Raw genomic sequence first — 44774 nt, forward strand, 5'->3', positions numbered from 1 at the left:
GGGCGGGACACCACGGCTCTTCGAGGCCCATGGCGGGTCACTGCCGGCCGTCGAGCCGCGACCGCACCGCGGTCCCCGTGCTCCGGCGCATCGGTGCCTCGGCTCATCCCCGCCCCGGTCTCTCCGAGGGTTCCGGACATCTGGTCGCGAGGACGCCGCTCGGCCGTGCCGCACAGCTCCGTGGCCTGCTCGCCGCACGGCGAACGGTGCTGCGGCGATCCCTCGCCCGGGAACGGGCCGTGCGGACGCTACCGTCCGGTGTAGGTGAACTCGTCGGCCGGGCTGGTGGGAGAGGTGGCCTTGCCGACCGTCACGGTGATGTTCACCGTCTGGTGGTCGTCGAGCTGACCGGGCGCGACCGCGGTGATCTGGCCGGTGGAGACGAACCTGACCGAATCGGATGCCTTGTCCTTGAAGTGCACGGTGGCGCCGGCGGCGAAGCCCGAGCCGCTGATGGTGACCGGGGTGCCGACCTTTCCGCTGGTCGGGCTGACCGCACTGACCACCACGGGTGCGGGTCCGCCATAGGCGAACTGCCCCATCGCGACGGCCGGGGAAGTGCCGAGGGTGTTGGTGACGCGGACGTGGACGACGCCGGTTCCGTCGGGGACCTGCGCGGTGATCCTGGTACCGGAGGGGTCGATGTCGCGCTCGGTGCAGGCGAAGTGGCCGAAGTCGACCACGCTGTCCGGACTGAAACCGGTGCCGTTGATGGTCACCGTGGCGCCTGGTGCGCCGAAGGTGGGGGTCACGTCGGTCACAGCCGGCCCGGAAGGGACGGCAGGAGCCCCCACCAGGTCCAGGTAGGTGGAGTTGGCGTGCTGGAAGGCGACCTGGCCGAGGAAGTCCTGGGTGGTCCTGTTGACCAGGTTCTTGGCAAGGCACGTGTATCCGGTGTTCATCGGGCGGAGCGTGCCGGGCTGGACGTAGACGTTGCCCTTGGTGCGCTTGGAGATCGACCCGATGAGCAGCTTCACTTCTTCGGTCGCCTGCGGTCCCGGGCTCGGGTACCAGCCGGCGGTGGTGTCGAGATCGGCCCACGCGTGCGGGACCAGGTCGTGGGCGTTGTTCTGGCGCTCGTCGATGACCCACGGCAGGGAGTCGAAGTAGTCGACGAAGCTCTGCACGCCGGCGGTGGGAGCGGCATAGGTGATCACCGCGAACTTCGGCTGCTTCGGCCAGGTCTGTGCCTGCAGGTACGGCGCGAGCATGGTGGCGATGCAACCGCCCAGGCTGTGACCGGTCAGATAGACGGTCGGCTGCGGCGAGGAGGGAGCCGACTTGAGCGCGGCCGCGAGCGCCTGAGCGAGCGTGACGTTCGGGGAGGGCGAGGCGATCGAGCGGGCGTTGACGACCCGTTTGAACGCATCCATCGCCCCCTTGGAAACGGCGACGGGCTTCGGCGATCCGCTTTCGGGGAACGGGACGACTGTGCCGACGTCGAGGTCCTCAAGGATGTCGGTCAGATCGGCGTCCGTTCCGCGAGCGACCACGGCGAACTCGTTCGAGTCGTTGGTGCTTCGTGCGATGTAGGCCATATTGGCGTTGGCCTCGCTCAGGGCGAGCCACACCAGCTGCCACGCGCCCTGCGTCGCAAGGCGGGGATCGCTCAGTTGCGCGTCGATGCCCGTGATGATTCGTTCGGTCTGCTGCGCCAGGGTTTCCCCGGACGGACGCGGGGTGGCCCCGGTGGCTGCAAGGGCAGCCAGGGTCATGGTCACCTGGGCGATTGTCGGATCGGGTGCCATCGTCGTTCCTGCTCCTCGGATGTCGTGCCGGTGCGGAGGCGGGACGGCCTTTCGGCAGCATCAGGGCAGATCTGTGCCGAACCGGCCGTCTGGGTGGATCGCACACAATCAGACCTCCCCTCTGCGTTGCCGGGAGCTTCTCCTGCCTTCAGGTTGACCGGGTTCACCTTGTTGGCCGTCGTCATACGTGTGTGCGGTCCGCCGAGCCAGGTGCGCAGCCCGCTCTCCGGAGCTGCGGTGTCTGCGGGCAGGCCGGGGCGGCGGCCCGAGCGATGTCCCCGCCCCCGCCCAGTACCGCCGCAACCTTCGTGTCCGGCTCACTCCCCGCCCCACGAACCGCGCGGCCCGACCGCCTAGCGAGCCGAATACGCGGCGAGGAACACCCGCACACCCTCGTCGGCCAGCCGTTGGAGTTCGGCGGGGGTCTGGATGTCGTCGTGGCCGAAGAACATGATGCGGTCCATGGGGGTGGCCAGAACGAGCCATGCGAAGTGACCGGCGGCGAGCACCGGATCGTCCAGCCGCAGCAGCCCGCGTGCCGCGAGGTGCTGGAAGCAGGCCGCCAGGGCGGCGATGGTCCGCTCGGGTGCACGCCGGTAGTAGTCGGCCGCCACTTCGGGGAAGCGGTCGGCCTCCGCGATGAGCAGCCGGCGCAGTTGCAGCCCTTCGGGCTGGATGACAGTGGTGATGTAGCGCCGGGCGAGTCCGGTCAGGTCCCGATCGAGGTCATCGGTGTCGCGTAGTGCGTCGATGACCTCGACGAACAGGCCGACCTTGCTGCTGGCGTCGAGGATGATGGCGCCGAACAGCGTCTCCTTGTCCTTGAACTGCTTGTACACGGTCTGCTTGGACACCGCGGCCGTCGCGGCGATCTCGTCCATGCTGGTGCCCGGGTACCCCTTGCGCAGGAACAGCTCGGTAGCCGCCTCCGTGATCGCCTTGCGCTTGCGGGCCGTGCGGCCGTCCTCGGGTGCTTGCATGTCAGCCTCCTTGACACCTCGCGAACAGTACTGGACTGACCAGTACTCATATGGGTACCGTACAGTCCAGTACCGGCGCGGAGGGGGTCGACCCACACGCCATTACTCGAGGGGGAAACCGGTCATGACGACCGCAGGACGCACGATCGTGGCGGGCTGTTCGTGTCGCTGGACGGCGTGGCAAAGGCGCCTGAACAGTGACACTTCCCTCACCTGAACGAGGAGACGGGCGCGGCCCTCGCCCGGATGCAGGCCGGAGCGGACACGCCGCTGACGGAACGTGTGACCCACGAGGCGTTCGCCGCGGTCCGGCCTGAGCAGACCGGCCCGATGGCGGACGCGCTCAACGGCATCCGCAAGCCGGTCGCCTCGACCACCCTGGACGAGGCCCACTGGAACAGCACCACCGTCACCGACGGCGACGTCATCACCTTCCTCAAGGACCTCAAGCAGCAGCCGGGCGGGAACATCAGCCTCTCCGGCAGCATCACCCCGACCCGAACGCTCCTGGAGGCGGGTCTCCTCGACGAACTGCGGCTCCTGGTGCACCCGCTCGTACCGGGCACCGGCAAGCGCCTGTTCCCCCACGGCACAGGCCGGGCCCCGCTGCGGCTCACCACCTCGGCCACCTTCTCCACCGGCGTGCCGGACCTGACCTCCCCGCCCGCCTGACCCGCCCACGGGCCCGGGCCCCAGCCACCGATCACCGGACAAGAGGAAGCACATGTCGTTTCAGGCGTACCTGGACACCATCGAGACCAAGACGGGCCTGACCCCCCGCGCCTTCATCGCACTGGCGAAGGAGCACGGCTTCGACGCCCCATCCACCAAGGCGGGAACGATCCTCACGTGGCTCAAGGAGGAGTACGGCCTGGGGCGCGGCCACGGCATGGCGCTGGTGCACGTCATCAAGCACGGCCCTCGCATCGACGCGAAGCACGTCGGCACGACCGGCTCGCACCGCGACGACTCCGACACCCTCTGGCTCGACGGCAAGGCGACGCGTCCCTCCTGAAGCGGCGCGCGGCGGCACCGGGCGACGACCGCGTAGGTCGTTCGGTGCCCGCGAGCGCCGCCACCTCACCAACCGCGCCCACCCACCTGGAGAACCCGACATGACCTGGACCGAGCACACCCTGGTACGCGAGGGCGTCCGCATCTCCTACCGCGACTGGGGCGGATCAGGACACCCGGTCGTCCTGCTGCACGGACTGGCCGGCCACGCGGGCGAATGGGACACCCTCGCCCGGAACCTGAGCCGCCGCCACCGGGTCGTCGCCGTCGACCAGCGCGGCCACGGCGCAAGCGAGCGCCGACCGGGTGATGTCTCCCGTGCTGCGTACGTCGCCGACGTCGCCGCTGTCGTCGAACAGCTCGACCTGCACCGGCCGGTCCTGGTGGGGCAGTCGCTGGGCGGCCACACCGCCATGCTCACCGCCGCCGCGCACCCCGATCTGCTGGGCGGGCTCGTCCTCGTCGAGGCGGGACCGGGCGGCCCCAGCCCGAACGTGCCCGCCGAGATCGGCGCAGCGCTCGACGCGTGGCCGACGCCGTTCTCCTCGCGCCGGGCCGCCGTCGAGTTCTTCGGCGGCGGTGCTGTCGGCGAGGGCTGGGCGGCCGGGCTGGAAGAACGGGGCGGCGGCTGGTGGCCGCGCTTCGACCGTGACGTGATGGTCGAAGCGCTGACGGAGAATGCCCGGCGTTCCTTCTGGGACGAGTGGACGAGCATCGCATGCCCGACGCTGGTCATCCTGGGTCAATCGGGCATCATCCCCCCGCACGAGACGGAGGCCATGCTCCAACGGCGCCCCGGGACGGTGGCCGTGAGCGTCCCCGCAGCGGGGCACGACGTCCACCTGGAACACCCCGGGATCCTCTGCCAGGTACTTCAGGAATTCCTCGAACAGGTCGCCGCGCCGACTGGCGCGAGCGCGGCATCGGACTGACTGCCGTCCGACAGGGCGTCGGGTTGCGTCCAGGGACGGGGTGTGCGGGTTCCACCCGATCCGGGGGTTTGATCCCGGCCCGGTGTGTGGCGTCCGAAAGCGAGACGGCACCGGTTGGTCCTTCGCTATGCCTGACGTCACGAAGAGGAGACCAGCACGATGACAGCACCCGACGGTCTGCCGTTGCCGCGCTGCCGCCGGAGTGCCGGCCCTTCCTCGCCATCGCGCGCGGGCCAGGCGGGTCCGCGAGGTGCTGGGGGTGGAGCCGCTGCGGGGTCATCCTCGGGCTTCCGGGCCGCACGTGACCCTGATCTGCGCCGATACCTGTGCGGAGGGCCCTTAGGGCGCCCGGCGCAGACCGCCGCTGTCCACCGTTCACCACCCGTTCTGGCACGGATCTGGCACGCAACGAACTCATCCGCCTGAAGGTCGGCATCTGGGCCGAATGAAACCGAAGCCGAGACCACGAGCCGGTTGTCGGGCTGGGTCGGCGGGGCCTGCCGGATCCGGTGCCGGACTCCCTCACCGGGGCGGGCGGCTTGCGGCCAGCAGGTTGTGCAGGAGCGGCAGCAGTTCCTCGGGTTCCGCCTCGGAGAGTTCGCCGAACGCCCCGCTGGATCGGGCCAGGATGATGCCCGCGAAGGCTGCCGCCGCCAGTTCGGCGCGCAGCTGTGGGCGGTCCACCTGTTCGGCGGTGAAACGGTCGCGCAGCGGCCCCACCAGTCGCTCGTGGAGGTAGGTGCGGGCGGCCTGCTGCACCTCGGTGTTGTCGCCGGGGAGTACTGCGGCCTGGAAGGAGGGGCCGGGGCCGCGCTGGGAGAAGCGCTCCAGCAGGCCGCGCAGACGGTCCTCCTCCAGCAGGTCGGCCGGTTGCGAGTCGCCGAGTTCGACCCGGACGGTGGCCAGGTAGAGCTGGGTCTTGCCGCCGAAGTACCGGGCGATCAGCGCCGGGTCCACGCCGGCCCGTTCGCCGATCTCCCGGATGGTGGTGCGCTCGAAACCGCGATCGGCGAAGAGGTCCATGGCCGCTCGGATCAGGAGCTCCCGGCTGCGGGCGGAGTCCCTGCGCCGGGGCGCCGAGGGCTCCGGCCTGGCGCCGTCCGTGGCAGTGGGCCCACCCGCTCCGGGGGTCGCCTCGGTCACCGCTCGACCCCGGCCCGCAGCACGGGCACCTCGCTCTCGCCGGCCACGCCGTCGGCGATGCTCTCTTCCACCATCAGCTCCTCGTCCGCACGCGCACCCCTGCGGGCGGCGGCCGCGGCACCGAGCCGCGGCAGGACGATCGTAACCAGCCCGATCACCACCCACACCGCGCAGCCGATCAGCGCCGCGTCCCGGTAGCCGCCGACAGCGGGCAGCTGCCGCCCCGGCTCGGTGTGCGCCTGGAGCACGGCACCGCACAGCGCGCTGCCGGTGGAATAGCCGACGTAACGCAGCACCTGGTTGAAGCTGACCGCACTGCCGACCTGGTCGGCGGGCACCGCGTTGACGATCAGCCCCGGCATCACGGCGAAGGTACAACCGACGCCGAGTCCGGCGATCCCCATCACCACCAGGAGCTCCCACAGGTGGTCGCGGGCGAACAGGAAGAACAGCACCGAGACCAGCGATGCCGCGCAGCCCAGCGGCAGCACCAGGGCGGACGAGGTGCGCCGGGCGAGGACCGGGACGACCTTGCTGGACAGCAGGCTGAACGCCGAGAACGGCAGCAGCACGAGGCCGGCGACCACGACCGAGGCACCCAGGCCGTAGCCGGTGCTGACCGGGGTCTGAACGTAACGGATCACCAGTGACATCAGCAGGTACATCCCGACGCCCGCGACCAGGCCGGCCACGTCCGCGGTCAGCACCACGGGGTTGGTCAGGCTCCGGAGGTCGACCAGCGGGTGGGCGGTGCGCAGCTCGTGCCACACCCAGCCGATCAGCAGCAGCAGGGAGACGGCCGCCACCGTCCACAGCCGGACGCCGGCCCAGCCCCAGCTCTCGCCCTCGCTGAGCACCAGCAGCAGACCGACCAGCGCCAGCCCGAGCAGCACCGCGCCGAGCGCGTCCAGCGGGCGCCGTTCGCGGGCCGTCGTCCTGGGCAGCACCAGGACGGCCAGCGCCAGGGCCAGGGCACTGATCACGGCGCCGAACCAGAAGCCCGCGTGGATGCCGAAGGACTCGGCGATCAGGCCGGTGATCGGGTAGCCGAGGCCGACGCCGGCGACGGTGGTGATGGACAGGAGCGCGACGGCCGAGCGGGAGGCCGCGGCGGGCAGGCTGTCCCGCGCGGTGGCGATGGCCAGCGGGGTCAGCCCGAGCCCGACACCCTGCAGCGCGCGTCCCGCGACCAGCCAGCCGAAGCCGAGCGGCAGTGCGGCCAGCACGCTGCCGAGGACCACCACGGCGGCGGCGGCGAGCGTGACCGTACGGCGGGCCGGCCCGTCGCCCAGCCGGCCGAGCACCGGGGTGGAGACCGCCCCGACCAGCATCGTGATGGTCAGCGACCACTGCGCCTCGGAGAGCGACACGTGGTCGACGGCAGCGATGGTCGGGATCATCGGCGCGCCAAGGCTGCTGATCACCGCCACCACGGCACTGAGGAACACCAGCACGGGCACCAGGGCCCGCTCACGTCGCGTCGACAGGCCGGTCGGGGTCTCCATGGACGCGTCCTCCCTTGTCGGAGATCGAGTGTTCGAACCGGGGCTCGGAGGCTGAGCCCGGCCCCCGGGCATGCGACCGAGGAGTGTCATCATTCGATGTCATCGCTTGATGTCTTCGTATGATGACATACCGAGGCCGCTCGGGAGAATCCCGCCCACCGCACGACGAAGGACCTCGATCGCAGTGCGGTCGAGGACCTTCGTTTGCCCAGGTGGACGGCATGAGCCAGTGGTCGGCCTCCGGGACAGGTCCTCACGGCTCCTCGGTGAGAGCGGTGCGAGCAACCTGGCCGCCGGGTAGCGGGACGCGGTCAGCCGCGTCATCGCACGTGATAAACCCGGCGACGTCGGCGGTCATCCCCGGGATACTGGTCGCCCATGGATGAGGTCGAAGTCGTCGTCGCCCATTCCGAGCGTGTGACTCTGCGCGTCGGCGACGTGTTCCTGAAGGTGGACGCCGATCAGGCGCGCATCGACGTCGAGGTCGAGGCGATGTCTCTCGCGCCGGTCCCGACCCCGGAGGTCCTGTGGTGCAAGCCGCCCGTGCTCGCGATGGCTGCACTTCCGGGGACGACGCTCGGACGCCTCGGCGGGCCGTCGACCGGGTCGCCGGCGGCGTGGGCCGCGGCGGGCGCCGCCATCCGGAAGCTGCACGACGCGCCGCTGCCGTCCCGGCGGGGACGGGCCGGGCGGAGCATCGTCGAGCTGGCGGCGGAACTCGACGGCGAATGCGAGTTGCTCGTGACGAACGGCGTCCTGCCCGCCGACCTGGTCACCCGCAACCGCCAGGTCGCCGAGGCCGCGCTCCGGCCGTGGACTCCGGCGTTCACGCACGGCGACCTGCAGATCGCGCACGTCTTCGTCGACGGCGACGAGGTCACGGGCATCATCGACTGGTCCGAGGCAGGCCAGGGTGATGCCCTGTACGACCTCGCCACCTTCACGCTCGGACACGAGGAGCACCTCGACGACGTCATCGCCGGCTATGGCACCGACGTCGACCTCGACGTGATCCACGCGTGGTGGTCGTTGCGAAGCCTGCTGGTGGTTCGCTGGCTGATCGAGCACGGCTTCGACCCGTACGCGCCGGGCTGTGAGGTCGACGTGCTGAGATCCCGGATGTGAGGCCGCGCGGGCCCGACTGCCACGTATGCGTTCTGACGCATCGAGCAGGCCATCCCCTGGGGCGCATCGTCTGCCCCTGCTCTCAACGGAGTGCGGTGCGCAGTCGTCGCCGGCGGATGACGGCGCAGCCGAGGGTGACGAACGTGTGGTGGATGTCGTCGCGGATCTCCCAGCGGATGCGCAGGCGGCGGAACCAGTGCAGCAGCGCGATCGCTCCTTCCACAACCCGGCGGTACACGCCTGGGCCGGAGCCGTGCCCGGTGCCGCGCCGGGCGAGGTGCGCGGTGATCTGGAACCGGCGGACCCTGTCCCGGTGGACCTCGTGGTCATAGCCGCGGTCGGCGTGCAGGTGCTTGCTTGTGGCTGGGCGCCGGGTTGGCCGCTGAGCGTTTCAGCCGGCCGCTCGTGTGCTCAGTGCTGTGAAAGGCTGGGGCATGCCCTACCACTTGCGGTTCTTCTTCGAGTACGGCGTCGACACCCCGTTGTGGCCGGGTCCTCCCGGCGACCCCGACCTCGACAGCCCCTACGGATACCCCTGCGCTCCGGAGAAACTACCCATCACCCCGGCCACCCGGAACGAACTCACGAGACTTGCCGACCTGTACCAGTCCTCCCTCGACTGGGATCACCCTGCCGGTCCCTCGCCCTGGACCCGGGACCAGCAGGAATCGTTCCGCAGCGAGGCCGGCATAGCGCTGGAGGCGCTGCGCCACGAGCTGGGCGACGACTGGACGGTCGAGGACCGCAGAGGCTGAGCCAGGAGGACGCGCCGCAAGCCGAGTCACCTCATCCCCTCGACAACCGAGTTGCCGTCTCGCGTCGCTCAAGCCATTCGAGGTACCAGGTGCGGAAGGTGTGGCGGTTTCCCCTTGCGTCGACGTACGGCTCGAAGGGCGGGTTGACCGCGCCGGCCCGGTCGCGGAGTTCCCCGCTGTGCGGGCCGACGACGATGAGCCAGCCGGTCATCCCGCATCCGTTGTCGCTGATGTGGATCGCACCCCGGCCGCGTTCCAGGTGCCAGGCCTCGTCGCCGGCGTCACCGAAGGCCTTGCGATAGTCGTCCAGGTAGTCGTCCTCTTCGTCACGGATGGTGGGTTCGTACCCGGCGGTGCGAAGGGTCGCCGTCTGCCGGCCGACCCAGTCCTCCGTCTCGACGAACGGCCCGCTGGAGTCCAGCAGCCAGGGATGGTCCTCGTCGTCGTCCCCGACCCATCCCCATGTCCCGTCGATCCGGCGCAGCGAGGTGAGCCGGAGTGCCGGCCCGGGGCCGCCGGCCCCGACCTCCGTCAGGAGCCCGCGTTGCTGGTGTGGTTCAGGTCCGCGCGGGTCTGCAGGAACTTGAGATACTTGGGGTCATCCTCTTCGAAGATTTCGGGTCCGCCGCCCATGTAGGCCCTGATCAGCTCATCCGCAGCTTGATCGTGGTCGCCCAACTCGAAGCTCGTCTGGCCCAGTCGAAGGTGGATGTACGGATTGCCGAGCCCTTCAGGGCACTGAACGCCGTTGTGGAAACACTTGTACGCCCTGTCGTAGACACCGCGCCGGAAGTGCACGTCTCCGATGGCGACGTAGATCCAGGTCGAGGCCGCCCATCCACGGGGATCGCCCGGCAGCAACCGCAGGGCTTCGACATAGCGTTGCTTGGCCTCGGCGAACTCTCCCATTCCGGCGAGGGCATCACCCTCCTGACACAGGTCCCTGATCTCGGCATGGACCTCATCCGGCAGTTGCATGGTCGTCCCTGTCATTGCTCGGCGCTTCGCACAACGGGCTCCTGCGAAGCCTAGGTGACGCCGGCCGGCCGGTTCCGTCGAGGGGCTCTGTTGAGACGGCCGGCGCGGTGAGTCAGCGATCTGCCGGAGCAGTTCGGTGCCCGGCTCCCGGTGGGTGGTGTGGTCATCGCGGATCGGGGTGGGGACCTCGTCGGCGCCGATGGGAAGAGGACGGCCGCGGGCCCGGCCGGGGTGTGTCCGCGTCGGTCAGGGCATGGACCGCCCCTGAGCGGGCGTCGGCCCGGCGCAGGTCTCGGTACGTCAGCGTGCCGCGTCCCCGGTCGTACTGGTCACGACGTACGTCTCCCCCGTTCCCGGCGGCCGCGTCCACGAGCGGGTGGTGAACGTGTGCAGCCGTCCGTTCGTGATCGCGTAGCGGGGCAGTCGGACACCGAACTCGCCGGTCACGGCCTCCAGTAGCGACCGTTCCGCCATGGTCTCCTCCTCCCGGGAGCGGAAGAACCGGTCCGGGTCCAGTGCCCGTGGTATCTCCCCGGTGCGGTGTATCTCTCCGTCCGCGTATGTGAAGGCGTACCGCTGGGCACCGTCTTGCGCCACGGAAAGGTGGAAGAACGGTTCTCCGTGCCGGGTCGTCAGACCACTCCACACGACCACCGCGCGGGTGCCCGCGCTGGCAGCCGCGGCCGGGGAGACGAACCGCCGCAGGTCGAAGTGCGCAGGGTTGCTGTCGAAGGCGAAGCTCCAACGGGTGCCGGCCCGGCCGACCGCCGTGAGGGCTCTGTCCTCGTACGGCGAAAAGTCCCCCTGCGTGCGGAGTGATCGGCGGCGCGCTTCGTCGGGCGTCATGGGATCGTCCAGCCCTGCCTCGTTCCCGTCCGCGAGGCGTCCGGGCAGGTCCTCCGGGCTCATCCCTTCGACCAGGACGAACCGGTAGGACGTGAGGTTGTCGTGAGGGTCCGGGTCCGCGAGCCACGTCAGGTCGTCCGGGTCGAGGCCGGCCGCCGGGCTCGGTGCCTCACCTGTCTGCCCGGCCCTCGGGGTGGACAGCAGTTCGCGGCCCCGTTCCGGGGTCAGCAGGGGTCCGAGCAGGGGATCGGCCACCCACCCCAGCGGCGCCAGGTGGTCGGGCCCCAGTGGCTGCCAAACCGGCAGAGTGTCTGTCAGCGCCCGCCACGCCCCGTCGGTGTCGCCCCACCGCGCCAGCTCCCGTGCCCGTTCGACCGCTTCCCCGAACGGTCCGGCCGCCGTGTACCGGTACGTGCCGTTGCGAACCTGCTCCAGCATCGCGTAGGCCAGCGACACCACGTTGTCACCGGCTCCCCGCAGGTGGAACATCAGCGTGGAGTCGCCCCGGTACGAGTGCGCCGCGTGCTCGGCGACCAGCGCCGGCAGCAGTTCGGGCGCGTACTGCGGGTCGGTCACCACGTCGTCGAAGTACACCATGTAGGTCCGTCCGAGCAGGCGCCGTATCTGGTCACCCAATCCGGCGGCCCGTGGTCTGCCGTACTTCCTCGCCTCGTCCAGCGCGTGCCCGGCCCGTTCCCAGTTTCCGCGCAGCGCATCCAGCCGGGCCTGCTCCACCAGGGCGTCCAGCTCTCGCGTCGTGTCGTTGGCGAACTCCGGCTCCCCGTCGGCCGGGCGCGCCCGCAGGCTGTGGAACTCCTGGTGCATGCTCCGCATGAACTCGGCGAAGTTCGCGTACCGCTCGGGTGGCGCGGCCCGCCAGCCGGCCCAGGTGTACACGGCCCACTCGCCGTCGTCACCTACGTCCTCGGGATCCAGGAGGACGTAGGTGGCGTCGGACTCGACGTCGAGCTGGAGCCCGCGCCGCCAGATGTCCGCATCCCGCCGTTCGGCGGGTCCGGCGTCGTCGTCCAGATACTCCTCGAACATGTCCGCCAGTCCGGACTCGTTGTCGTGCCAGCGGGCGTCCGTCGTCCCCGCCAGCAGCCGGATGAACCCGCCGGCGTGCTGCCACCCGTCGCTGGCCTTGAGGAATTCCCGGTACGACGGGGGCATCCGTCGTGAGAGGCGATCCTCCATGGCTGCGATCCGCTCCTCGGACGCGGGCGGGAACCCCAACCACCGACCCCGCCGGGCGGCTTCGTCCTCCTGGCTCGTCGTCTCATCGTCGGGCAGGGAATCCGACCACTCCCCGCTCCATCTGACCAGGAACGGCCGCCAGTCGAACGGTGTCGTGTTCGTCATGCGCCCGATGCTGCCATCCGCCACTGACAGTGCTCCTGATGCCGGGCGGCATCGGGCGGCTACTGACACGTCTCGTGGCCGACCCGATGACGTCCTCGCGCCCGACGACACATGGCAGCCGGATCCGCAGGGTTTTGTCAGTGCCTGGTCGATGAATGTCGGCTGCGTCAGGCCGGGTCCGTCCTGGACGGGCAGAGGATCGCTGGCAAGGTCGTCAACCAGGCCCTCGGCGGCGCGCCGGCCGGGCCGGTCCGCAGCGGTGCCGTGAACGGCGCGCCGAGCGGCGTCCCGGCGGGCATGTCGACGACGGTGCCGCTGCCGTGGCAATGTACGCCGCCGCTCGGCGCACGGGGGAGCTCGCTTCCGTCATCAGGGTTGGGGTGTGAGGAGCACGGCCGTGGACACTCCCGCGGCGTCCGCCGCGATGGCGGACATCTGGCCGCTGTTGTTGACGCCTGTCGCCTCAAGGATCGTGAATCCCGGCGTCGCCAGATTGCTGCTCAGGTCGGTGAGGGTGGAATCCGAGGTGTCGAAGGCGAAGCCTCTACGGCCGGGATCACCGAAGTCGCCCACGAACCCGACGATCACCCCGGCGTCGCTGAATGCGCGCGTGCTGCCGGTCGTCGGCGCGAGCCCGGTCGGATCGATGCCGAACGGGCCGAGCTTGAACATCACCGGTGTCGTCTCCGTCCCCCCGGCCGGTGGGACCGAATCTCCGGCGATTCGCCCGAATGCGTTCTCGACGGCAACGGCCCTGCTGTCCCCCAGGAATCCACCCGAACCGTTCTGGAGCGTCCCGAGTGCCGTTCTGGTGAAAGGCGATGCGGTCGACGAGAAGAATGCCCGGCTGACGACGTTGCCCTGTACATCCAGCGCGGTGCCCTCGCCGACGATCCCCCCGCCGTTGGCGATGCCGCTGGCCTGACTGAAGTCCGTCGCGCCCGGCGGCAGGATATCGAGCGGAGTCAGCGCGAGGTCGGCCATCGGCTGTCCGGGCAGCGAGAGAAAAGCGTGCGCGGTCCCCGAAGTGGCGGTGTCCGACTGGCCGACTACCTCCCGATTGTCGTTGATATCCAGTGCCTCACTGTTTCCAAGGAACCCCGGCGACGTGGGTGAACCGGTCGGGACGAGGGTGCCGAGGTCCACCGGAAAACCACCTGCCGGCCAGAGGACGGCTCGCCTGTCGACAGGGTTCCCGAAGGCGTCCAGTGCTTCGGAACGGCCGACGACGTCACCTGAGCTGTTGATCGCGAGTGCGGCTGCCGAGGTGGGGGCTCCACCTGTCGAGAGCGGACTCAGGCGCGTCACGGCCCCCGTCGTGCCGTTGGGGGTGACAGGACGCCACACGAACCCCGTCTCGTCACCCTCGCCCACCACGTCGCCGCGTTCGTTGATGTCCCATGCGGCGCTCACCCCGATGACCGGCGCCGCGCCTAAGGTCGTCACGACAAACGGAACAGTGACAGCCATTTCAGACCTCCGAATCGCGCAGGCGAATGGGCCGGGTGCGACCGGACGGCGGTTCGGTTGTGCCGCAGCGAATCCTCGTTGCCCGAATCCGTTCGGCCGTCGGCGAGTGCGGATACCGCATTGCCGGCACCAGGGCTCCATGCTGCTATTTGACCTATGGGAAAATTGTCCCAGATTGGTCAATATCTGGCGATCTGAACAGGCTGAGGCGATGGGCCGCGGGCCGCCCTGTCCGGATGACCCGCGTCCTGGGAACCTCTCCGGTCGAAGCAGGCGGGAGGCACCGGTGACCGGTGGCCGGTGCGGCACGGAGAAACCCCTGGGAAGTATCGTCCAGGGAATGTCCTGAGGAACATCACGACGGCGCCGGCGGCAATAAGGCTCGCTCTCGCCCGGCCGCCGGGTCTCCTCGTCCTGAACGAAGCGCGCCACCGGCGGCGCGGGCGGATCGGCCAGATCGAGGCCGAACTCCTCCAACAGCTCCCGGCCGCGGCAGAACCCGCAGGGCCCCAGGCACGTAGCGCCGAGGGCAGCTTTGGCCGTTGACGTCAGCCAGTTCGGGCTGCAGCGAGCGTGGCGGTAGATCCGCCAACGCTTGAGGGTGGCTGCACCGCGTTCGACGGGGTATCGGAACCGGGCGTGGGCCCGGTTCAGCGATCTCTGTCCCGGGGTGAGCTCCTTGCCGGGCTTTCGCCTGATCGGCACGACGAATGTCCCGCCCGCGCCGGTGTGGGCCAGGTCGGCCAGGGCCGGGATGCGGAGCCTTGCGCAGGTCTTCACGATGCGATGTCCACGGGCCGCAGTGAGGTCGTGGGTGCGGCCCGACAGCGCGCTCTGTCCGGCCACGACCGACTGGTGGCCCGGAATGAAGGTCTGGTCGCCCCCGGCGTCGCAGCCGATCGTGTCCTGCGGGCAGGGCATGGTGATGACGTCCGGCCCGCACCGGAGCACGACACCGTCGCCCGCCGCGACAAGTTCCCACGTCACGGCCGTGATGCTCTCAAGCGAGGTGATGTGCGGGGCGGCCGGGCCATCGAGGTCCCTCTTCGTGCTCAGTGGACGGTGACCTGGATGCTCTTGGAGATGTCGCACCTTTCCCACTCGTACTTCGGTACGCCGGCGCGGCAGCCCCCCTCGCCGAACAACCACGTCAGTGTGGTGGTTCCGGGCGCCAGGGCGCTGAAGGTCAGGTCGAACTCGGAGGTGCAGCCCGGCTGGGGTGGGCAGGAGCTGATGACGAAGTCCTTGCCGGGCCGCAGCACGCTGTCGTCGCCCGCCGAGTAGAGGTACCACCTCTTCTGCAGGGCCCCCCCGGTCGTTCTGACACCGAGCCGCTGTCCGACCGTCAGGGTCACCGTGCTGGTCGGATACGGGGAGGTGGCGTCCCACGCCTTGTCGGGGAGGGGCACCTCCACCTCCGGTCGGATGGCGGTGGCGACCGTGGTGCCGGCCGGGCCGGAGTCGGACCACCAGCCGTCGAGGTAGGAGACGAGCAGCAGGGCGCCGACCAGGAGCGCCGCCACGTTGGTGATGACGGTTCGGCGCATCAGCTGCCCTCTTCCCGGACTCGGCGCCGCATGGTGATCAGGAGCGCGACCTCGGCCAGCCAGCGGGCGAACAGGACCTCGCGCCCGAGGTCCGCCCCGCCGGCCGCGGCCGCGCGCAGCCAGCCGCGGACCAGCTCGCCCGGCTCCCGGCCGATCACCGGCTCGGGCAGGTCGAGCGCGCCGGCGAAGCCGGCGGCGCGGACGTACTGGGCCAGGACGCCCAGCGGGTCGGGGCCGATGTGCAGGGCCTCGGCCTGGTAGGAGGCGGCGATCGCCGCCTCGCCGAAGAGCACCCGGCGCGGGACTCCGTCGATCAGCAGGCCGCGGGTGAGGGCGGCCTCGACGTCGTAGCCGGTCATCAGTTCGGTGTCCGGGAGGATGTCGGTCATTTCGGCAGCTCCGCTCCGTAGGGCCGGTTGATGTTCACCGTGCCGGTGAGACCACCGTCGTTCAGGTGGTTGTGGATGAACTGGTCCTCGGTCACCCACACCGACTGGCCCCACGGGTTGTAGACCTGCAGCCGGTCGCCGTCCCGGGCCACGATCACCATCTGGTGGTAGTTGCCGTTCTTGCCGGCCGCCGCGCTGGCCTCGTCGAAGGCGCAGAACGGCACCGGCTTGCCCTCGTCCAGGGCCTTCTCGATCCGGGTGACGGCCGCGCGCCGGTCGTCGTCGGTGTCCAGGTTGACGTACTCGTAGGTCGAACCCGTGGCCTTCCCGAGGTTCTGGTCGGCGAGGAAGGTGTTGCCCTTCGGTCCGATCCCGCCGTTGTTCTCCGGGTAGACCTTCTGGCCGCCGTCGGCCAGCTGGCCCTGCTGGTACTGGCCGATGAAGAGCTGCTGGAGGCGCTGCTTGAAGTACTCGGGCGAGTCGGACCCCGGGACGTCGGTCATGTTGCCCGTGGTGAGCTGGAGCATCGTCACCGGGTCGATTTTGAGGCTCGCGACCACCGTCGAGGCGGCGACGCAGTCGTTGACGCTGCCCTGGCTGTAGACGTCGAAGCCGTCGAGGACCGCGGTGCCCTTGTACGTCAGCCCGGTCGCCTGGGTGGTGGACTCCTCCCGCAAGGGATCCGAACCGAGCGCCGGAACCAGGTGCTCGGACAGCCAGCGCGGGTCGTCGCCGTGGGGGTGGATCAGCGCGGCGAACTTCTGGACGTCGGCCACCGAGTGGCCGGCCGCCAGGGCCTTCCAGAGGTAGGCGGCCTCCTCCGGTGACTTGGCGCCGGACAGGAGCTTCTGGAAGGCGAGCTGGTCGGTGCCGTTCATCACGGACATGAACTGCTTGGCGCGGTCGAGCTGGCCGTCCGTCAGGATGTAGTCGCCGTCCGCGTTGCCCCCGGGGCCCTTCTCGTTCGCCAGCACCAGTGCCGCGAGAGGATCGATCGGCCCCTGTCCGGCGCGCTCGGTGCGGGCCCTGGCGGCGAGCTGGTTGAGCATGCTCGCGGCGCGGGTACCGCTGCTGTCCGCCCGCTGGGCGGCCGAGATCCTGGTTCCTACAGCAGTGTTGGCGGGTTCGATGGCGGCGATGGCCTTGCCGACGTCGAAGGCGTCGTGGGCGAGTGACTTCTGCACGTTCTCCAGGGCAGTAACGCCCTGAGCGTCGGTGCTCTGAGCCCCTTCCAGATTGTCCGCCCAGGCGTTCAGCTCGGTGGCGGCCTGCTCCAAGGACTTCTGGGAGACGGCCAGTTCGTTCGCCAGCGCCCGGATGGACTGGGCGGCGTTCTCGGCGACCGAGCCGGTCCAGGCGTTCGGCAGCCGGTTGTCGGCGGCCTCCCCGAGGTCGGTGGACGCCTTGGCATAGGCCTTGGCGGTTTCCGCGTACGCCTTGGCCCGCTCGCGTATCACGCCCGGGTTCCCGGCCGGCCCGGCCACGGCCAGGGCCTTGCCGATCGCGCTGAGCAGCGCGGGGCCGACGAAGAAGTCGGAACCGGGGTGCGTGATGGCCTGCTGCGCCTTCTGCAGGTCTGCGACCTTGCTCATCGGGTCTGCGCCGGGGTCAGCGATGCGGCGGCCGTTGTTTCCGCGGCGCGGTAGTTGGCGCTGGTGGCCGACATCTTCTGAACCAGTTGCGCCACGGCGCGCTGGGTGACGTGCAGTTCCTGGCTCCAGTTGGTGTCGAAGCCCGCCCACGCCTGGTCCACACCGAACTCGCCGAAGTCGGCGGACTGGTAGGGCTTCTGCGCGGTGTAGGCCTGGTTGGCCGAGGCCAGGTCGGTTGCGACGTTGTTGAGTCCCGTGGTCACGTGGTCCAGCGCGTCGGGCTGGACGGTGTATCCCACCGATTCGGACATCGGCTGCTCTCCCCCAAGAAGCTCCATGGCTCGCCGTGATCGAACGAGCACGGTCGACGAGCATAGACGCTGCGGAAGGGGTGTCGGTTGCGGGGGCAGTCCAGCCGGCCGAGCTTGGCGGCGCGGACGCCCGCCTCGAAGCGACTGGAGGCGCCGAGTTCCTGCATGACCTCGGAGAGGAACGACTGCCCGGGACAGGGGAGAAAGGAGTGAACCTCGCCAACCCTGGGTGAGGTCGCGGGCAGCGGATCCAACTGCCACAACGTCCAGCTCTCGCTGCACGAATTCCCGTGCAACCGCAGATCCTGACTGCCCGGCGGCGGCAGGACGCCACCCGGCCCGTGCGTCGCCGTGACCACCGCCCAGCCTCGTTCGGTGGAACGGGCGGCGAACCGGGCCGCGAGCCGGGTCTTGCCCTGTCCGCCCGGCCCGTACAACCAGCGCGCTGCCAGCCGCGGACGGCTGTCGCGCCACTGGTCCAGCGCGGCCGAGTCCGCCTCGCGGCCGGTGAACTCCACCACCCCGTGACGGGCGTTCAGCATGCGGCTCGGCGACTTCAGCAACCAGCCCTGGTCCGGCGTCCGGCGCGATCCGACAAGATCCGCAAGAGAGGCCGTAGGCCGGTCACGGCGACACCACCGATGACTGCGACTCTTGCGTGTCGCCGTTCGACGGTTCTGAACGTGTCTGTCCCCCGACTACAAGGCAGCCTTCACGCTCCCGTCGGATCCGCAGACGGGCCTACGGGGGCACGGCCCCGGCCCGGAGCGTGCGGCCAAGGTGTGAAACGCCACACTTGCGTTCCTCAGCGTGCCGGTGCTCGCTGCCTGGCCGGCGGCCAAGGACACTGATCGCCGTGACTGATGTGCGCGAGACCCTGGATTACCAGACCTTCGGACGGGCGGTGCGCGAACTCGCGCAGACGATCGCCGACGATGGCTACGAGCCCGACCTCGTCCTGAGCATCGCCCGCGGCGGGGTGTTCGTAGCGGGCGGTCTGGCGTATGCGCTGGACTGCAAGAACATCCACCTGGTGAATGTCGAGTTCTACACGGGCGTGGGCACCACTCTCGAAATGCCCGTCATGCTGGCGCCTGTGCCCGCCGCGATCGACTTCACCGACAAGAAGGTCCTGATCGCCGACGATGTCGCCGACACGGGCAAGACACTGAGGCTCGTGCACGACTTCTGCCTCGACCACGTCGCCGAGGTCCGGTCCGCCGTCATCTACGAGAAGTCGCACTCCCTGGTGAAGTGCGAGTACGTGTGGAAGAGGACCGACGACTGGATCGAGTTCCCGTGGTCGACGGAAGGACCGGTCGTCAGGCGCGACGGCCAGGTGCTCGACGCCTGATCGGAGGAGGACGCGACCACGACTGCACGACGGGGCGGTCGTCGCGGACCAGTTGTCCTTGACGACCGCCTGATCGGCCGTGGGAGCGCGGTCTCGTCGGGGCGTGTCCGGTCCGGTCCGGACCGGGTCTCGGGGACCGCGCGCCTTCCGCGGGGCCGGTGTCATGCGGGCCGGAGGCCGAACGGCGGCGCCGGACAAGCCGGCCCCCATGGGCCGACCACGGCGTGAAACCGGTCCAGCGCCGGGCGGGAGCCGCGGGCTATCGGCGGAGGCCCTGCACGGACGACGGTGCGTTCGCGTGGGTCATGGTGTGGTCGGGGCTGTACGGGACGCGTGGTGCCGTGAGCCGGTGACGATGAGTGAGACGTTTTGCCCACCGAAGCCGAAGGAGTTGCTGAGCACGGCCTCCTGGGGGACGTCTCGTCGCTCTGCGACGACATCGAGATCGATGTCGGGACCGATGCCGGCGGCGGTGAGGTTGCGGGTCGGCGGGATGACGCCGTGCTCCACACTGAGGACGGCGATGAGTGCTTCGATCGCGCCGGCGGCGCCGAAGAGGTGACCGAGCGCGGCCTTGGGGGCCGTCACGGTGGCGTGGCCGAAGACCTCCCTGATCGCGCGTGCCTCGGCGACGTCGCCGACCGGAGTTCCGGTGGCGTGGGCGTTGATGTGACTGATCTGCTCGGGAGCCAAACCGGCTTGCGCGAGGGCCTTCCGCATGGCGGAGATCTGACCGGAACCGTCGGGAGCGGGCGCCGTGATGTGGTGGGCGTCGGCGGCGATGCCGGCGCCCGCGAGCACCGCGTGGACGCGCGCGCCTCGGGCCCTGGCATGCTCGGCGCTTTCGAGCACCATGACAGCGGCGCCTTCGCTGAGGACGAATCCGCTGCGGTCCGCGGCGAACGGCCGTGACGCCGAGGCGGGTTCGGCGGTGTGCCTCGACAGTGCCTGTGCCTGGGCGAAGCCGGCGACGGTGATCGGGGTGGTTGCGGCCTCGGTCCCGCCCGCGATGACCACGTCCGCCTCGCCGGCACGGATCAGCCTGGCCCCCAGGGCGATCGCCTCGGCACCGGAGGAGCACGCCGAGACGGGCGTGTAGACCCCGGCCCGTGCGCCGTATTCGATGCTGATCAGCGCCGCCGCCGCATTGGGCATGAGCATCGGGACCGTGCGTGGCGAGACGCGCCGGGTCCCGGCCGCTTCCAGTACGTCGTCCTCCTTCAGCAGCGTCCCTATGCCGCCGATGCCCGTGCCGATCGCCGAGGCGAGACGGTCCGGGTCCACCTCTGGGGCACCGGCATCGGCCCAGGCTTCGGCCGCCGCGATGAAGGCCGCCTGCTGCGAGCGGTCGAGCCGCCTGGCCTGTACCGGCAGCAGCAACTCGGCTGGGTCGATCGCCATCGCCCCAGCAACGGTGTCGGGAAGGCCGACGTCCTCGTGGCCGCGCAGGACGCCCCCGCGGATGCCCGACTCGCCGGCAAGCAGGGCCTCCCAGGTGGACGCCACGTCTGCCCCGAGAGGTGTGATCGCGCCGAGTCCGGTCACGACGACTTCAGTCCGGTGCATGCCCCTCAACCTTTCTTGTATGCGATACAAGCCAACAGCCCTGTTGTATCACATACAATTTGGGTGTGGAGAAGAAGCGAACCGAAGCCCGATCAACGCCGGCCCGTTCGCGTGACCGCGGTCGCGCGACGAGGCGCCGACTGATCGAGGCAACTGCACGGCTCTGCAAGGAGCGGCCCGGCGCCGAGATGAGCGTCGCGGAGATCGCGAACGCGGCAGGCGTCTTCCCCAATCAGGTCACCTACCACTTCGGCTCCAAGGACTCACTGCTCGTGCACGCCGCCTTCCTCGGCCTGCTGCACGACGCCCGACGGATCGAGCGCATCGGTCGCCAAGCCCCCGATGCGGCGACATTCCGGCGCAACATCGCTCGCGCCGTACTGGCCATGCCCTCGCTCCCGTCAGTCACGCGAGCGCTCGCCGCCGGGATCTCCAAGCCCGAACTCGCCCCCGTGGTCGACCGGCACCTCCAGTTGCTGTTCCGGCAATCCGAGCGCTTCGTGAGCCAGCTCATCGACAGCCGCGGCTGGACGGCCCGTCGACCACTCGACGTGGAGGCCAGGACGTTCTGGAGCACCGCGCTCGGCGCCGTGCTGCTCGTCCGCGCCGGGGCGCACGGCACCGTCGCCGACCTCGACCTCGCCGGAGCATTGACCATCCACGACGAACCCGATCCCGGCCAAGAGGACGCCTCATGCGCCCCCTGTACCTGTAGCGCCGGACACCGTCATACCGGGGTACCACAGAGGACTTGACACCCCGGTATGACGGTTTCCGCCCCTTCTCGCCCCTACCGTCGCCCCTGTTGGGAACGAAGACGGAACCGAACGAGGAGGAACGGCGATGAACAGGCGAGGACGGACCGTGGCGGCGGTGCTGCTGGCGGCGACGGCGACGTTGGGCGTGGTCGGCGCACCGGGCGCGGTGGCGGCGCCGGAACCGGACACCGAGCAGCAGGCCAGGGCCTGGCTGCCGCAGCCAACCGGGCCGTACCCGGTCGGCACGACGTCCCTGCAGCTCACGGACGACGGCCGGGACGACCCCTGGAAACCCGGGCAGCACCGCAAACTGATGATCAGCTTCTGGTACCCGACCACCCGGCCCGCCACCGGCAACAACCGCGCACCGTACATGGTCCCCGCTGCCGCCGACCACTTCGGCAGCGCCGGGAGCGTCGGCCAGAGCGACTACGTCTTCGAGCCCGGCCGCACCGACTGGGCAGGCATCCGCACCCACGCCCGCGCCGACGCGCCCGCCCTCCCCGGCGGCAAGCGGCCCGTCGTGCTGTACTCGGCGGGCTTCGGCGACCCGCGCACCTGGGGCACCGGCCTGGTGGAGGACCTCGCCTCGCGCGGCTACACCGTCGTCACCGTCGACCACACCTACGACGCCTCCGAGGTCGCCTTCCCCGACGGGGACCTCGCCACCTCCGTTCTCCCCGCGCTGTTCGCCCAGCCCGGCCTCGACATGGGCGCCCTCCTGCGCAAGATGCTGCAGACCCGGGTCGACGACACCCGCTTCGTCCTGGACCAGCTCGCCGGGCTGCGACACGACAAGCAGCTGCCGGCCGGCCTCGCCGCCTCCCTCGACCTCGACCGGATCGGCATGGTCGGCCACTCCGGGGGCGGCTCCACGGCCCTCCAGGCCATGCACGACGATCCGCGCCTCAAGGCCGGCGTCAACCTCGACGGCCAGCTGCACTTCCCCGGCCCGGACGGGAGGACCGGCGTCTTCCTGCCCAGCGTCGCCGAGGACGGCCTGACCCGGCCCTTCCTGCTCATGGGCACCCAGGACCCCGACTCCGGCAGCTACCACCAACAGCCCGGCTGGAACGCCCTGTGGCAGCACAGCACCGGCTGGCACGCCGACGTGACCCTCACCGGCTCCCGCCACGGCTCCTACACCGACGCGCAGTCCCTGCTGCCCCAGCTCGCCCGCCAGGGCGCGATCAGCGGGGAGAAGCTGACCGAGGCCGTCGGCGACGTCCGCCCAGACCGCGCGGTGCCGGCCACCCGCTCGTACGTCGCGTCGTTCTTCGACCGCTGGCTGCGCGGCCACGACGACCATCTCCTGGACGGCCCGTCGCCGAGCTTCCCCGAGGTGGTCCACGAGCGATGATGCGCAACCGGAGCCGTGAGTGACGCGCGTGACGGGGGTGCAGCTTGCCCGGAAGGCGGGCGTCAGCGTCGACCACCGCGATGTCGTGATGGTCCTCGGCCCAGTCGATTCCGCAGGTCACATGTCATGCGTGCGCCTATCGAAGCGCATGCTGTCCGTCGGTGGCTCGAACCGCGTCCGCTACGACCGCCGCGATCGCACGGGCGAGGGCCGCGCTCAGGGCCGGAGCGGCAGCAGCGGTCGTGCCGGCAAGGCCGATGGCTGTTCAACGGTCACGGGGCCAGCAGATCGCGCAACGCCTCCCCGAAGGCCGTGAGCGGATACTGCTCGCTTCCGCAGCCGGGCATCTCCAGCTTCTTGAGCTGTCCGCCGACGATGTGGGACACCAGCGGCACGGGCAGGGCGTCCGGCCACAGGCCGGTCCGCTTGCCCTCGGAGAGCACGCGCCGGAAGGCACCGGTGGAGCCCCGCAGGCTCCGGCCGTTCGCCTTCAACTCGTCGGCAACGCACTCGCCTCGACCCTCGACGACCTGGAGCAGGATCTGCTGCGCGCGGGGCGGCAGACGGTCGTAGTACGAGCGGGCCCGCTCCGGGGTCCAGCGGTCGTCGGGCACCGCGGTCACGACGGCGGCCGGTGTGGAGGCGAGGGCGAGCAGCTTCTCAAGCACCTCGGGGGTCGGATCCTCCACGGTGATCGTGATCTTCATGGCGGACACCTTGGCAGCTTGAGGTACTGAACACAAATGACCTCGACAAACGTGTCGCAGACGTGCGGCCGCCGGACGGCGCCGCCCACGCACGACGCCCGGCCGGGAAACCCCGGCCGGGCGCGTGCCGTGCTGTCCTCCGGTGGGTCGGGGATCAGAACTCGGTGCTGACCGTGACGCCGCTGAAGTCGGTCACGGCGTACAGGCTGAGGTAGCGGTAGCCGGCCGTCGGGTTGGTGACGGTGAGGGACTGGGTGGTACCGGCGTTGGTGGAGGAGGCGGTGTAGGCGCTCGGCGAGGCCCAGGTGCCCGGGTTGTAGTAGAGGTGCGCGGTGCCGGTGCCGCCGGAGGTGGTGACCTTCAGGGTGGTGGTTCCGGCCGGCAGGTAGACGTACAGGTAGTCCAGGTTGCCGGCGGTCGCGGCGCGGCCGCTGCGCGAGCAGTTCCGGCCCATCGCGTCGGTGCGCTGCTCGGTGCAGGTCGGCAGGGTGGCCGGGGCGGCGGTCACGGTGACGGTGGCCGGGGTGGTGGCGATCCGGCCGCTGTCGTCGGTGGTGGTCAGGGCCACGGTGTAGCTGCCGGCCGCCGCGTAGGTGTGGCTCGGGTTGCGCTCGTCCGAGGAGGTGCCGTCGCCGAAGGTCCAGTGCCACGCGGTGATCCGGCCGGGGCCGGTCTGCACGGACCGGTCGTTCACGTTGACGGTCGCGCCGTTCACCGAGGTGTCGAACAGGGCGGTCGGGCCGGGGGCGTAGCAGGCGCCGGCGGCGCAGGCGGTGAGCCAGGCGTCGAAGTCGGCGTCGTAGGAGGTGCCGAGGTTGTTGTAGACCGCGTAGCCGCCGGTGTAGTCACCGACGCGGAACCGGGCCAGCATGGCCTGGACGTCGGCCGGGTGCTTCTCCAGCATGTACCGGGCGGCCAGGTAGCCCCACGGGTAGACGCGGGTCGAGTCCGAGTTGCCGGAGGTGCTCTGGAAGAGGGTGCTGAGCTTGTAGGTGTGCTTGGCGGCCTGGGTCATCGCGTCGGTGTCGGTGGCGCCGCGGTAGCTGTGCGAGACGTACTCGGCGAGGCCTTCGACCCACCAGATGTCGGGGACGGACATCTGGGTGCGGTAGCTGCCCTTCAGGTCGTGGATGCTGTCGAGGTAGTGGGTGTACTCGTGGTTGAGGTTCCATACCCGGGCGGGGTCGTTGTTGTTCCAGGTCTTCTGGTACATCACGGTCGCGGCCCGCGCGTTCGGGTCGGACGCGTCCATGACGGTCTGGCCGCCGTTGTCGGTGTCGTTGCCGAAGATCGCCCACGAGTAGGTGGTGTAGTCGGTCTTGTTGGCGAAGATCCCGAAGGTGACGTTCTTGGCGTACTGGTTCGGGATCGGCCCGTTGTCCTTGACCACGTTGTGGAAGAACGCGTCCTGCTTGCGCAGGCTGGCGCAGACGGTGGCCAGTTCGTCGGCCGACAGCGCCTGGGCCTGGAGGGTGCGGTTGTCGCAGACCAGCTGGTTCGGCAGGACCACCGAGGTGAGCTTGGCGGGCAGGTTGCAGATGTCGTAGTACGAGCACTGGCCGCCGTTGTAGTACGCGGCCTGGACGGCCGTGTGCACGTACAGCGGCGCCGCGGGCGTCAGCAGCGGTGCGGAGTCCAGCACCTTCCTGACCAGCGGCTTGACCGCTGCTTCGACGGCGGGGCCGCTCCCGGCCATCCGGGCCAGGTCGTTGCCCGCGTTGGTGTCGAGGACGGCGTTGGGCCCGCTGAGCAGGTCCTTGTGGTTGATCGCGAAGTCGGCGAGGGAGTGGGCGAGGCTCGGGTCGGCGGCGACCGCCTTGACGAAGTCCGGGTTCGAGTTGCCCCGCCAGAGCGGGAACTGCAGAACGGAGTTGACCGCGCCGACCATCTTCGGGACCGCGTTGTAGGAGTTGTCGTAGTCGTCCAGTATCCGCTTGTAGACGCCCAGGTAGCCGGCCTGGACGTTGGCGCTGTCGGTGAGCCACACCACGTCCCTGAGCACGATGCCGTTGCTCTCGGTGACGTCGTGCCAGCGAGTGCCGGCGAAGAACGTGTCCAGGGCGGCCCTGACGGCGGTGGTGAGCTCGCCGGTGTACGGGCCGGCCGCGTCGGGGTAGTAGAACTGGATGTAGTAGCCCACCTGCAGGTAGAGCGCCAGCTGGAGGATGCCGGTCGAGTTGTCGCCGGTGTAGCCGGCCGCCAGGTCCTTGAAGGCGCCCGCGACGGACAGCATCCGGGACTGCTGGAAGATGCTCGGGTCGGTGCCACCGCTGCTGTACAGGCCCCGGATGCACTCCGGGGTCGAGCTCTTGATGAACGCGACCAGGTCGGTCCCGGTGCGGCCGGCGAAGTCGGCCGGGGTGCAACCCGGCGCGGCAGCGGCCGCGTCCGCGCCGGACGGGGCCCGCGCGGCAAGGGACTTGGGCTGGGCAGGGGCGCCCGTCGCGGCTGTGTCGGCCGGCCCGCCCATGAGGCGCTCGCCGATCAGCGCCGGGGGCAGCGGGACCGCGGGCGCGGCGGGTTCCTCGGAGCCCGCCGTCGTGCCGGTGGCGGACGGGCCGGCCGGCTTCGCGGCGGTGGGCGCAGCGGGCGCCGCGGCCGGGGCGGCGGTGACGGCAGCGGGTGCCGCGAAGGCCTGGGCCGGCAGCACGGCGGTGGCCGTGGCGCAACAGGCGACGACGCCGGCTGCGAGCGTGGAGAGTCTTGTGCGCAGGAGCACGCCGAGTCCTTCTTCGAGTGGGGGCAGCCCGACATGGGGTCGGGCTGAGTGAAGGAGATTTGGCGTGGATCCTGTCACCGACTGGAGGTCAGAACAATGTCACAGGTCATATGACACGCGAGTTTCGGCCACCTCACCGCCCACTGCGCCCCCGCGTGGCTGACCTGCGACGGCTGGGGCCGGGGTGGTGCGGCGCACGGCTGCCGGAGGCCCGTCGGATCACAAGCCGGGAGGTCCACCCGCGGCCGCCCGGGCCGGCAGGCCGCGCGGAGTGGCCGATCTGCGCCCCTGGCCCGGAAGGCCGCGGGGCCGGCCGACGGCGGGCGGGCGACAGCGGGCCCGCACCCGGACGTGATGCGGCTCACACACGACGGCCGATGAGTTTCCGGCCCGCCGCCGGTCCTATGAGCATGACGAACACGCCGACCCCCGCCGTCAAGGGCCCCGCCAGCTACTTCCCGTCCATCGAGAAGAAGTACGGGCAGCCGATCTCCCACTGGAAGGAGCTGATCCGCTCCTCGCCGCTGACCAGGCACACGGAGCTGGTCACCTGGCTGAAGGAGGAGCACGGACTCGGCCACGGGCACGCGAACGCCCTCGTCAAGCACACGCTCGACGAGGACGCGGAGTAGTACGGCAGCGGTGCCCACCATGACGAGGCTTCGGCTCCTGGGCTGTGGCCTCGTCGCTTGTCGTGGCTGGTCCGGCCGGAATCCTTGCCTGCGGTATCAATCGCGATATTTGCGTACATGCGAAGAGCACAAGCATGGCGCGACGACGTGGGCGCAGGTACAGACGACGTCGGCGTCGATCATGAACCCGGCGCCCACCACCTCGCCGGACCGGGAGCGGATGCAGACCAGGCCCTCGGCCAGGGCCTCGTCCCCGGAAGGTGGTGTCACCGCCAGGCTCAAGCCCGGTCCCCGCTGCGGGGCCGCCACTCCACGCTGACGGTGAAGTTGGCCTCCGAGGCGAACCCCGAGTCGTCCCCGTCCGAGACCTCCACCCAGATCCCGCTGCCGTCCGCGAGCCGGAGCTCACCCGCATGGGTCATCGCGACCTCCCCTCCCTGGCCGAACCACTGATGGTAGTCGAACTCCGCTGCGCCGCAGGCGACTTGTTCGACTTTCCAGCGCGCGACCCGGTCGGGTGGGGCGGAACGCCCCTCCGCTCGCCCGGACCGGCGTTCGCCACCGGCGCCGGAGCGGTAGGGGCCGGCGATGAGGATGAGCATGGGCCTGTCGGTCATGTCCGGCGCCTTGCAGTTGCGTGGGGCCCTTGGCGATGGTGCTACTCAGGAGGGGTCGCTCCCCCTGGGGCCCGAGGGTCAGTCCCTGGCCCCTCCCCTCAGGCCGTCCAGCACCATGTCCGTCAACCGCTCCGGCAGGTCCGGCTCGATCGGGCGGTGGCCGAGCAGGGAGCGGGTCTGGAGCGGGGAGCAGAGCAGCTCCAGCGCCAGGGCCGTGTCGGTGTCCGTCGGGAGTTCCCCCCGTTCGACGGCCCGGCTGACGATGGCGCCGGCCTGGTCGAGGCGGGACTGCCAGAAGGTCTGCCAGGCCTCGGCGAGGTCGGGGTCGTCGGAGCTGAGCGAGGCCGCCCGGGCGACGGCACGGCCGGCGGGGGTGGCGAGGTATCCGGCCAGCGCGCGGGCGAAGGCCGCCAGGTCGGTGCGGACGGCTCCGGTGTCGGGGACGGGGATCCCCTCGTCGCTTCCGGCGAGCATGGCGTCCAGCACGAGCTTCTCCCGGCTGCCCCAACGCCGGTACACCGTGGTCTCGTTGACTCCCGCACGGGCCGCGACCCCGGCGATGCTGAGCCGGGCGATGCCCTCCTCGGCCAGCACCTCCATGGCGGCCGCCAGAACGGCCTGGCGGACGCGCGTGGCGCGGCCGCCAGGGCGGCGGCGGATCGGCTTCGGTTCTTCCTCGGTCATGTGTCGATCACCTCGACCCTTACTTTAACGCAGGTGTTCTTGCGTTAAGCCCCGCACGGGCGCATAGTCACTAATGCAAGAGTTCCGGCTTTAAGCACAGCAGGAGGTACCACCATGTCCTTCACCTGGCCCCTGGACCCGCGGGACCTGTTCGTCGAGCGCTACCCGCAGATGACCCTCGGCCTCCCCGCCGACGAGGTGGACGCGGTCCGCGCCGCCGTCACCGAGATGTGGCCCGACCGGCCCGGCAGCTGGGTGTACGAGTGGTCCGCCCTCGCCGCCCGGCACGCCGAGGCCGGGCGCCACCTTCTGGCCGCGCAGGCGTACGGCTGGGCCAAGTTCCCCTCGCTTGCCGACGACCCGAAGCGAACCGCGCTCGCCCGCCAGGTCGAGCAGTACGTCCTCGCCGCCCCCGGCTTCCCGGTGGAGTTCGAGCGCCGCACGCTCACCGTCCCGTACCGCGGCGGCGACGCCACCCTCCCGATCCACCTCATCGCCGCCCCGGGCCTGTCCGCCGACGCGCCGATCGTGCTGGCCAGCGGCGGCGTGGACTCCTGGAAGACCGACCTGCACGGCATGTGGGAGCAGCTCGCGTTCGCCCTGCCGGCACGACTCCTGCTGTTCGACCTCCCCGGCACCGGCGAGACCGCCCACCTGCCGATGACCCCGGACGGCGGGGCCGAGGTGATCGCCGGACTGGTCTCCTTCGCCCGCGCGGCCGGCAACGGGAGGGTCGGCCACTTCGGCATCTCGATGGGCGGCTACTACTCCGCCCGCAACGGACTGACCGGCGCGGTGGACGCCTCCGTGGTGCTCGGCGGCCCGGTGGAGCGCTCCTTCGCCCCGGGCCGCGGCTTCGCCTTCGGCATGGACGGCATCGTCGGCAACGCCCTGGGCTTCGACGCCATGCCGAGCACGGCCGAGCGCGAGGAAGCCTTCGCGGCCTTCGACCTGCGGCCGCTGCTGGACCGGGACGCCAACGGGCCGATGCTGGTGGTCAACGGCACTGAGGACGTCCACATCCCCATGGACGACACCCTGGTGTTCGAGGGCCGCCGGGACACCCGGGTCGAACTGATCCCGGACACCGGCCACTGCGCCATCTCGCGCTTCGGCGAGGCGATGGCCGTGATCACCCCATGGCTGAAGGACACCCTGATCGGCTGATCCGGCACTCCTGCCACGGACAGCTCACCGTGGCAGGCGGTTCAGGACGGCGATGGGCTTCATCTGCCCGGCTGCTTCGGCCGAGCAGCCGGGCACGGGTGAGCGTCCCTGCCGACGCTCGATCGGCGATGACACCCTGTGGGGCGTCAACCGGCGCCGCAAGGGCTCGGTGAACATCCTCGCCGCGCTCAAGCCGATCCGGGCCGCTCGCCCGGACGGCCCCGGTCAGAATGAACGCCGTGTCGGTGCTCACCGCACCGTGACGACGGCCCTCGGGTCCCGGCGCCGGGCTGCCCCCGGCCGTCGTCATGCCGCCGTCGAACCTCTGCCCTCGATCCGACCGGTCCGGTTCGTCCCACCGCCACCCGGCGGGCGCAGCAGCAGAAGTCACACACCGACTGACGACGAACCACCGGCGCAGGACACTAACAGGCCCCGGGGTTCAGCCAGCGGCGGAGGGCCAGGCGGAGGCGGCCCGTGGTCGGGCGGCCGGCGAGGACGGCTTCGAAGCGGCGGTGGTCGCGGGCTGCCCGCAGCACCGCGACGTCGTGGGTACCGGGGGCGGGCGGGGCCGGTTCGCCGTGCTGGGCGGCCCGGTGACTGTCGAGGAGGTGCTGGTGCAGGGCGTTCATGCGCCCACCATGTACCCCGGCCGCCCCGTGCGTCCCGCCGATTGACGACCCCCGTCAAATGACACGGCGGTGCCCCCCGCCCGGCCGGGCGCAAGAGGGGCCCGGCACCATGGATGGGGTGAGCGTGACCATCGACATCACCGGACTGCCGCACGAGCGGATCACCTTCTGCCCCTCGCCGCTGGCCGAGCTCGGCAACGCGCTGCACGCGCTGGCCGAGCCCGCTCACCACGCCCGGCTGCACGCGTGGACGACGACGACCTCCGCCGCGCTCGGGCCGGAGCTGGCCGAACGGCTGCTGGAGGCCGACTTCATGTGGCGGTCGACGCGCTCCGACTTCCTGATGCCGGCCCGGCCGCGGGAGACCCTCGCCGAGGAGTTGGACGACCTCGACCGCATGGACGACGAGAAGTTCGTCGGCACGGCCCTGGAGATCTCCTGCAGCACCAATTACTACCCCAAGGGCCTGCCGTCGCCGCTGGTCGACGACTGGTCGCGACGCCGCGCACTCGACCTGGCGGCGGCCCGCGGCCCACGCCAGGCGGCGTTCGTCGAGCGGATGCTCGCCGATCCCACCGCCACGCGCGCATGGATACGACGGCTTCTGGAGGACTGCGACCAGGCGTTCTTCGCCGACACCTGGCGCCGCGTCCGTGTCCAGCTCACCGCCGACGCCCAGCACAAGACCGAGCTCCTGCGCCGCAAGGGCCTGGCGGAAGCACTCACGGCAGCGTCACCGGCACTGAGCCTGGAGGAGGACGAACACGGCAGGCGCATCGTCGTCGACAAACTGCTCCACGGCCGCACCGACGCCCGCGGCACCGCCGTCACGCTCCTGCCGAGCATCTTCGGCTGGCCACACCTCTTCACCCTGTACGGACCGGGCTGGCAGCCCGTGATCCAGTACCCGGTCTCCACCCACGAGGTCGGCGGCACCGAGCCCGTGGAGACGGTCAAGCTGCGCCTGGACGCGCTGACCCATCCCATGCGGATGAACCTGTGCCGCAACCTCGCGCGCGGCGCGTACACGACGAACGAACTGGCCGACGCGTACGGCATCACCGCCCCCGAAGTCTCCCGCCACCTCGCCGTCCTGAAGAAGGCCGGGCTGCTCATCACCCGGCGCCGGGGCCGCTACGTCCTCAACCAGCTCGACCTCTCGGTCGTGACCCGGCTCGGCAGCGACTTCCTGGAGTCCGTGCTGCGGTAAGGACGGCCGGTCGAGGCAGATCAGTCGAACAGGCCGAACCCGGCGATGCCCAGGTCTGGCGAACCAGCCTGCTGGAACCGGATCGGCGGAGTGGACCGCAATCTCATCGGCTTCGCCGTCGTCGGCCTGTTCTTCGCCACCTCGATCACCGTCCTCGCGGTCCGGAAGGTCGGCCGGATCGAGGAGAGGTGCTCCGCCGGCCTGCGCTCCGCCGAGGACGCCTCCAGCCGAGCGATGCCATGCCTGCGGAACTGGAGCTCAGGCTCCAGGAGCGTGACGGTGACATCTCCGCGGCCCGCCCGACCGGCGGGCCGGTCTGCACCTGGAAGTCGATCACCGGTCGGGCTCCCCGCGGTCTTGGACCGGCCGGGTCCGTTGGGCCGGGAGGCCGGTGCGCTCGTTCTGCAGGTCCCACAGTTCCCTGAAGCGGCCTGCCTCGTCGGCGACCAGCTCGGCGAACGTGCCCTCCTGGAGGACCTTTCCGTCTTCGAGGACCACGATCCGGTCGGCAACGGCCACGTTGGTGAGTCGGTGGGTGACCAGGACGACCGCCCGTTCCTGCGCGACCGCCCGCAGGTTCTGGAAGATCCTGTGCTCGGCGCGCGGGTCGAGGGCGGCCGTCGGCTCGTCCAGGACGAGCAGTCCGGCCTCACGGTGGAACGCCCGGGCGATGGCCAGGCGCTGCCACTGGCCGCCGGACAGTTCCTCGCCGCCCATCCACTCCACCGCCAGCAGGGTGGACAGGCCCCGGCGGAGCCTGGCGACGACATCGGCCGCCCCGGAGACGTCGGCGGCGCGAAGCACCGCCGCGTCGCCCTCGGCGGTGGGCTGACCCAGCGTGATGTTCTCGCGGCAGGTCAGCGGCCAGCGCGCGTAGTCCTGCGGGACCACGGCGACCTGGCGCCACAGGGCGTGCGGGTCGAGGTCACGGGTGTCGCGCCCGTCCCACCGCACTGATCCGGCATCGGGCAGGTACAGCCCTGCCAGAAGCTTGGAGAGGGTGGTCTTGCCGGATCCGTTCTCCCCCACCAGGGCCAGGATCTCGCCCCGTTCGACGTGCAGGTTCACCCCGTCCAGCGCCTTGCGCTCGGAGGCGGGGTAGGCGTATCCGAGGTTCTCCACCGCGATTCGCCGCGGTGCCTCGGGAGCTTCGGTGCCGCGCTCGGGCCGGTGGCCGCCGGCGGTGTCGAGGAAGCTCGACCAGTCGTCCAGGTACATGCCGGTGCGGAAGAGGTCCGCGCCGTAGCCGACGATGCCGCGCAGGCTGGTGCCGACCGCGGTCAGGGCGAACACGGCCGCGCCGCCGCGCGGCAGGCTCATCCGGCCGGTGCTGACCAGCCACAGCATCGCCGCCCACACCACCGCGCTGCCGAGGCCGGACGCGGCGGCCCCGATCACCGAGACCCGGGCGCTCTTCATCGCCGCCCGCCGGGAGCTGGCGTCCAGCCGCCGACCGACCTGGTCGTACTTGGTGAGCAGGAACTCGCCCATGGTGTCGGAGCGGACCTGGTCCGCGTTGCGCTTGAGGTGGATGTACCAGCGCAGGTTCGCCATGATCCGGCGGTCGCCGGCCGCGGCCCGGTTCGCCAGGAACTGCACCCGGGCGGCGTGCACCGAAGCGATTCCCTGGGGCAGCGCCGCGAGCACCAGCAGCGGCAGGAGGGCGGGGTGGAGCACGGTCAGCACGCCGGCCGCGGCAAGGAGCGAGGCGAGGGAGGCGAGCAGGTTCTGCGCCTCCCCGACGATGTCCACACAGACCTCGGCGCCACGGTCGGCGGCTTCCAGCTCGTCGTTGTAGCCGGCGTGGTCGTAGGCGGTCAGTTCGGCCGCCACGGTGGCGCGCAGCACCGCGGCTTCCGCCTCGCGGGAGATGCGCGGCGACAGGTGGATGGTGATGGTCCGGATCGTGATGCCCAGCAGGGAGCGGGCGCCGGCCGCCGCCGCGATCACGAGGATCGACGGCGCCGCGTGGGCGAGCTTGTCGCCGGTCTGGCCCGGGCCGAACAGCGCCGAGATCGTGCCGGTGGTCGCGAACAGGCCGGCCGCACCTAGCATCGCGGACACGGCCTGGCAGGTCAGGAGCAGCGCGACGGAGGTACGGTCGATGCGCCAGCCGAGGCGGAACGCGCGGACGACGAGCGCGGGCAGGCGGCGGGCCATCGCGCTGACGCTGATCGCTTCGATCGCCTCGATGCGGCGACCGTCGGCGAGCCACTGCAGTTCCTCGTCGACGGCCTCGGCTGATGGGGTCGTGGCACTCATGCGTTCACCTCCTTGTACGGGTCGCCGACCATCACGACGGGGGTGTTCACCACAGCTCCTCCAGACACGGACAGTGCGCGGGCATGTGAAGCCGCCGCATCGGCAGGATGGGGAGGCCCAAGTGGGCATCAGCAAGGCCGAGTTGGGGCTTCTTCACAGGCGGTGAGCGTCTGATGATGAGGTTGTTCGAGTGTGCTGTTCAAGCGGATTACCACTGGGCGAGCCCGGGTCGAACTGGGGGTTTTCGAGCACCCTTGAGGCGCTGCCCACAGCTGCCTCCGGGTGCTCGCGGAGGGGGCGGGCCGGGTGCCGGAGCCCAGTGTGCAGGCGGCGAGAGCGCGTTCGAGTGCGGCTGTCCGGTCGAGCCCGAGGCGGTCACGGGTGCTCAGGTGGGCGAGGAGGCCGCGCAGTGCGTAGCCGTCGCTGGATTCACCCGTTCGGCTGGTCAGGCGCAGCGCGAGGTTTCGGGCGGCAGGCGTGTCCGGGGTGGAGGCATCGAGGGCGGGCCGTGGTGGCGGAGTGCGGGGATGCGTCTCCACTGACACCACCCCACCACCACCGACACCGGGGCGTCGAGGGCTCCACAGTCCGGGAAGGCCGCGCCTGTCACGTTTCCGGAACTCCGTCGACCCGGAGGGTTGTCAAAAACCCCTCAAGGTCAGACGGGCGGCATCAGATCGCTCTCGCTGATGGTGTACGTCAGCAGGGGATAGACGAAGTCCGTTTCACTGTTCTCACGGCGCCGCAGTCGGTAAAACTCGTGCCTCTGCTCGTCGTCGGCCGACATGAGGCGGGCACCCTGCGGGAGGTATGCATGTCCGTCGCGAAACCGGACGAAGGTCTTCGACACCCGAAAGGTTACGCCCAACCATTGGTTGTCCGCCGCCTGGACGGGCTTGTCCAATACGATTTTGTGCCTGAGCCGCCGATTCGAGTCGACAGAAAACGCGACGATACTGTTGTGGACGAGGGGGATCTCGAACCTCTCGCCACCGGACCCCTTCGACTCGAAGATCAGCTTCCTCGGCGGGCCCGCCTCGGGATGTTGGTAGCAGGAGAAGACGGCGATAAACGACTCGTCAGCCAGATCGAGGGCCTGGTCGGAATGGCTGCCCATGGTCGTGTAGGCGTTCGTGTAGGTCTCGATGAGAGCGTTGTTGAAGCCGACCGAAAGCGCCGCACGTTCTTGAATCTGTTGCGCCAGCCGTTCGTGAACCGCCCGGAAGCGCTGCGTCGGGCTGCTGTACCGAGTGGTAGTACGCACGAGAGGCACACCACCCGCCTCGTCGACCCTGGTAAGCGTGGCGCCTCGCCGGCCTTTTCCTACGTCTTCCAAACGAGCCGACACGGACAGCTCCGCGAAGAGATTCTCCTCGGCCGGCAGAGCGCACGAGAGGATCTCGTCCGAGATCCTAGATTCGGGGGGCAAGGTAGTCTCCCGTGTTCATACTGAAGAGAAATTTTTCGCCGTAATCAACGAAGGACGAGGTCCTGTTCTCCTCGGCGTACAGCCTGCGCAGCTCGTCCATGCCGGCCGGTGTGGGTGGCCCCAGCTTCACCACGTCTCCGGCCACCTTGAGGAACGTGTGGCCGTTCTTGTGAACGGCTTCGGCGCTCGAACAGCGCACCACGTATCCCAGGCGGGTCGGGAGAAACTCGGCGTCCAATGACGAGGGCCGGATTTCATGCGTATACAGGCGGTTGGTGGACAGCGGCATGAAGAACACGGAGCCGGGGTAGAGCGTCAGGGTGAACTGCGCGGGGAGCGCGACCCCGTCGCGTCCTTCGGTCGGCTCCTTGAGGCGAAAGTGGAGTTTGGTCAGCCCGCTGGCACCCTTCACGCCATGGTCGAAGGCGTCTTCGGCCAGGGGCTGCAGCTTGTCGAGCCGGTCATAGAAGGTGCAGAAGGCCATGATGCCATTGGCGGGCATGTCCTTGGTCTTGTCGGCATGGGCCGAGATCTTGGCCTTGGACTGCTTGCGCTCGGCCGTGGCAAGGGTGTTGTGGTAGATCTGGGCGAGGACGTGATTCAGCGGTGCCTGGTTCCGGAAGACGGCAGCGGCCTCGCGGTTCAGAGCCTCGACGATGCGTGTGTCGGTCGGGCGAAAACTCTCGGTCGGCCCCGAGAGATTCGTGGAGCACCGGAGCAGGCGGAAATGCAGTTCGTTACCGTTTCGCGTGACGGGCGTCAGATAGATTCCGCTGCGATGGGCCGTTCCAGGTTTGGTGGACTCCGTCAGGGACTGGAACGCGTGCTCCGCACGGATCCGTCCGAAGTGATCGGCGCCGAGTCCGAAAAAGCGGCGGTAGTACACGCCGACGCCGTGTACGCGGATGGGAACTCGGCCGAGGTCGACGAGGGTCCAAGGCTTGTCGACGTCCTCGTGGTAACCGTGCGACAGCTCCCGGACAACGAATACCCGGGCAGCCGCACGCAGCTGGCGGCCACTGATCCCGGATATATCGCCACACAGGTAGACGGTCTTCTGCGCGAGGTCGGGCGAACCAGAAGCAAGGTCCTCCGGCGTGATTGTGGACCCGAAGAAGTCCCTGATCAAGCCATGATCCTGCAGCATCGAAGGCGCAACCAAGATGTTGCCCGCATCCTCGATGCAGGCTTCTGTCAGCTCTGTCGCCCACATCAAACGGTACCTGCCATTCGCAGACCTTGGTGAATTGCTCAAAACAGTTGACATGGCAACGGTCCGCACTTTTTCATTCACGTCGCGAAGCGTGAACGAAAGAAGACGGACCGTTGAACCTTGATGCTCTCACGGGGGCTCGACAGCGGGCAACGGGTTCTGCTGTACGGGCGGTGCGCGGAACTGCTCGGCGAGGTCGTGAGGCCGGACGGGCGGCCCGCGGCGATCGGGCCGACCAGCCAGTGATGCCGGTGGTCCGCCTGATCCGCAAGAACCTCTCGCAGGAGCTCGCGGGTGCGGCCTTCGGTGTCAGCCCGACCGCGGATTCCCCACGGTGGCCGACCTCGGCTACGTCGGATTCGACGGCATCGAACTCGTCCCGATCGAACGCCGACCTCCCGGAGGGGACGGGGCGGGTGCGGGTACCGACCCGCCGCTACGAGAGGTACGGGCGGATCGTCGAGGAGACCATCTTCCGGGGAGGTCCCCGGCGAACTCCTCACCCCGGGAACGCGCATCGAGACCTTCGACTTCGACCAGTACTCCCAGGGCGACTGGTACGAGGAGGGCCGCGAGGGCGGCCTCCTGACCTTCACCGACAGTAGCGAGCGCGCGGGCGCCGTCCGCAAGGCCTTCCACCGGTTGAAGGGGGAGCCCGCCCGCTACGTCGACGGCGACGAGGTCGACGTCCACTGCGTCCCGCCGAAGCTCGTCGCCCACACCAACTTCCCCGCCCCCCTCTACGACCGCGTCGGCGGCAGCGGCGCCCTCGTCCGCACGCCGTACCGGATGTCCAACGGGCACGGCTTCCACAACCAGCCCGAACGCCGCGAGGGCCTCTACTTCCCCACGCGTGACGGCGCCGGCACCGTCGTGCAGTGGAACAAGACCTGGATGAGCGACAACGACACCACGTCCAAGGTCTTCCTCTGCTTCGACGGCCGCTACTTCATCGACCAGGAATACATCACCTGGGCCGACGGCGAGAGGAGCTGACCCCGGACCCGGCGATCCGACTCGGCAGTCCGGGGAGGCCCGGGCGAATGGCGGGATCGCCGATGTCCCCTGGCGCGAAAGTGTCTTGATCAGCGGTCACAACCAGTGAAACCTTGGGCACGTTCTGTGTTGATCGTGTGGCCGTCGGTAGCTCCGCGGCCACCGGGTGTGAGGTGACAGCTTGACGGAGACGCAGCACCTGGCGAAGGTCTACAGCGACCGCGCCTACGTGCACACCACGACCGTGCGGCACCAGGGAAGTACGGTCGCGTTCGCGATGGACGACCAGCGGCGGATCGTCTACAGCGTGCTGGACCTGTCGCAGCACGACGAGGCGAAGGGCGAGGCCGACGCGGCGTACTGGTCGGAGGACCCGTTGCCGCTGCGCTTCCCGGCGGAGGTGGCGCGGGTCGGCTACGCGGTGGCGGGCACGGTGCGGATGCCCGTCGTCAAGCGCGGCGGCCGGGTCGAGGCGGACGCGGCGGAGCGGCTGGACGAGCAGGAACTGGACCGTTTCCTGTCGAGCACGGCCAGGCTCGGCGCCGCCGCCCCCTTCCACGTCCTGTCCGACGGCACCCACCTGTACGTGCTGCGCCAGTCGGTGCGCGCCGACCACCCGGACGCGGTGTTCCGGCTCGCCGACGGCACCGGTTCCTCGGGCGACCCGGCCCGCACCGACTACCTGGCCAAGGACGGCGAGGCCAAGCTCGCGGTGGTCGACGCCACCCTGCTGTGCGACCGGTTCGTGCTGGCCGGCGGCGAGTTGAAGCCGGTGCTGGAGGTCCGCTACCGGCGCAGCCGGCACAAGGGCCGCCCGGACTCCGCCAAGGACAGCCTCGGCACCCAGGACATGGAGGGACGGCCGTTCGTCGAGCCGACCCAGGAGCTGTCCTTCGTCCGCAACCTCTCCGGCGGCCGCTTCACCGCCCTGCTGGTGCCCACCGCGGTCCACGGGCGGGAGCGCTGGCAGATCTTCGCGCACAACGACGCCACCGGCCGGATCGACGGCTTCAGCGTCGAGCGCGGCCGGGACGGCCTGTTCAACACCCAGGGCACCCAGGCCTGGACCAGCCCCGACCCGCGCTACCGGGACGCCGTCTACGAGAGCGCGCCCGGCACCTGCCCGTTCACGGGCCGTCCGCTGGTGCCGGCGGCGGGCGAGGGCGGGCGGGCCGGGACGGCACTGCGCTTCGACGGCGTGGACGACGTGGCCGAGCTGCCGAGCAGCGCCCTCGACCTGGCCGACCGCGATTTCACGGTCGAGTTCTGGGCCCGGCGCACGGCCACCGGCGGCCGCGAGGACTTCCTGATCGGCCACGGCGCCTCCAAGGGGGTCCGGCTGCGCACCCTGCACATCGGCTTCCGCCCGGACGACACCTTCACCTTCGCCTTCTTCCACGACGACCTGGACATCCCGCAGCCCATCACGGACACCGACTGGCACCACTGGGCCTGCGTCTTCGTCCGGGACACCCGCGAGCAGATCGTCTACCGCGACGGCGTCGAACTCGGCCGCCGCACCACGGACATGGCCTACGCCGGCCTCGGCGGGCTCACCCTGGGACACGGTGCCCGTTCGTACGGGCGCGGCGAGCTGGACGAGGTCCGGATCTGGCACCGCCCGCGCAGCGGCAGCGAGATCGCCGCCGACCGGGGCCGCCGCCTGATCGGCAACGAGCCGGGCCTGGCCGCCTACTACCGCTTCGACGAGGGCTCCGGCACCACGCTGCACGACCAGACCGAGCACGCCCGGCACGCCACGCTCAGCGGTGGTCCCGCCTGGGTCACCTCCGAGGCCCCGGTCGGCGAGGACTCCGCGGTGAGCCGGAGCAGTTTCGCCTTCACCGGGCGCCGGGTGGTCTCCGGCCTGTCCACGCTGCTGCACCACCAGCAGGAGGCCGCGCCCGCCGGCTACGACCAGTCGGCCAAGCCGGTCAAGCGCCAGGCCAGGGTGCTGCTGGCCTGCACCACCGGCGGGCCCGACCCGGTGACCGGCGCGGCCACCGAGGAGGCCTACGTCGCCACCCTGGACCTGGGGGTGGGCCGGGACGGCCGGCTGGCGCAGGTCCCGGAGGAGCTGGCTCTGCCGGTGCTGGCCGCTCCGGAGTCCAGCGGGAACGTGGACGCGGCCGGGGAGGTGGACGCCCAGGTGGCCAGGCTGGGACGGGACATCGCGGCCACCGAGGCCGAGATCACCCGCCTGCAGCTGGAGACCGCCGAGACCCCGGATGTCCAGCGTCAACTCGCGGAAGCGCGGACCGCGTTGGAGAACGACGTCACCTACTGGCGGTACCGGCTGCGGTTCAAGCTGCAGAAGGACGGCAAGGACCAGTACCTCGCCGTGGACGGCGACCGCAAGGACGGCGCCGCCCCGCTGGTGCGCACCGCAAACAAGCAGGCCGCGTCGACGATCTGGACCTTCGAGCCCACCGGCACCACGCTCAACGGCGTCACCTGCTACTTCGTCCGGAACGCCAACTCCGGACTCGACATGAACGTCGCGGGCCGTGAGACCGGCAACGACGTCCGAATCATCCAGTATGACCGGGAGGCCGACAACGACTCCACCCACTTGGCGCTCGACACCTGGAACGGCAACGGCCTGGTGGTGCGCCGTAGCGGCAGGCTGGTCGCCGCCCGGGACAGTCAGGGCGACCGCATCGTCCAGTACGACTACTCGGCGGCGAACGCCTCCGGCGAGGGCGTCCTGATCCTGGAACGGATCGACAACTCGCTGAAGTCCAACTCCACCACCGACCGGCTGAACCGGCAGATCGCCGAACTCACCGATCGCCTCGAACTCCTCGCCATCAAGCAGGACCGGCTCGGCCAGCTGCGCCGCGACCTGGCCGCCCAGCAGGCCGGCCTCGCCGCCAAGCAGGACGAACTGGGCCGGCTCACCGGCGGCGTGCGCGGCTCCGACGACATCGCCCTGCCGGTGCCGCAGCTCGCCGTCGACCGCACCGGGCTGAGCGGTTCCGGCGCGCTGCTGGGCTTCGCCCGCGCCGCCGACCGCCCCTTCCTGCTGGACAGCGCCACCGGCAACGTGGTGCTCTACTTCCGGGGCGGCAACGGCCAGTTCTTCGCCGCCTACTACGACACCCAGGTGCTGCGCTCCTCCCGGCAGCTGCCCTCCGGCGGACGGACGGCCTCCTTCACGGCCCGGGACGCGGCCACCGACCTCGGCCCGACCGAGATCACCGTCGAGGCAGGGGACGGCCCGGCGCAGGTCACCCTGACGATCCGGCACGACGGGCAGAGCGAGAAGTGGTCCCACCTACCGCGCCGGGCCGAGGACTTCGCCGCCGTGGTGAACGGCGCGGCCGAGCAGCCCGTGACGATCGGCACGGTGCTGCGGATCGACGGCGACGTGGTGCAGTTCACCGAGGGCACCCTCGCCCCGCTGGCCGGCCCCGGCTTCGTGACCGTCGGCGGCCACGGCTTCCGCTTCGAGGGCAGCCACCCCGCCGGATCGAAGTCGCTGCGCCTGGGCAACGGCGCGGAGTTGACCCTGCTGAAGCCCGGGATGAGCGTGCAGCGGGTGCGCTACGACCACCGCTGGTCCGAGGCCTCGCAGCCCGGCAGCACGCTCGCCGAGGGCTCCCGGCTGATCACCGTCGACCCGGGCGGCCTGGCGGAGCTGCCCCTCGGCCGTGCCGACGGCCTGGTCCGCGGCCACGGCGGGCGCTGGCGCGCCGACATGCCGGGCCGCGCCTACGCCTTCGACGGCAGGGGCCGCTTCCTCGCCCTGCCCGCCGGTCAGCTGCCCCGGGCCGTGACTCCGGGCGACCTCACCCTGGAGACCTGGATCAACCCGGAGCGGGCCGAGGGTCCGGTGCGGCTGCTGCACGCCAACCCCGGGGACACCCCGTACGGCCTCGGCCTGCTCGGTACCCAGGCGGCCTCCGGGCTGGTCTTCGACGGCGTGGACGACGCCGCCGTGGTGCCCGGCGCCTTCGGCTTCGGGGACGGCGACTTCACGGTGGAGTTCTGGGCCCAGCGCACCACGATCGACAGCCGGTCGCACTACGTGCTCGGCCACAGCGGCGACCAGGGGCGGGCCGGCGAGAGCCTGCACATCGGCTTCCGCTCGAACGGCCGCTTCACCTTCGCCTTCTACGGCGACGACCTGGACACCACCCAGTTGTTCGGTGACACCAAGTGGCACCACTGGGCCTGCGTCTTCCAGCGCGAGACCCGCCAGCAGGTGATCTACCTGGACGGCCAGGAGATCGCCCGGCGCACCGCCAACGCGCCGTACCGCGGGCAGGGCCGGTTCTCGCTGGGCTCGGTGGTCTGCTGGCCCCGCGAGTTCGCCTCCGTCCGGCTGGACGAGGTCCGGCTCTGGTCCAAGGCACGCGGGGGCGACGAACTGCGGGCCGACCAGGGGCGACGGCTGAACGGCACCGAGCCCGGGCTGCTCGGCTACTGGACGTACTCGGCGCCGGCGCCCGGTGCGCAGGCCGCTCTGGCCGACCGCTCCGGCAACGGCCGGCACGCCGAACTGCGCGGCATGCCCACCCCCGTCCCGGCGCGCTCGCCGGTCGCGGACGGCGGCTACCGGGTCGTCGCGGCCGTCGGCGACCGGCGGGTGGTCAGCCGGGAGACGTTCCCGCTGCGCGAGTGGAGCCACCTCGCGCTGGCCTACCAGCATTCCTGGGCCGTCGAGTTGACCGGCGACGCCTACCTCGAAGTCCCGGACGACGACGCGCTGGACATCGCCGACGACCTGACCCTGGAGGTGTTCGCCCGCGTCGACCGCCTCGGCGAGACCCAGGGCCTGCTCTCCAAGGGCCGCACCGCCGACGGCGTCGGCGGCAGCGTGCCGTACCGGCTGGCCGTCCTGCCGGACGGGCGGCTGGAGTTCGCCTTCGAGGAGCCCGACGGCCGGGCCGTGCGCTTCACCTCCACCGAGGGCGTGAAGGCCGGGCAGTTCCACCGCCTCGCCGTGGTCCGCAAGGGCGGCCGCTCGATGCAGGAGCAGAAGGGCACCAAGCAGATCACCGTAGCCGGGGCCGACGGCAAGCCGACCACCCAGAGCGTGGAGCTGGTCGAGTCGCTCGCCGTGCGGGAGTGGCAGGACATCCGCTTCCACCTGGACGGCCGGGAGATCGGCGCCGCCCGCTACGAGGGCCCCGGGCCGCGTGGCAACGACGCGCCGCTGGAGCTCGGCCGTGCCCGCGAGGGCGCCATCGTCCAGCAGCTGACCGGGGTGCTCTCCGAGGTCCGGATCTGGGGCGCCGCCCGGGACGCCGCCAGGCTCGGCACCGCCGTCACCGCCCGCGACCGCGGCCTGGTCGCCCACTGGTGCTTCGAGGAGAACGCGGGCAGCACCGCGGCCGACGCCACCGGCTCGCACCCGGCCCGGCTGCGCGGCGCCCGCTGGGCGCGCAACCCCGACCCGCGCGGCAGCGTCTTCCGGCTCTACCGCAACGGCGTCGCGGTGGCCTGCGACCCGGCCGGCACCCCCGGCCTGCCCGACACCGCCGCCTTCGCCGACAGCGGCGACCCGCAGCTGACCCTCGGTGCGTTGCTCAAGGACGGCACGCCCGCCGAGGCCTTCGACGGCGTGCTGGAGGAGGTGCGGATCTGGCGCACCTCCCGCACCCACGAGCAGCTGCTGGACAACCTGTTCACCCGGCTCAAGGGCGAGAAGGAGGACCTCGTCGCCTACTGGCCCTTCGACCGGGACTCCACCGAGGCGGGCACCGCCCAGGTCCGCGACGAGGGCCTGCGCGGCAACCACCTGGACTTCGGCCCGGAGACCACCCGCCCGCGCACCGTGCTCTCCAGCGCCCCGGTCTCCAACGACGCCGCCCAGGTCCGCTCCGCCCTGGCCGGCCTGCGCACCCCCTTCCACCAGAGCGTCTCCGCCGCTCCGGCGGTCGCCGAGTACGCCGACATGCAGTACGGCTCGCGCGGCGAGGCGTTCGGCGTCCTCAAGCGCGCCTACAGCTACCTCCAGGACGGCCGCTGGCACCTGATCACCGGCTACAAGGTCGGCGAACTCGTCAGCGAGTGGGTCAGCCAGATCCAGTTCGACCCCCAGCTGATCGGCTACGTCGAGGGCGCCCCGCCGATCCCCTCGGAGAACCTGACCGCAGGCCTGACCGACCCCGGCAGCGACACCTTCGAGGGCGCGTCCTCGGTCAAGCTCACCGAGGCCGAACAGGTCGTCCGCTCGCTGTCCTCCGCCAAGGAGCGCAGCGTGGACGCCGCCTTCGGCTTCGCGCTCTCCAACGAGGTGGACGTCGACGTCTGGATGATCACCGCCCCGCTCGGCTTCGGCATCGCCAAGTCCATCGCCAAGGGCGGCGTCTCGGCGAGCGTGCGCGGCAACCTGGAGTTCTCCAACAGCTGGGCCGAGGACACCTCCGTCTCCCAGGGCGAGAACACCGCCCGGACCACCAAGGTCTCGCTCACCGGCCACTGGGAGGACCCGGGCCGGGTGCTCAACCCCACCGCCGGGCGCAGGTACGTCCCGGCCAACACCGGCTTCGCCGTCGTGCAGTCGCAGACCGCCGACGTCTTCGCGCTGCGCCTGGCGCACAGCGGTGCCCTGGTCGCCTACCGCATCCAGCCCAACCCGGACATCCCCAAGGACTGGAACGTCGTCCCGTTCCCGATCAACCCGCGCTACACCAAGCAGGGCACCCTGGACGGCACCGTCGGCTTCGACGAGCGCGGCAAGGTCTTCGACCCCGAGTACCAGGGGGCCCGCGAGCGGGGCGAGTACAGCTACTTCAAGCCCCGCGAGGCCTACGCCCTCAAGCGCCGCATCCAGCGCGACCAGCAGCGCCTGCACAGCTACTACGACAGCGTCTCCACCGAGACCCACGCCCCCGACCCACTCGCCCAGAAGGCCGGCCGGGTGCTCGGCGGCGCGATCGGCGCGGACGCCGCCCCGGCGCGCGGCAGGGACACCGCCGACAGCGCCGCCGGGCAGGGCTTCTCCCGCCGCGACCTGGTCAACACCTACGTGTGGACGGCCGCCGGCGGCTTCTTCGCCGAGACCACCGAGACCACCGACGTGGTCAGCGAGACCACCGCCGGCTCGTACTCGCTCTCCGGCTCGGTGGGCACCTCGATCGGCACCTCCTTCACGATTGCCGGCATCGGCATCGGCGCCCAGCTCGACGCCTCCGTCGGCGGCGGCATGACCGCCACCCGCGCCCGCGGCAAGGAGGCCACCCGCTCCTTCGGACTGGAGGTCGAAGTCGCGCCCAGCAGCAACCTCCAGAGCTACGACGGAGACCGCAACCCGGTCTTCGACCGGGACGGGAACCCCGTCAAGGTGCCGGGCAAGGTCGACGCCTACCGCTTCCTCAGCTTCTACCTCGGGGAGGACAGCGAGCACTTCGACAGCTTCTTCAACAAGGTCGTCGACCCGGTGTGGCTGAACAACGGCAACGACCCCAACGCGGCGGCGCTGCGCCAGGCCCGCCAGTCGGACCGCAAGCCGCCGTGCTGGCGGGTCCTGCACCGCGTCACCTTCGTCAGCCGGGTCCTGCCCGACATCCCGCCGGCCGACGCGCCCCCGCTGGAGAAGGCCATGCGGCAGCTGGACGTGGAGAGCAACTACGAGCTCGTCCGCCGCCTCGACCCCTACGTCAAGGGCGCCGCCACCGGCCTGCCCGAACTGGCCGAGGCCACCCGCACGACGCTGGCCCGGGAACTACCGGAGCTGCTCCCGCACGCCGACGACGTGATCGGCTTCCTCGCCCAGTACTACGGCGTGGAGGCCTGAGCCCCGGTCCCTCGGTGCGGGGCC

36 protein-coding genes are annotated in these 44774 nt (G+C 70.6%); 13 read left to right on the forward strand and 23 right to left on the reverse strand.

The window, feature by feature from the left end; all coding sequences use genetic code 11:
- Nucleotides 1–248: 248 nt before the first annotated feature.
- A complete protein-coding gene (locus ACFU7Y_RS04215) occupies nt 249–1715 on the reverse strand; it encodes an IPT/TIG domain-containing protein (protein ID WP_224274912.1) in 1467 nt (488 codons plus the stop codon).
- Nucleotides 1716–2101: 386 nt separating this feature from the next.
- Entirely contained in the window at nt 2102–2728 is a 627-nt protein-coding gene (locus tag ACFU7Y_RS04220; RefSeq protein ID WP_224274876.1) for a TetR/AcrR family transcriptional regulator, read from the reverse strand.
- A 213-nt stretch (nt 2729–2941) separates the two neighbouring features.
- Between ACFU7Y_RS04220 and ACFU7Y_RS04225 the strand changes: the two genes are divergently transcribed.
- The 3 genes from ACFU7Y_RS04225 to ACFU7Y_RS04235 all read left to right on the forward strand — a co-directional run bounded on the left by ACFU7Y_RS04225 (nt 2942) and on the right by ACFU7Y_RS04235 (nt 4674).
- Nucleotides 2942–3400 carry a dihydrofolate reductase family protein gene (locus ACFU7Y_RS04225; protein ID WP_224274910.1) on the forward strand — a complete coding sequence of 153 codons (459 nt, stop codon included), beginning with the start codon at nt 2942–2944 and terminating at the stop codon, nt 3398–3400.
- Nucleotides 3401–3452: 52 nt separating this feature from the next.
- Nucleotides 3453–3743 (forward strand): DUF4287 domain-containing protein, encoded by a 291-nt coding sequence (locus ACFU7Y_RS04230; RefSeq protein ID WP_224274875.1) that lies wholly within the window; start codon nt 3453–3455, stop codon nt 3741–3743.
- A 100-nt stretch (nt 3744–3843) separates the two neighbouring features.
- Nucleotides 3844–4674 (forward strand): alpha/beta fold hydrolase, encoded by an 831-nt coding sequence (locus tag ACFU7Y_RS04235; protein WP_224274873.1) that lies wholly within the window; start codon nt 3844–3846, stop codon nt 4672–4674.
- Between the two features lie 522 nt (nt 4675–5196).
- On the opposite strand, the gene ACFU7Y_RS04240 is transcribed toward ACFU7Y_RS04235, so the two are convergent.
- A complete protein-coding gene (locus ACFU7Y_RS04240; RefSeq protein WP_308020131.1) occupies nt 5197–5817 on the reverse strand; it encodes a helix-turn-helix domain-containing protein in 621 nt (206 codons plus the stop codon).
- Complete coding sequence (locus ACFU7Y_RS04245; protein ID WP_380766414.1) at nt 5814–7322, reverse strand: MFS transporter; 1509 nt, start codon at nt 7320–7322, stop codon at nt 5814–5816. The genes ACFU7Y_RS04240 and ACFU7Y_RS04245 overlap by 4 nt, the downstream gene beginning before the upstream one ends.
- Nucleotides 7323–7700: 378 nt before the next feature.
- Between ACFU7Y_RS04245 and ACFU7Y_RS04250 the strand changes: the two genes are divergently transcribed.
- Nucleotides 7701–8447, forward strand: a complete 747-nt coding sequence (locus ACFU7Y_RS04250) for a phosphotransferase family protein (RefSeq protein WP_224274867.1) — start codon at nt 7701–7703, stop codon at nt 8445–8447.
- An 82-nt stretch (nt 8448–8529) separates the two neighbouring features.
- Here ACFU7Y_RS04250 and ACFU7Y_RS04255 read toward each other — a convergent pair whose 3' ends face one another.
- The gene (locus ACFU7Y_RS04255; protein WP_380766415.1) at nt 8530–8670 is read right to left on the reverse strand and encodes a hypothetical protein; all 141 of its coding nucleotides are present in this window, start codon (nt 8668–8670) and stop codon (nt 8530–8532) included.
- A 211-nt stretch (nt 8671–8881) separates the two neighbouring features.
- Between ACFU7Y_RS04255 and ACFU7Y_RS04260 the strand changes: the two genes are divergently transcribed.
- Complete coding sequence (locus ACFU7Y_RS04260) at nt 8882–9202, forward strand: hypothetical protein (RefSeq protein ID WP_224274864.1); 321 nt, start codon at nt 8882–8884, stop codon at nt 9200–9202.
- Between the two features lie 31 nt (nt 9203–9233).
- On the opposite strand, the gene ACFU7Y_RS04265 is transcribed toward ACFU7Y_RS04260, so the two are convergent.
- The 9 genes from ACFU7Y_RS04265 to ACFU7Y_RS04305 form a co-directional block, all read right to left on the reverse strand.
- Nucleotides 9234–9413, reverse strand: a complete 180-nt coding sequence (locus ACFU7Y_RS04265) for a hypothetical protein (protein WP_224274862.1) — start codon at nt 9411–9413, stop codon at nt 9234–9236.
- Nucleotides 9414–9733: 320 nt separating this feature from the next.
- Nucleotides 9734–10180, reverse strand: a complete 447-nt coding sequence (locus ACFU7Y_RS04270) for a tetratricopeptide repeat protein (protein WP_380766417.1) — start codon at nt 10178–10180, stop codon at nt 9734–9736.
- A gap of 300 nt (nt 10181–10480) precedes the next feature.
- The gene (locus tag ACFU7Y_RS04275) at nt 10481–12388 is read right to left on the reverse strand and encodes an SMI1/KNR4 family protein (protein WP_380766418.1); all 1908 of its coding nucleotides are present in this window, start codon (nt 12386–12388) and stop codon (nt 10481–10483) included.
- Between the two features lie 369 nt (nt 12389–12757).
- Nucleotides 12758–14845 (reverse strand): transposase family protein, encoded by a 2088-nt coding sequence (locus tag ACFU7Y_RS04280; RefSeq protein ID WP_380766419.1) that lies wholly within the window; start codon nt 14843–14845, stop codon nt 12758–12760.
- A 65-nt stretch (nt 14846–14910) separates the two neighbouring features.
- Nucleotides 14911–15405 (reverse strand): hypothetical protein, encoded by a 495-nt coding sequence (locus ACFU7Y_RS04285; RefSeq protein WP_380766420.1) that lies wholly within the window; start codon nt 15403–15405, stop codon nt 14911–14913.
- Entirely contained in the window at nt 15405–15794 is a 390-nt protein-coding gene (locus ACFU7Y_RS04290; RefSeq protein ID WP_380766421.1) for a hypothetical protein, read from the reverse strand. The genes ACFU7Y_RS04285 and ACFU7Y_RS04290 overlap by 1 nt, the downstream gene beginning before the upstream one ends.
- Nucleotides 15791–17386, reverse strand: coding sequence for a hypothetical protein (locus ACFU7Y_RS04295; protein WP_380766422.1), 1596 nt, complete (start codon nt 17384–17386; stop codon nt 15791–15793). The genes ACFU7Y_RS04290 and ACFU7Y_RS04295 overlap by 4 nt, the downstream gene beginning before the upstream one ends.
- Complete coding sequence (locus tag ACFU7Y_RS04300; RefSeq protein WP_224274850.1) at nt 17383–17697, reverse strand: type VII secretion target; 315 nt, start codon at nt 17695–17697, stop codon at nt 17383–17385. Before ACFU7Y_RS04300 ends, ACFU7Y_RS04295 begins: the two co-directional genes overlap by 4 nt.
- Complete coding sequence (locus ACFU7Y_RS04305) at nt 17646–18260, reverse strand: ATP-binding protein (protein ID WP_224274848.1); 615 nt, start codon at nt 18258–18260, stop codon at nt 17646–17648. Before ACFU7Y_RS04305 ends, ACFU7Y_RS04300 begins: the two co-directional genes overlap by 52 nt.
- 293 nt (nt 18261–18553) lie before the next feature.
- Between ACFU7Y_RS04305 and ACFU7Y_RS04310 the strand changes: the two genes are divergently transcribed.
- Nucleotides 18554–19051, forward strand: coding sequence for a phosphoribosyltransferase (locus ACFU7Y_RS04310; protein WP_224274846.1), 498 nt, complete (start codon nt 18554–18556; stop codon nt 19049–19051).
- 303 nt (nt 19052–19354) lie between these two features.
- On the opposite strand, the gene ACFU7Y_RS04315 is transcribed toward ACFU7Y_RS04310, so the two are convergent.
- Nucleotides 19355–20617: a beta-ketoacyl-[acyl-carrier-protein] synthase family protein gene (locus tag ACFU7Y_RS04315; protein ID WP_380766435.1), complete on the reverse strand. Its 1263-nt coding sequence runs from the start codon at nt 20615–20617 to the stop codon at nt 19355–19357.
- A gap of 65 nt (nt 20618–20682) precedes the next feature.
- Here ACFU7Y_RS04315 and ACFU7Y_RS04320 point away from each other — a divergent pair, with 65 nt between their 5' ends.
- Together ACFU7Y_RS04320 and ACFU7Y_RS04325 are read left to right on the forward strand one after the other, a co-directional pair.
- Nucleotides 20683–21372, forward strand: a complete 690-nt coding sequence (locus tag ACFU7Y_RS04320; protein WP_380766437.1) for a TetR/AcrR family transcriptional regulator C-terminal domain-containing protein — start codon at nt 20683–20685, stop codon at nt 21370–21372.
- 88 nt (nt 21373–21460) lie between these two features.
- Complete coding sequence (locus tag ACFU7Y_RS04325; protein WP_380766423.1) at nt 21461–22735, forward strand: alpha/beta hydrolase family protein; 1275 nt, start codon at nt 21461–21463, stop codon at nt 22733–22735.
- Nucleotides 22736–23007: 272 nt separating this feature from the next.
- Here the strand turns inward: ACFU7Y_RS04325 and ACFU7Y_RS04330 are convergent, their stop codons facing one another.
- Together ACFU7Y_RS04330 and ACFU7Y_RS04335 are read right to left on the reverse strand one after the other, a co-directional pair.
- Nucleotides 23008–23442, reverse strand: a complete 435-nt coding sequence (locus ACFU7Y_RS04330) for a hypothetical protein (RefSeq protein WP_380766424.1) — start codon at nt 23440–23442, stop codon at nt 23008–23010.
- 154 nt (nt 23443–23596) lie between these two features.
- Nucleotides 23597–26161 (reverse strand): collagenase, encoded by a 2565-nt coding sequence (locus ACFU7Y_RS04335; protein WP_380766426.1) that lies wholly within the window; start codon nt 26159–26161, stop codon nt 23597–23599.
- Between the two features lie 410 nt (nt 26162–26571).
- Between ACFU7Y_RS04335 and ACFU7Y_RS04340 the strand changes: the two genes are divergently transcribed.
- On the forward strand, nt 26572–26793 hold the full coding sequence (locus tag ACFU7Y_RS04340; RefSeq protein ID WP_224280682.1) for a DUF4287 domain-containing protein: 222 nt from the start codon (nt 26572–26574) through the stop codon (nt 26791–26793).
- A 278-nt stretch (nt 26794–27071) separates the two neighbouring features.
- On the opposite strand, the gene ACFU7Y_RS04345 is transcribed toward ACFU7Y_RS04340, so the two are convergent.
- Together ACFU7Y_RS04345 and ACFU7Y_RS04350 are read right to left on the reverse strand one after the other, a co-directional pair.
- Nucleotides 27072–27410: a hypothetical protein gene (locus ACFU7Y_RS04345; RefSeq protein ID WP_380766427.1), complete on the reverse strand. Its 339-nt coding sequence runs from the start codon at nt 27408–27410 to the stop codon at nt 27072–27074.
- Between the two features lie 78 nt (nt 27411–27488).
- Nucleotides 27489–28094 carry a TetR/AcrR family transcriptional regulator gene (locus tag ACFU7Y_RS04350; RefSeq protein WP_224280680.1) on the reverse strand — a complete coding sequence of 202 codons (606 nt, stop codon included), beginning with the start codon at nt 28092–28094 and terminating at the stop codon, nt 27489–27491.
- 114 nt (nt 28095–28208) lie between these two features.
- Here ACFU7Y_RS04350 and ACFU7Y_RS04355 point away from each other — a divergent pair, with 114 nt between their 5' ends.
- Complete coding sequence (locus tag ACFU7Y_RS04355) at nt 28209–29261, forward strand: alpha/beta hydrolase (protein ID WP_224280679.1); 1053 nt, start codon at nt 28209–28211, stop codon at nt 29259–29261.
- A 425-nt stretch (nt 29262–29686) separates the two neighbouring features.
- On the opposite strand, the gene ACFU7Y_RS04360 is transcribed toward ACFU7Y_RS04355, so the two are convergent.
- The gene (locus ACFU7Y_RS04360) at nt 29687–29893 is read right to left on the reverse strand and encodes a hypothetical protein (RefSeq protein WP_224280678.1); all 207 of its coding nucleotides are present in this window, start codon (nt 29891–29893) and stop codon (nt 29687–29689) included.
- A gap of 124 nt (nt 29894–30017) precedes the next feature.
- Between ACFU7Y_RS04360 and ACFU7Y_RS04365 the strand changes: the two genes are divergently transcribed.
- Nucleotides 30018–31103, forward strand: coding sequence for a DUF5937 family protein (locus ACFU7Y_RS04365; protein WP_380766438.1), 1086 nt, complete (start codon nt 30018–30020; stop codon nt 31101–31103).
- 333 nt (nt 31104–31436) lie between these two features.
- On the opposite strand, the gene ACFU7Y_RS04370 is transcribed toward ACFU7Y_RS04365, so the two are convergent.
- From ACFU7Y_RS04370 to ACFU7Y_RS04380, 3 genes are all read right to left on the reverse strand, one after another.
- Complete coding sequence (locus tag ACFU7Y_RS04370; protein WP_380766429.1) at nt 31437–33365, reverse strand: ABC transporter ATP-binding protein; 1929 nt, start codon at nt 33363–33365, stop codon at nt 31437–31439.
- Between the two features lie 658 nt (nt 33366–34023).
- Nucleotides 34024–34794 (reverse strand): hypothetical protein, encoded by a 771-nt coding sequence (locus ACFU7Y_RS04375; RefSeq protein ID WP_380766430.1) that lies wholly within the window; start codon nt 34792–34794, stop codon nt 34024–34026.
- Nucleotides 34778–36007: a hypothetical protein gene (locus ACFU7Y_RS04380; RefSeq protein ID WP_380766431.1), complete on the reverse strand. Its 1230-nt coding sequence runs from the start codon at nt 36005–36007 to the stop codon at nt 34778–34780. The genes ACFU7Y_RS04375 and ACFU7Y_RS04380 overlap by 17 nt, the downstream gene beginning before the upstream one ends.
- A gap of 642 nt (nt 36008–36649) precedes the next feature.
- On the opposite strand from ACFU7Y_RS04380, the gene ACFU7Y_RS04385 reads away from it, so the two are divergent.
- A complete protein-coding gene (locus tag ACFU7Y_RS04385; RefSeq protein ID WP_380766433.1) occupies nt 36650–37003 on the forward strand; it encodes a hypothetical protein in 354 nt (117 codons plus the stop codon).
- Between the two features lie 181 nt (nt 37004–37184).
- Nucleotides 37185–44750 carry a LamG-like jellyroll fold domain-containing protein gene (locus ACFU7Y_RS04390; RefSeq protein ID WP_380766434.1) on the forward strand — a complete coding sequence of 2522 codons (7566 nt, stop codon included), beginning with the start codon at nt 37185–37187 and terminating at the stop codon, nt 44748–44750.
- The last annotated feature ends 24 nt before the right edge of the window (nt 44751–44774 follow it).

This window comes from Kitasatospora sp. NPDC057542, assembly GCF_042801945.1.
Taxonomy (GTDB): domain Bacteria; phylum Actinomycetota; class Actinomycetes; order Streptomycetales; family Streptomycetaceae; genus Kitasatospora.

Bases quoted from the DNA above. Each gene is read 5' to 3' on its own strand.
- ACFU7Y_RS04215 (WP_224274912.1), bottom strand. From the start codon at position 1,715: ATGACCCTGGCTGCCCTTGCAGCCACCGGGGCCACCCCGCGTCCGTCC.
- ACFU7Y_RS04220 (WP_224274876.1), bottom strand. From the start codon at position 2,728: ATGCAAGCACCCGAGGACGGCCGCACGGCCCGCAAGCGCAAGGCGATC.
- ACFU7Y_RS04230 (WP_224274875.1), top strand. From the start codon at position 3,453: ATGTCGTTTCAGGCGTACCTGGACACCATCGAGACCAAGACGGGCCTG.
- ACFU7Y_RS04235 (WP_224274873.1), top strand. From the start codon at position 3,844: ATGACCTGGACCGAGCACACCCTGGTACGCGAGGGCGTCCGCATCTCC.
- ACFU7Y_RS04245 (WP_380766414.1), bottom strand. From the start codon at position 7,322: ATGGAGACCCCGACCGGCCTGTCGACGCGACGTGAGCGGGCCCTGGTG.
- ACFU7Y_RS04250 (WP_224274867.1), top strand. From the start codon at position 7,701: ATGGATGAGGTCGAAGTCGTCGTCGCCCATTCCGAGCGTGTGACTCTG.
- ACFU7Y_RS04260 (WP_224274864.1), top strand. From the start codon at position 8,882: ATGCCCTACCACTTGCGGTTCTTCTTCGAGTACGGCGTCGACACCCCG.
- ACFU7Y_RS04265 (WP_224274862.1), bottom strand. From the start codon at position 9,413: ATGACCGGCTGGCTCATCGTCGTCGGCCCGCACAGCGGGGAACTCCGC.
- ACFU7Y_RS04270 (WP_380766417.1), bottom strand. From the start codon at position 10,180: ATGCAACTGCCGGATGAGGTCCATGCCGAGATCAGGGACCTGTGTCAG.
- ACFU7Y_RS04275 (WP_380766418.1), bottom strand. From the start codon at position 12,388: ATGACGAACACGACACCGTTCGACTGGCGGCCGTTCCTGGTCAGATGG.
- ACFU7Y_RS04285 (WP_380766420.1), bottom strand. From the start codon at position 15,405: ATGCGCCGAACCGTCATCACCAACGTGGCGGCGCTCCTGGTCGGCGCC.
- ACFU7Y_RS04290 (WP_380766421.1), bottom strand. From the start codon at position 15,794: ATGACCGACATCCTCCCGGACACCGAACTGATGACCGGCTACGACGTC.
- ACFU7Y_RS04295 (WP_380766422.1), bottom strand. From the start codon at position 17,386: ATGAGCAAGGTCGCAGACCTGCAGAAGGCGCAGCAGGCCATCACGCAC.
- ACFU7Y_RS04300 (WP_224274850.1), bottom strand. From the start codon at position 17,697: ATGTCCGAATCGGTGGGATACACCGTCCAGCCCGACGCGCTGGACCAC.
- ACFU7Y_RS04315 (WP_380766435.1), bottom strand. From the start codon at position 20,617: ATGCACCGGACTGAAGTCGTCGTGACCGGACTCGGCGCGATCACACCT.
- ACFU7Y_RS04325 (WP_380766423.1), top strand. From the start codon at position 21,461: ATGAACAGGCGAGGACGGACCGTGGCGGCGGTGCTGCTGGCGGCGACG.
- ACFU7Y_RS04330 (WP_380766424.1), bottom strand. From the start codon at position 23,442: ATGAAGATCACGATCACCGTGGAGGATCCGACCCCCGAGGTGCTTGAG.
- ACFU7Y_RS04340 (WP_224280682.1), top strand. From the start codon at position 26,572: ATGACGAACACGCCGACCCCCGCCGTCAAGGGCCCCGCCAGCTACTTC.
- ACFU7Y_RS04345 (WP_380766427.1), bottom strand. From the start codon at position 27,410: ATGACCGACAGGCCCATGCTCATCCTCATCGCCGGCCCCTACCGCTCC.
- ACFU7Y_RS04350 (WP_224280680.1), bottom strand. From the start codon at position 28,094: ATGACCGAGGAAGAACCGAAGCCGATCCGCCGCCGCCCTGGCGGCCGC.
- ACFU7Y_RS04355 (WP_224280679.1), top strand. From the start codon at position 28,209: ATGTCCTTCACCTGGCCCCTGGACCCGCGGGACCTGTTCGTCGAGCGC.
- ACFU7Y_RS04360 (WP_224280678.1), bottom strand. From the start codon at position 29,893: ATGAACGCCCTGCACCAGCACCTCCTCGACAGTCACCGGGCCGCCCAG.
- ACFU7Y_RS04370 (WP_380766429.1), bottom strand. From the start codon at position 33,365: ATGAGTGCCACGACCCCATCAGCCGAGGCCGTCGACGAGGAACTGCAG.
- ACFU7Y_RS04380 (WP_380766431.1), bottom strand. From the start codon at position 36,007: ATGTGGGCGACAGAGCTGACAGAAGCCTGCATCGAGGATGCGGGCAAC.